The following is a 57,671-nucleotide window of genomic DNA, read 5'->3' as shown; positions in this document are numbered from 1 at the left end:
AAGTTATGGCACTTGTAGATTTATTTTATCCGGACAACAAAAACCGGTTGGATCGATTGAACAATTTGGTTTATCAATGTAATGCTTATCAAGGGCTTGTTACCGATCAGAAAACAGAATACGACAATCTTGTTAAAACGGCTAACGAGCAGATCATCAAGGCTTTTGGCGACATGAAAGAATCAGAGAAAGTAAAAATAGAACTTCCTGATGGGACATTGGCCATAGAAATTGTAGGATTTATAGCTTCCTTGTTCGCAGGCGGAGTGGCTATAAAAGGGATGAATATCGCATGGAAATCTTGGATGCTGAGCCAAGGCCGTATCGGTGAAGCCGCATTGGTGAAATTGATAGGTTATCCTACTTGGTTCAAATTTGCCCGCTTCGGGGGCATGATAGCTATTACCATTGCTTTAGATGCTATTATTACGGCTATTACAGGTGCAGTGCAGAGGGATGAATTGCGCAAAGGCATTCACGATTGCCTTGCTCCGAGAAAAAATATCTTCAAGGCTTATAAAACTAATGAAATTTTATTAGAGGCATTAAAAAGTATCATCGCTTTATTTGAATTTCTGAATCCAACAGAAGAGGAGGCAAAAATGGTGATAGATAAAGCTGTGGCAAAGGCCCAAAAGAAAATTGAAGCCATTACAGATGAATACATTGAAAAGTTCTTAGCTGAGAAAGATACTCGTGAAGGTGCTTGGACAAAGGAAGACCATATATTGGGCAGCCTAACGATAAACAGCCTGCAGGATATCGAAGCAATGGAAGTGGCTCCTGTGGACTATTTGGATGGAAGCTTAGTAGCTGCCGAAGGCGAGAATGCCATTTACCTTATCATAGGGGGCAAACGTTGCCTTATCCCCAACATGAACACCTATCAGGCGTTATTTGCTGGAACGGATTCCATACACCGGGTCTTGAAAGTTTTCCTTGACTCTATGCCTGAAGGCGAACCCTTGTCCGAGTCGGCCTGTTTGATGAAGTGTGATGAAGAAATCTACTTCTACTCTGGTGCGAAGAAGCATCTCATCCGTTCTATAGGCGATTTCAATAAAGTTGGATTCAAGCATAACGATATCCTGAACGTCACTCGCCAGCAAGCTGACAATATCGAATCCGCCGGTGAATTCATCGTGGCTGACTGGTAATCGGCTTTCTTTATAATTTTTATCCTTAAAATCACGCAGATATGAAAACAGAACTTAAAAACATTGAACTCTTGGCCGACTCGCGCGACAAGGTCATCGATATGCCACAAGGTTATTTACTCTCTTGGTTTTGCACCACTCAAGCGGCTTTCCGTATTACCGTTACCTTAAAAGACGAATGTACTACTTATTTCTCGGGCAGTAAAGCGTCTACAGACATAAATCCTCCTTTGGCGCAAGGTTCCGCAGTCCAGCTTGGCAAAGAATTGCGCATGCTAATAGATATTCCCCAATCCGTGAAGATTCGGATGGAATCTAACAAGAACTTCGTTGAGGTAGACGGGAAAGAAGTAGCCCGCTGCTACACTTGGCTCATAGAAGACCAAGACGATGACGATTTCAATGACATGCATCTCAGTCTAATTGGTTGGAAAAAGAAAGGATAATCTCTGTATTGGGAGGTATATATAAAGATGCCATAAGCTGTAAACCTCCTGCACATTTTAATTATCCATACAACAAAGGGCTGTTTCAAGTTTATTTGAAGACAGCCCTCTTTTTGATTATGCCTAATTGGGCAGTTCTATACCCATTTCCAAAAGCTTTTTCCGAATATCGGTTTCCCGAATGCATTTTTCATATATTTCTTCCAAGACCTCCTGCATGTCATCCACTTTGGTAAAATGAAGCTTATCACCTCCCTGTATTTCCAGTTGCCTGATAATACTTGGGAAAATCCCCTTCAACAATCCGATAGTGACGGCACCCTGCAATGGGTCTACTTCGATTGTAATTTTTTTCTTTTCACGAGTCATAAATCTAATTTAATTAATATTATTACGTTTCCAATACCAAGCTATCAGGAGTGAACTTGTTGCTAAAATAGCCACTCCGATTATCCACAGGTAAATATATGTCTCCCTTTGGTTCCGTTCAATTATGCCGGCCTGTTCCTTATTCAACACAACTAAACAGTTGATCTGTTCCTGCTGGATACGGAGCAATCTTTGCATTTCTTTATTGACAGCCTGTTGTTCGCTTAATGAAGCGGATATGTTTTTGAAGTTCCTATTTAGGGTATATTCATCCTTCAAGTATCCCATGCTTCTCACTTGCAATCCTTGCAACTGGATACTATCCTGATTTTCTATCATGTGTGGAAGAGGTGCTTTTTCACGGGCATAATGGTTGAAAAACAAAATACCAATAAGTATGCCGCTCAATAAAAATGCCACCAATGCTATAGCCACACAAAGAAGATTATTTTTCTGTACATTTCTGCCATCCACTCCTTTACATCGTTTTTCTGATTGGAAAGACGGGGTATGTACATCGGCATTTTCCTGTACGCTCTCTTGAGTGTTCATTTCCCGTTCCTGTATTTTCTTTCTTTTGGACATCTCAATGAATTCACGTTTGCTTATCTGATATTTGTCAGCCTGACACAGAACCAGATCGTTTTTCACCAGCCAGTCCAAAACCTCACGTACACTACGCTCGGTCACTTTGATATCCTTGACAAGCCAGGCAATCCCACTACATGTAGTCCATGTAGGAGTCTGAAGATTTTTCTGATAAAGTATCTCTAAAATCTCTTCTTGTAATGATTCTTTGGTTGATTCCATATTCTAAGGTAATAAATGTTTGGGAATAAAGTAATAAGTATTTCCTGCGATTGTCACAGTTTTATAAGAACCTTGCAAATACATACCTTCCAGCGTTTTCAACTTCTCAATGGTTGCCGGATAGATAACATGGAAATTATTTTTTCTGCACTTTCTGGTTCTCAAACGCCGTGCCTTTAGCTCATGGAACAATTCTTCATTAACTTCTATACCGGTTCCGTAATAAAAGAAATCGGCTACAACCGCATTTTTGCGCAATACTTTGCGATGAAACTCCCGGTTCTGATTCTTTCTTTGCTTTTTGTACACTTTGCGAAGTACCCGAAACTCTTTCTTCTGAATACTGCCTGAGAATTCCGGCAGAAGCCCCCGATAGTTTTGAAGCAGGTTTTCAAGTTCGGCTTCACTGAACAGGTAACCATCCTTGTATCTCTGCATTATAGAATCCGGAACAGAGAGTTTCGTGAAATAGACATCGGATATGCTATTACGGTCAATACGTTCCAACCGCATGGAGTCTGCCAGTTCCGAACGCATGAATATCTCTCTCAAATCATGGGTGGGACGGCTGCGTAATGTGCCAAGTCTGCTTTCATGGAACAACAAAGAAGTCAATAAAGTATGATTTATTGTCTGGATCTGTGAATTAATGGAATCCAAAGCAAGCTCCAATGTCGTGTTTTGAAGCTCTCCCCGACCTTTAGGAAAGAGAATGCCTCCAAAAGAAAGACTGTTGTTCGGTACATCAAACAGATAGACATTGGCATCTTCCGTTTCCATGTTTCGAAACAGTTCGAGTTTCACCAGTTTGTCATCCACGATATAATCGGCCGTGGAATTGGTATATTCTTTAGAGAGTTTATCAAGAATGAACTTAGCCTGTAAGATAAAATCCTGATAGGGCGTATCGTATGAACGTTTTGTCTGAACAAACAGGAAACCGCCGGATTTTCTCCCGATTTGAGCAATCAGCTTATCCTTCAAATCCAGTTTTTGCCTGCTTCCTAAAACAATAAACAAGTTCTTGTCGAATACAGCACCGCTGACATCCTCCAGAATTCTTTTCAGAGCGGCTTCAAGTCCCGCACCGTCATCATAGCGTGATTTATATGAAATGCTGTCATTATTGATAAAATCAAGCCATTCGGAAAACTCAGAGAGCAGCGAAGAATAACGATTCCCCATAGGTGATACGCAGGTAGCGGTAAAGGCATAGTCTACCTCCGGTGAAAATTTTAATTTCATATTTTGCAATGTGTTACAAAATATATTAGCCTGTTTCTGCTCGGAATCAAAATACAGGAAATGGACATTGACCAATTTGTTTTCTTTTTCCATTCGCCTGATATCCCCGGAATGTATATTTCCGCCTTTGATATTTATAAGGTTGTTCCACTGTTTGCTCCAAACCAATAACGGGATATTTATTTCTGTGTTTTCCGATGCGGGAAAATGACAATCCCGCCTATTACCCATATAATCGAACAGCACCGGTGATTGCAGATTGGTTTCATGAATATAAAAAGTATCCAAAGCGTGCGTAACCCCCAAGATAGAATCGGAAACATTTTCAATACCAGTTAGAAACGCCCGGTTTTGCCCGACTTCAGCAAGTAAATCGGCAGGTATCCATCCTAAGATTTTTCTGGAAGCATCTTCCAAGGAAGGAGAATCGGAAATCAGAACGGAGCGTTTGCTTTTGTCATATTTGTAAGCATAGACTATTTGCCCGTTCAATACACCTCCATCCACCCGGTTCTTCAAGAATGGTTCGCCATAAACGCTTAAAGTATCCCCCCTAAAATATCTGGATAAACTGAAAAGCCGGCTCAAATCCGTCATTCCAATCCGGTATTTTATTGGCCGGTTATTTTTTTTGTCCACATAGGCGTGATTGTTCATCAGGACATTGTCAACTGGTATCCAGCCGGCATAATCAACCTTGTCCGGGTCTTTGAAATGTCTTTTTTTATTTAGAAGAAAGCTATAAAATACTTTGGGCTTACCAAGTATATCCGGCTTGACTTCTACCAATTTATAGGTCCCGTTTTTTTCTCCTATGACATAATATGGTGTTCCTATATTCTCTTTCTTCCTTTTACGCTGAAAATAAGGATCTTCATAGGCTTGGTTTCCATTTCTGTCAGAATATACAATCAAATTGCTCCGATCCTTTTTCACGGAAGGGCGTTTGTCCGTATCAGGATGGTAGTTGAAAACATTTTTCCCGACAATTCTCGTTTTGTTCCACGCCGAAACCTGCCCATGGACAGGAATGGAACAAATGCCCCCCGTCAAAACAAAGAGCAGTATGCATATGTGGTAACGATATGACTGTTTCATTTTTCTGTATAACTTTGAGTTACTTGTATCGTAGAAATACACGAAATCCTGTCGATATGGACTTCATCGATTTGGATATGTTTCTTACTGTTGCTTTCCAAAAAATGGAGTCCCTGACAATATCCGGTAAAATCGTTGTATTTTTCACCATTGACCACCACTGCTACACGATCAGCGGGAATACAAAAATATTTATTCCGGATATAGTTGACATGTTCATAATAAACACCATGCTGGGACACTTTGGCATTTGCAATGGCCTGCAAGTGTTTCCGGATATCATCCTGCACAAGCGTGATAGAATCGACAGTAACCGTTTCTTCCGCTTTCTCAAAGCGGGGCAGGATAGTAATATGGTGTTTTATCGGGTATTTTGTTGTATTGGTCTGTAATGTAACCGTATATTCTCCCGGTGTTTCATAGGTGTAAACGACCTGCTGGTCGTACGCATCCACCGTGCCGCTTTCGCCAAACTCCCATAACCATGTATCCATCCCATATCCTTCCGCTGCAAATACCAGTTCCTCACCCTGATATCCCTCGGATGTGCCGTATATGCGCGGAACAGAATCGATGGCCGCCCGATCAGTTCCGGAAATAACTTTAATGTATTTGTTTACGGAATAATTGTTATCAATAGCCAAAGTGACCAGATATTTCCCGGGCTGTCGGTACGTATACTTTATATCCCGCCTGCCTGAGAGAACATCTCCATTACCCATTTGCCAGACCAGATTCCTTCCTTTGACTGCCATCGTATCGTTTACCATGAATTCCAACTGTTCGTTCACCTCATAATGATAGTTGTCGTTAGTGTCGAACACATAGAAGTCAATATTGCCAAGCTTGGATTTTGATGGCAGGAACAATGCTATGACAATAGCGCCTATGGCCAATATACCCAGTGCAATGACCGTAATTTTTCTTTTATCATCCATATTGGTTATATATTAGCTTTACATTCTTCCAGATCTTTCTCTATAAGTTCGTTATTGCGTATCAGACTATTAAGTTCCTCCCTGATGTCGAATTGGATTTTTAAGGTTTTTGAAGCCAAGATTCCGAACAAGAATTTCGAACTCATACTATTTTGGGTGTAAATATCACGCAAATGGGATATCTCACCTTTGATTTCATCCATACGCTGTACCTGATGAACATTAAAGTCCAACGAGTCTATCTGGTTCCATATAACCTTAGACCGTTTCCCATACTCCTTTTGTTTCTCGAATACCATTTCCGAATGATTGATATCCTTGATCAGATCGGAACTTTCTTTCATGGGCACATCAAAAACATATTTGCCCAGAATAATAAAAATAAGCAGAACGGAGAATCCCAGCAATAAGACAAAGCGGACGTTTCCCCAAATATTTTCATCTTTCGTCATGGCTTGTTCAATTTGTTTTTTGTTAATTCCTGATATTTTTGCCGGCATTTTTCCAGTTGTTCGACATTGGATTCCCGCTTTTTACTTTCCCGGTCGAGATTATCCATTGTAGACTGGATTGTTTTTATCTGTTCAAGCATAATCCGGTATATCTCGTGATTCTGCATGTTCTGCGGGGAACTTGCGATCTCATTTTCCATAAGCAACCGTTTTTTGGTAATCAAGTTCTGCATGTGCTTATGTTCGCTCGCATTCCTCCGCTTGACCTTCAAACTGTTCAAATCACGAAACAACCCTTCTATTTGGAAATTGAATTCGGCCTGTTTCTTGAACAATTCGTCATACTCCGTTTTTTTGCTTTCGAGCAGCGCAATACCTTTTTGAGCCGTGATTATCGAAATGCTTCCACATAATGTGACTATAACCAATGTGGCGACAAATATGATAAGAAAGGCCCATTTAGCCTGTTGGCGCTCATCCATGTTTGAAGCTTCCATATCTTAAGATTTAGTTAACATTAGCATTACATGAAAGACCATTTCTTTTTCTTCTCTTCAGGAAGAGGAGAAGAACTTTCCTCGCTCACTACAATGTTTTCGCGAACCAGTCCAATGTATTCCAATTCTCCCATTTTGTGGAACATCGTTCCTAAAAGTGTCATGAATCCTCCCAACACGCGCAACGACGCCCCTATGTCTACGTGGTTATAAGTAATGCCAACAACACTGTCTATGCTGTGCATAAAATCCGACGGTGTGATGTTGGTCCACTCATAGTAATATTGCAGCAATTCTTCGCGTATCGTTTCCGGAAGTGTTTGCAATGCGGAAATAAGCCCGTTGGCCAGTTCATTGACAGTTTGTACAAGAAAAATCGGAGACTGCTCTTTGGCAATCTGCTCGATAAAGAAAATATGTCTGTCATAAAAACCGGTGAAGGCTTCACATAAAATAAACGTATTGTTGGCTAAAACATCCCTGCGCTTATCAGACAAATTTCGGCTATAAATCAACCGTATGTCTTCTTTTATGGCATGAAGCGTATGCGTCAGCTGACTGATAAATACCTTTACTCCGTCATGGTGAGCGGCTTTCTGCAAGGGAGGGATATATTGACGGTCAATGGAGAATGTATTTCCATGTGTTTTTATTTCTCCTATCACTAAAAAATTTTTATTGTAGAAAGTCTTGTTTACCTGAACTTTAGGAAGAAGATGCAAGTCTATATGCGGCAAGACATACGGGTGATGCAACGGAACTTCCTCGGGATCCGGCTCTCCGACAGGAATCAGCTTGTTCGGGTTTACAGCGACCAAAATAAGATAAGAATTATCATCCATAGGCAGAGGATTCTTATCGGTCAATGTGGCCGTCGGCACATAATCTCCATATAGACCCTCATAAAAGAGAACGGGTAAACCGCTCCGGGTTATTGCATTGCACATTTTTAGTCTGACGGACAATGTGTCAAGCGATTCTCCGTTAATGGCAAACTCTACATTTTCGTTTGAATTATCAAACGATTTTCCCAATCCATAATTGTAGTCTGTCAACCTCTCTTCCGTACTTCTATAAAGTGATTCCATTACACTATGGTAGTTCCCGAAGAAATGGTTTGCGGTCAACTTTAAGCCGTTGACCCAATTAATCGGCAAATGTTCCATTTTCATACCTTTATTCATTTGTTGCAGTAGTGGCTGCTGTTACTCTTCGAATATATATAGGATAGTTGTTTTTTATACCATTCTGCTCACTGGTTTTTTCAGGATCCAGAATGCGTATCCACAAAGGGTAACTGAACCATTTCGTGGTATAAAACATCCATCCGATTTTATAGCCGTCTTTCTCCGTCTCGATTTTATTTTGGGGGAAACGTCTGTTTTGGTCCTCGATGAACCAATTGAACCAGTTCCCTAACGAGATGCCATCGGGCAACCTGACTACCAGCGAAGCGTAGAACTTGTCACCGATCTTCCGATTGATTTTAACCTTTACCGATTTGGATTCAAAGCTGTCGATATTGTCCCAATAGTTACGGTCGAACGTACCGAAAGCCAGTTCCCATGGAGTATAAATCGGAGGTGGAATCAACAGGAACAGTTTTCTACCTAACATTATCATGTAAGGAACCATAATCCAGACCACATTCAAGGCACACCAGAAAGCATAGGGCAAACGGCTTAACCACTCAAACACCAGATAATATATCCAACCGCCCAGCATTCCGGAAATTGACAGCAACAAGACAATCCCTCCGGCTGACTCTCCCAGTCCGATGGCTTTGAATAAGTCCGAACTTGTGAATCTCCAAAAAAGAAAGCCCAAGCAGATATAACATAAAACCGTGAGACTAAGCCCACCCCAAACAAATTCGTTCCGGAGAAATCCCAAAAGGCTGGGCAAAGCGATAATTAAAGCCGCAATAAGTATGAAAATAATGGCTTTTTTCATACTGAGTTTCCGTTTGAGACTTTTCATTCCGTTCAGAATGAAAAGCATGACCACCATAAGCAAGGGGGCCAACAAATATTTGATAAAGAAAGATAGTAATATTTCCATGTTCTACATATTTAAGTTGTTACAGATTCATATCATATCCCAAACGCTTTTCGCCTAAAATGCAGTCGATTTCTCCGACAATTCTATACTTTACATGAATTTTACGGAATGAAAGTATGAAGAATTCCAAAATAGTGGATACGGTTGCAACAGTATTGGTCAGGTAATGATAATCGTCAACTGATTGCGTTTGCTCAAACTCAATCATGGCTTCCAGATCATCCTCTTCGCATTCGACCTCTCCGTTCAGTCCCAGGGTTTCCCCCAATATACCTTCACCAATGGGGTGGTATATGGAAGCTGTCATCACATGCGGAATAAGTTTGAGCTGTATTCTCAGATTCAACACAATGAGGAATATCCGTTCTATTTCCGGCAAATTTTCCTTGTATTTTTCAGCATTGCACAGGAAAAGAAATAATTTGTACTTCTGGTGAGCAGAAATAGATAATGGGACATTCAGAAGTGTTTCAATGATCGAGTTCAAGTTTTCCCGGGATGCGGAATCTGTGAAAAAATTCAGATAGCGGCTGTTTATCTTTACATGTTCCTTGAAAAAAGCCGTATCAAATGGGGAAAAGAATGCTACCAATTCCTTTTCTTTGCTTTTATTGGCGCGTATGGCTTCCACAATCTCCCGGTTGCTCATTCCGGGGGTACTTATAACCAGAGGGTGAAACAGCAATTCCGGCAGTTGATGATATATACTGTTACGGGCCAGATGCAATGTGACGATCTCCTTGTATGAATTCAAGGTGGATACATAACGGACAGAGGCACTCAAAATATCTTTCGACTGTGTACGGGTGTTCATGCCATGACAGATAACCATGACCTGATCCTGTAAATCCTCTCCCAATATGAATTGTAATTCTTCGAAGAAGATCTCAGCGATATAATTGTTGGCCGGGCTACGTTTTAACCGGTTTATTTTCTCTTTTCGAGTTACTGGAGTTCCCATACAAGTTCATCGTTTCTACAGTTTACAATAATGTTGTCTCCGGGCTTGATTTGTTCTGAGACTATAAGCCTTGATATATTCTTTTTAATGTATGTCCGGATAACCCCTGCAATTGGACGCGCTCCGTATTTTGGAGAAAACCCTTTTTGCGAGAGGTGGCGAAGAGCCTCTTCCGACAATTCCAAAGATATATTTTTCTGTTTTAACAACTGGTTTTGCAGGCGTGAAAAATGTAGCAGGAAAATCTCCTGTGCAACCTTTTCATCAATGGGTGAAAACGGAACCACTTCCGTTAAACGTCCTAAAAACTCCGGCCTGAAATATTGGGCCATAACTTCAGTCAATTTTGCTGAACTCGGCGTATGTCCGGCCTGTATCTGCTCAACAATCCACTGGCTGCCGATATTGGATGTGAAAATAATGATAGAGTTGGAAAAATCTCCTTCCCGGCCCAGCTTGTCATGTATCTTACCTTCGTCCATCATTTGAAGGAAGACATCATATACACTGGTATGTGCTTTCTCTATTTCATCAAAAAGGACGACAGAATAAGGCTTTTGTCGGATTTGAGTGACCAAAAGCCCCCCTTCCTCATAACCGACATATCCCGGAGGAGCTCCGTATAATAATGCGGCTGAATGTTCTTCTTTAAATTCTGACATATCAAAACGAATCATGGCTGACTCGTCATCAAACAAAAGTTCTGCCAAAGATTTGGTCAATTCTGTTTTTCCGGTTCCTGTAGGGCCTAAAAAGAAGAATGAACCGATTGGCTTTTTCGGATCGCTCAATCCGCTGCGGGATTCAATAATCGCATCCGATAATGTGGTAATAGCCTTATCCTGTCCTTTGACCCTTTCCCGAAGTTTGCTCTCTATTCCCAAGAGCCTGTCTTTTTCTCTTGCCTGAATTTTACCGATGGGGATATTGGTACATTCAGCCACAATTGCCTCTACTTCTGCCGGAGTCACTTCTTTAATACTGCAAGAGGACAATTCTTCCAATTCGGAAAGTATTTTTTCTATCCATTGGATTTTGACTTTATTGTCATCATCGTCATTCCAGACATAAGTATCTGAAAGTTTGGTTGTAAGAACTGCGCCTGCCTTGTTGAAAATCATACGATAAAACATCTGCAAGTCTGAGTTGCTGATATTGTCACCCTTTTCTTCCAACAAGTTCTGCAATTCTTTTTGAAAATTCTTGATTGTATTTATCGAATTCTTATTGCACAAGCGTACGGCTGCAGCTGTTCTGTCCAAGAGGTCAATGGCAGCTGATGGCAAATTTCGTTCTTTGAAATAGCGTTTGGATAGTTGTATTATATTCAGGACACAGTTATCCGCAATGCTGAGCCCATAATATTCTTCTATTCTATTTTTATGCCGGTAGAGGGAGCATAACAGCGTGGAATGATCCAGTTCTTCTATTTTTATAATATCCAACCGACTTTCTATGGAGTGTTTTTCTATATGTTTCCGATATGCGTCATTAGTAATCGTAAGTATAAGATTACATGCCCCTTCGCTAATCTGTGCGTTGAGGATATTAATCAAAGTGGTCGCCTTTCCTGAAGTTCCATTTTCAAGCAATACCTGCAAATCATCTATTACCAGACCGACACGGTCCAACTGATTCAATTTGTGCATTAAGGCGACAACCTTTTGTGCTATTTCATTTTCTGAAGAAGTTGCAGCAAGCAGCTTGGCTGTATTCAGCCCCACAATAGAAACCTGCTGCAGCAGTTCATCCTTATTATGACAGATTTCTTTCACAAAGGCATCTATAAGGGCTGTTTTTCCTATACCGGAATCGCCAACAATCAGAAGCCCCTTGTTTTCGGAACGTTCCAGACATTCAAGCATCGTCCTTATCTCTTTATCACGCCCGACTACAATCTCCCCGGCTGTGATAGTTGCTTCAGTTTTCAGATTTTCCGCATAAGGGAAGGACGCCAGTATACTGTTTTCCTCTCCTTGATAGGAATAAGCTGGGGTCAAAGCATTGTAAAACTTTAGAATATCCTCTTCGCAAACACCAAGGATTTCGATTTGCTGGTGGGAATAGATAACTCCCTCACGGGATATTGCGGCAAATATGCATAACGCATCAATGCTGTCGCTACCTAATTTGATTTTGGAGCGTTCAGCTTCATCAAAGACCCTGGCCAGATCATCGTCCGGAACAATCTCACTGGAATCACTTTCCGGGGAGGAGTACATTTCCCTACGGGTATCGAACCATTCCATAAGGTAAGCAACATCCTTTTGCATCGAATGCAAAATATCCGAAAGGCCGGTACTCTCTGTCAGCATGGCCAGGACGAGATGGGGTACACCATAAGTGCTTTGTTTTTCCTGACGGGCCATACCTTGGGCAACTTTTATGGCGGCAGTCAGACTGGGGCTATAATCACTGTTTATCATAGAAATACTATTTTATAAGATGAATTACAAACAGAACGTTCTGCCATATCCTTTTCAAGAAAATGGGCCAATACAGATAAGTCCGGTAAGTTTTCTATATCCTGCTTTAATCTGATTTCTATTTGCATAACGCGGGCAAATCCTTTCTTTCTCTCCGGCGAAATGGTAACTCCGTCTTTGACTTGTACAGACTCTACATTATTCCCTATTTTATGGTATATGTAATTTTGAATATCTTGCTTGGAAACAATGCGGTCCCGACTGATAAGACCATATCTGAGACTGTGAATCAAATCGGCATCTTCCGTATGGATCTTTCCTCCTTGTACACGTGTCCTAAATACAAGACTTGCCGCATCATACTTTTCCATATTGAACTGTTGGATGAAAGCTCTTTCATCCAGACCGTTAGCCAATGTTCCGGCAGTTATCCAAAACTTTATTTCTGCGCTTGTAGCATCAGGGTCAGGTACGGTTAATGCGAAGACCCGCTCTCTTTTGTCATTCTTGATTGCCGCTCCGAGATTTTTTTCCACCTCGTTTAGTTTTGAGAATAAATCTTTAAGGGAGGTAGTGAGCATATCCGGATTCAAAGCGGCAAAAGCATTTCCGTCTTCTTTGATCCGCTGTAAAACTTGAGTGATAAGATCAGCCGCATTGTCTGAATCAAAACGTTCCAGATCACCGAAATACAAATCAAAAATTCCTGTCGGATTTTCTTCATATTGTTGCAAACGGTTAATATATTTCTTCCCCTTGTTGTCATAAAGGGAGCGTATGCTTAGAAAATACGAACCTTTAGGACTGGGTAGAGGGATGATACGACCGTTGCTTGTGAAATTGTGCTGTTTATAAAGCATCCTTCTATTGACAACGGGAAACGTATTCAAGTAAATATCCAAATCCTCAATGCAGGTAGTATTGTTAAATACTTCTGGTAATTTGATCTTAATCCAGAAGTATTTTCCTTTTGTATCTACATCTTTAATAGGCTCCTTAACTGGAAATAATTGTTCAATCGTTTGAGGCATTTTGTTCGCTCCAGCCAAGTTTATTTTGAAATAATAGTTGCTATAAAAGCTTTTAATCTCTTCGTAATAATGGGCGTTATTAAATGAATCCGGAATATCAATTCCATGCATTACCGGCAACTCTTTACCTGTGCAGTCATAAAACTGGGCCATTTTCAAAAAAGTCAATAGGAATGCATCATGGGGAACCAGGCAAAGCGTTATGTCTTGTAGCCCCGCCAATTGCTTTTCCTCTATAGAAACCCCAAGCCATACAACATAGGATTCCACCTGATTTTTCTTAGTTAAAAATTGGGTGGAATAAGAGTGTTTTTCCGAGTTTATCTTGATGGAATCTCCATAAGCGACTAAACTAATTTCGGCATTGATCAGAGGATAAGAGAAAAGAGGTGTAAAAAACACCTGAACACTTTCCTTTCCAAAAACAAATTTTTCCGTATAGAAATGATCTTCCGCATCAAGCACACACGATTCTTCCGAGCTGGGATTAACAGACATCAAAGCGTGTGCGGGAATCGGTAGCGACCATTTATTATCGATAAGAATTCGAGACAGCTGATACAATATGCGGGAATCAAGTTTTTTTATATCTTGATGAAGACGGGCTGATTCATAGGCAAAAACATCCAATAACAGATCAACTACCGGATCCATATTGCGGGAATCAGTAATGCCCCAGGACTCCATTGCATACTTTAATATCCGCTCTTTTATTTCGATCAATTTTCTATCTGCCATAAATACTCCTTATTAATTATTGTGAAAGCGGACTAATATAAACAAGTGTACTGAAATGGAACGGCTGGTCTGTCAGACCAACTCTACCCGTAACCGTTATCTGGGCTTTACGGCGTATATGCGTATTCCTCTTGTTATCACTGTCTATTTCTGAGAGGTGAACATCGACTTTGACATCAGTCAGTCGTCTTTCATAAGTAAGGATGGACTCAGTCAGGGATTCCTGAACCTTGGTTTCCCAATCGCTTATTTTCACCAGCTGGCTGAACTCAAGTTCCCAAATGACAGAGCCATAGTCTTCTTTGCCGACAACTTCTCCATGATGGGAAACTATCAGCAACATTATCTGCTGTGCGATAGACTCTTCAAAAGAGCAGCGTTTCAACTTTCCGTTGACAGCAGACTGTAAACTTACTGGTATTTTTAGATAACTCATATTCTATTATATTACCCACGTTTGCAAATATAATGTTTTTGAAATATAACGGCTATATTTTTCATAAATTAATTTCCGCTTCTTTTGCTGGATAAAATTTAATTCGTATATTGCGCCCATGAGAGATAAGCAACATAATTTGTTAACAATTTAAATGATTGAGAACTATGGGACTCTATAATTATGGAATTGGAGGCAACGAAGTAAAAGTGGACGCAAATGAATCCATTGCTGATATCCCTTCCAACCGAACTTTGATGGTCCAGAAATTAACGGATGAAGCTCCTACTTCTCCTGAGTGTGTTTACGGACTGGAAACAGTAGAAGATGTGTTTGAACATTTTGAGCCGACTGTGCAATTAGAGCATGTAGATGCCGGAGGTGCCGAAATTAAAGAACTAATGGCTTTCAGGAACCTTGGGGATTTTGATGCTAAAAAGATTAAGGAGAATAGTGAGTTCTTGAGCGGGCTTGACATCGAGAAAGAACAAAGTGTTAAAATTGCCAGACAGCTGACATCGAACAGGGCGCTTCAAAAAGTTATTGAGAATCCTGAAACGAGGAATGCCCTGGCAGAAATTATAGAGAATTCCATTCAAGAAATTCAGGCTGCACAATCCAAATCTAAACTTTAAAACCATCATCACATGAAACCGGATAATCAACAACAAAAACAGCAGGCTGTAACAACTTCTCCTCAATCCTCTCAGCAAGGTCAAGTTGCTTCCGTAGCTGCGATAGACCGTCTTAAAGAATTCGGCGGTTTTTCTTTCTTAGAGAATATTATAGATGGATTCTCCAATTTAAATCCTAACAGAAAAGCCCGGCGAAATATTTTCTTGACGGATGAACAATGGGCGCTTGAACGAAAGGCCCTTACAAACCGTTTGTCCGTATGGTTGGATTTGTTACGAAACAATGATTCTGCCGAGAAAATGCGTGATAAGGCAAAAGAAACAGCTATTCAGGCTGAAGAACTATTGAATAAAAACTTGAAATCCGCTTTGGCGCGTACCCATGACCTGGAGAAAGCTTATCGCACCGTAGCTTCATTCTATAAGAATACCGAGAGTGACAAGGTCAAGAACATCACGATTGTCAATGCCAGCATTGAGCAGTTACGGGATTTGGATAATACTGTTTTTGCAGACCACATCAGCAAAGAATTGAAGCAAAATTTTGACCGCTTGGATTTACGCCGAAATTATTCTCTTCTGGTTGTGCCCGGATATTTGGGCTCCAATGCCATTTTGGACAAGTGGTCAAAAATGGCTCATGAAAATAAAGCCTTCTTAATAACGGATTTCCAGGATTTGGAATCTCCAGATGATGTTGTTGATATATTCTTTAATGCAGATCATACCGGTGGCGATGATTTTAAATCCAACACGGTAATGACTTGTAATTGGCTGTTGGGACGTCAAAAGGAAGAAGCCGTAGGAGAAGAGGAGAATTTGTATATCCCGCCTTCAGCCGCTTTGGCCGGAAAGATATACAGCACCCGAATGTCACAGGTTGTGGCCGGAAAAAAATTCGGTGGTCTGAATGAAATCGAAAGTGTACGTTTTGACCTCAAACGCAGCGAGATATCAGAACTGGAACGCATGGGGCTTGTGCCTATGGTAAACGAATACAGCAAGGTTATGGCATTCTCTGCAAAGACTCTTTTCAATGGAGACAATCTTGGATTGCAAACCTATTCGGTGGTACGTGTTTTTGACTATATTACCAAAGTTTTATTTGACTTCCTGAACCGGCGTGCCTTTGAAAATTGGGATACGCGTATCGAAGCCGATTTGCGTTCCCAAATTGTGAAATTCCTTGATAGCGTAATGGGACCGAATAAGTTGATCGAGCGCTTTAAGGTTGTGAAAATTGAACAACACCCGGAACTGAAAGACTGTGTATTACTGGATATTCATATTACCCCATTCTTCCCGGCCAAGAGTTTTGTAATCCAATTGGCAGGACATAAAGGAGATAGTCCGGAAGAGGCTGTTTGGGAGAGCGAATATAAACAAGTATAAGTGAAAAAATAACAAAAAAGGATTGCAGGTTTGTTGCCACAACATTCCTGCAACCTTTTTTTAGGACGATATAAGTTATGGGGATCACATTGCTGCAATTTAAAACAATGTGTCAGAATCGGCAACGGTACACCGGTTACGTTGAAGGTTTAGGATATGTCTGTTGGCGTCCAAGATATGTTATATATGACAGGCTGGACATGTCTTACAATAAGCCGTCAGGCTCGGAAAAAGTCGCATTTTATGAACTTGTTATAATTAAAAACGAAGAAAATACCCAAAGTGGATTCTCGCCATTAAGAGAAGTAAAGGATATGGCTATAAATGCCCTGTCTGTATATGGTGCTATTAATTCAGTAGAGCAGCTGTCAACCAAGCCGGTGGTTTTAGGACCGGATTACATTCAAATAAATCGTCAAGGTACGCTTGTACGCAATCGTAATAAGAAATACACAACAAAAGGAAAAATTGCAGGGCGTATCGGAGATAAATTATTTGGGATTGGAGTTATTATCGACTTAGCTTTGTGGCAAGCAGGTGAACAGGAATGGTACCAGACGAAAGTTAATATCGGGGTTAATACCGGTATTTTCTTAATAGGACAAGTTTGTCCTCCTGCCGGGGTTGTGTTAGGTATTTTATGGTTTATTCTTAATGCGGTACATACAGATCCCCGGCCTTCTCCCGGCATCTATGAGCAGATACATGGAAGCATTGCACCGGCTGATGCGACTAAAGTTCATAATCCGTATTATGATAATAGAATTATATCACGAAAATATGTTCCTTCGCAATACAATTTCGAACAAAAATAAGATATTATTTTGGGATAATATTTTTTTTTGGGTCCGGTCTTATACTCCTAAAGGAGGATATGCACACCGTGCTTACGGAGTTATTACATTAATTCAATATGTGTATTTGTTATTGATAATCTCCATAGTGGTTAATTGTCTGGATTGGGAAACCGCCTTATGGATATACTCCAATCAAAAAAATATTATTTTTGCTGTAGGGATAATTTTCCCTTTACTCTTTTTTGCAAACTCGTTAATATATAACGACCACAAGTATCAAAGTTTAGATGATAAGTTCATGCAAATAACTTCTGGTAAAAAGAAAAAGCTTAAAAGAACCTTTTTTATTGTTTTGGGCATTACTGCAATAATTGTATTTATAGAAATCAAACTGTTTCATCTGTTTGAAGAGAATTTCATACAATATCCTTAATGTATATCTGCGAGATTGCGCCTTGCAAGCAATATTTAATATGATGTGGACAAGCCGGGAGCCCTTACAGGGTGGAAGAACTGGAAGTTTGAGACGGAAAGTCCGGCTACATTTATTTTATTCCACCTAAAATATCATATAATCTTATTTCAATAAGTATCTGTGTCGCAACTCTTCCTTATCCTGCCTGATTGAGATGGGGCCGCCCGGCTTCCTCCTGCCGAACAAACCAATCCACGCTTCTCTTTTTAAAGAAAGAGCCGGGCTGAATAATCTCTTAATAAAAAGCCATATGCATGAAGTAGATAATCGAATTTTCATATTGATACGCCTAAATCCCCGTTTTTTTCATTACCTTTGTCTATAGACTGATAAAATTAGTAACAATGAAAGAATCCATAACCATAAAGAATGTTGGTCCACTGAAAAATATTCAAATAGACGACATTAAACCCCTTACCGTATTCATCGGTAAGTCTGCAAGCGGTAAGAGTACAATCATGAAAATAGTTGTGCTTATGCGTTACATCTATAAAATGGTAAATATCCGTTCCTATTTAAGGAATGCAAAGATTACACGTTCTCCATTCAAACTCCGGTTCGACTCCTTGCTCCACGACGGTTTGGACAAAATGATAACAGCAGATACGGAAATTTATTATACGGTAGAAATGAACGGCAATGCATATACTATATCTTATGCCAAGAAAAACTTGCAAGCCAGCATTAACATTCCCAATAATGACTTGGTATTCTTCAAAGAATCATACATATCTGAAACGAGAAGTGTCATACCTGCATGGACATCCAAAGTCTCTTCATTCAAGGGGGCAAGCCTCGGATTCTTTTTCCATGAGACATTCAATGATTTTAATAATGCTACGGATGTTATCAAGGAGCAGCAGTTGGAATACCTGAATCTGAAAATGAAAATACAGAAATCAGGAAACAAGCCCAAGTTATTTATGATAGAATCTGAGCAGGAGGGTTCTGTTCCTGTAGAGTTAAGGTATGCATCTTCGGGTATTCAGACCTCGGCACCCTTAGTTGCTATAATACGCTACTTTGCTAAAGAGTTCTCTTTTAAGGATGCTTTCCAGCGTTCCGTGCTAAGTTACCTGTTCAAGCAGGACCTTCTTACAAAATTCACTCCGGGAATCAATCAAAATGAACTGGCAAAGTATGTACATGTTCATATTGAAGAGGCAGAATTAAGCCTGGATCCCGAAGCGCAAAGAGGACTGATCAACAATATAGTCAGTGAGGCTTTTCATAAAAATGATGTTGATAGGAAACTGGGATTGATGATCGCTACCCATAGTCCCTATATAGTTAATCACCTGAATGTGTTACTCCGTGCCAGTTATTTTGAAAAAGCACGTAAGAACTATCCTTTTTTGGAAAAGGACAATATTGCCGTATATAGAGTAGGTGAAGGTACACTTACCTCCTTAATGGCCACAGATAATGATACGGAAGAGTATGTCATTAATACATACGACCTTTCCGACACCATGGAAGAAATTTTCAATGAATACGAAAGCATGGAGGAACAGGAAAATGGACAGCGCATTAATTGATTTCCTAAAAAAAGATTATCCTTCTCATTTCGGAGTGGTGTGGGATGAAACTACTATGTCTATCCGTAGGGAACAACGTCCGAGAGGGAAACATGAAATCCGGGACCAACAGCCCAAAATTGTACAGTATTCCGGTAAGGGTGTTTCTATAATTAATAATAACTCGCTTGTCGATATAGAGATTATAGATTTTGAACACTATATTAATTTATTTCATGATACAGCTGCGGGTATGGGACGAAAATGTGATTTTATCATAAACCCGATAGCTGGATACGACTTCATTGTCTTCAATGAACTGACAGAAAGTCAGGGCCAGTATATTCGACCGTTCAATTCACCAACAACAGGGGACAAAAAAGAGGGTAAACTGGCCTATGCAAAGAAGCAACTGGAAATTTCCATTGAAAAATTCTATAGTGTAAGCGACTTTTTAGATGGGTATGAAAAGAAGATTGCCCTTTTTTCATATCGATTGACTGATGGCAAACCGGGACATCTTATGACTAAATCCATGAATGCTTTCAGAAGACCGCAAAAAATTTTATCTAACATCCGCGCTCATGAACCCCTAATACATGGTTTTGTATTTGAACAAAGGATGTATCATGAAGAATACAAAGTAAACTGAATATAACATTCAAGATATGGCAAACAACGAACATAACCCAATAGCCATAAGAATCAGTCAAATTCAAGACTTATGGATTCAAAACAGGACAAACCATCCTGACGCAAAGGTGTATTGTCTGACATGTGACCAAGAGGATTTCCCTTTGGTGGAGGGTTTTATTCGTCTTGAAGGTTCTCCTTACGGGAGGTCCAGTGATACGATTCTTGCCTTTATGACGGATTATGATTCCCCCGCGGCGTTTTATTCTTTTCTAATCAACGAGTGGATCTCATCTTTTGCGGCAGAATTGGAAAAACACCCGGATTGGAACTGGACAGATTTCGAGGAACTGAAACAAGAGGCAGGCATTCTTAAACAGGACAACCCCAAAATCCTGAAAGACTTTTATATTCGTATGGTAAGCAGTTTTAAGATTTTCGAGGGGGTTGCCGGCAACATTCTTGGTATAACGATAATCATTTATCGAATCCAGGACGTGGAGTCGCTAAATAATTCTATAAAGGAATTGGCCGAGGCTCTTCCCCCGCATGTAAGTCTTATTCTGACGGACTATAACGGCCGTGAGGTATATGGCTTGTTGCTGGAGAATATGAAAGAAAAAGCCTGTCGGATAAATATTCCCGACCAGAACATGTCTGAAGCCTATAAAGAAATAGCAACACAGGGGGATCCACACGATCCGCAGGTGAAATACCGCTGTTGTCTGTTCGCCTTGGGGGAAGCAGCCAATGCTGGAAAAAAGAAAGAGGTTAAACGCTTGGGAGAAGAGCTTATAAAGATATGTCGTGAAATTGGGGGGATTGAAATGTGGGCTTCCGCATACCTTATATATGGAGGTTTTATGTTGGGCTTCAAGGATGAAGCCGCATTCACGCACAAACTGCTTGACAAGGGGATCGGCATAGCGCAATCTGCAGGACAGAAGGAAACAGCTTGTATCCAGATATTGATACAGCTCTATGATTATAAAGGCATTGCCTATAACCTGTCGAGAGATGCGCAAAAGGCAGTTGGCTGTTTTTTGAAAGGAGCGGAAATTGCCAGGGAAGAAGATTTAAAATCTATGGCTGTCAGTCAATATGGCTATGCGCTGCTTGTTGCATTGAAAAAGGATCGTTTCTTTTACGAACCGATCCTAACGGAGGCTTTTGAATATGGCTATGCACTGGATGATGACGAATTGAGGACGGTTAATTTATCCTTCATAGCCCATACTTATATTGGAAAGATATATAGTATTGAAGCCGAGAAGCGGGAAGAAATCGAAAAACGCATGGAGGCTCTTTACGGCGAAGATTGGCAGGCTGGCTCAAAAGAGATAGGTGCCAAGCTGGAAAATGAATATCTGTTGATTAAAAAGTGACAATGCAAATTTACTGTATATTAATGCAATAAGTTATTTTCATAAGTCGAAAAATACTTTTTTTGTGTTTTGCAAAAAAATATCTCTAAAAAATTTGGAGTTTTAATTTTAATTTCCTATGTTTGCCAACAACAAAGATGATGTTTTATTTTTCTTCTTTTTCTCCCACAAATAAAACAGAAATCAACATGGAAGAACCGGAGGAAATTTCAAAAGATCGTTTTTGAAGTTTTCTCTTTTTTGTTTTTATCCCATAAGAACTGAATTCAAAAAAGAGAGGAGAGATATTCAAAAACCATTGTTAAACTTTTAAATTTTCATTGATTATGGCATCATTTAGAGCAACATTGGAATTTGCAGGAAAAGAGTATGATGTGCTGCACTCCGAGTATGAATTCAGTCGTACGACCGACTCTAAGGGAAAACCCTCCTCAAATATTCAGGGAGGACGCGTAGGGGTTGTTATCGAATCCACTGATGACACCGCTACTATTGAAGCCATGCTGAACAGCCAGTTCAAGCAGGTAGAGGGAAAGATTGTCTACAAGAAAATCGAGGAAGACGCGAAGATGAAGGAAATCGAGTTCAAGAACGCCTACATCGTACATTACAAGGAAACCCTCGACGTGAACAACGAAGTGCCAATGACAATCGCGCTGACCTTCTCGGCTGAGATGATCAACGTGGGGAACGCCGCTTTGGACAATCGCTGGCCGAAGAACTGATATTTTCAGCTTGAACACCCGTCCGGGATGTAATAAGAATTGCCGCCTGACGGATTTTCCGTTGGGCGGCAATTGTGATTTTTAACTAAAATATAGCCGTTATGCTCGAGCAGAAGAAAACAACAGTCAGCATTGAAGGGAGTCCTCTGCCCTCCTTTTCTCAGGTCATATTGAAACAATTCATTAATGACCATCACTATTTTGATGTTCACATGGACATAGAATCCGGAGAACTTTATGCGGCACATACGCTTGACAAAAGCAAGAACTGGGTAGGCAAGAAACTGGATATTCAACTGGGAGATAATGTTTTCAAGGGTATCATAACTCACGTCGAGCTTCATCGTACCCAAGGCAATCACGGCTATCTGCTTATACAGGGATATTCTTTAACATTCCTGCTTGAATCAGAATTGAACTGTGCTTCATGGACAAAAAAAACATTATCCGGCATAGTTAAGGAAATATGTGACAGGGATGGTGTCCCTTGTCTGGTTAATCCGGAATACAAAACAGAGATCGAATATGAATGCCAGTATCGCGAAAGCGATTTTGATTTTATCCGGCGTTTGGCACGGCAATATCATGAATGGCTGTATTATGACGGACATCAGCTGGTATTTGGCAAACCATCGTCACTTCCACCTCCTGTCTCTTTGGCTTATGGCCGCGAAATTTCGGATTTGAATATCGGTATTCAGACACTTGCACGACCTTTACAAGGAAGTTCATACCATTCAGGAAATGCACAGACATATAAGGCTTCTACTCCGGATGCTCCAAAGGGGCTGAATATGCTGGGACAATCTGCATTCGACGCTTCTATAAAACTATTCAAGTCTCCGGCTGTCCAAAACTCTGAGATTAGGGTTGCCAACAAGAGTCAGCTTGATAATTATTTCCAGAAAAAGCAACAGGGTGACACAGCCTCATCACATTACATAGCTTGTGATACCGACAGCAATCTTGTAAATTTGGGTAGCGTAGTTGAAATTCAGACTGCAATCCAGATTTTTCAATCTGTTTTTGAAGAAAAGAGTTTGGGAGAATATATCGTAACGGAGATTACACACTTCTCAGGTGCGGGAGAAAGTTATTATAACAGTTTCACGGCTATCAGTTCTTCTGTTCCGACTCTTCCCCCTCCCGATGTGCCACTGCCGGTTGCACAAACCCAGCAGGCTGTGGTAATAAGCAATGATGATCCGGAAAAGCAAGGACGTGTGCAGGTTAAGATGAGTTGGCAAGGCGATGGAATGCAGACATCATGGATTCGTGTCTTGACACCGGATGCCGGTGTAAGCGATAAAGTTTCTACAAATCGCGGGTTTGTATTTATCCCGGAGAAAGATGATATCGTCCTTGTCGGTTTTCGCTATGACGACCCCAACCGCCCATTCGTGCTTGGAAGTTTGTTTAATGGAAAAACCGGAACCGGAGGAGACAGCGGGAACAAGAAAAAGAGCCTGACAACGAGAAGCGGTTGTACCATTACCATAGACGATGACGAAGGCAGTATCACCATGAAAGATAAGGATGGCAATAGCTATGCGGCTGATGGACAGGGAAACATAACTATTTCCGCCTCAAAATCCATCAAGTTGTGCGTGGGGGAAACTTCCATTGAATTGGATAGTGAAGGCAATATTACATCCAATGCTGCTGCCAATATCTCGGAAACGGCCGGAGCGGACATCATCCAAGCCGCCCAAAAAGTGAGCACTTCTGCCGAAACTTCATATAACATAAACGGTAATGAGGTTACTGCTACGGGGAAAAGTACGGCAACACTTTCCGGAGGCACACAGGCTACTGTGGATTCCAGTGGCACAACGGCTATAGCAGGTACAATCATTAAACTGAATTAATTTATGAGCAACGCCATACAACAGATAGCAGACAATATGCTTTACCTTTGGGAGGAAGCCATAAGTCATCCCGTAAAAATGGTTCGTATAGTTATTAATCCTGGAGATGAATCCATGCTCAAGGCATTTTATGACTATATGTTGGCCATTGACAGCGACGAGGAGGATATGGTTTTCGTCATAGCCTTGCCGTTTATGTCTGTTGTAGAATATAGCGATAAAGTTCTTCGGTATATAGAGCGGCAGATTGAATATTGGAATGATTCCGATAAGCCGGAAGACATTATTTTTGAGAGAATAGACTGGACTCCGGATTTTACACTTGGAAGCAAGGATAATCCTGCGCAGTTGGTTGTTGAGAATTTCAATAGATTGGCAAAGGTTATCGTTGGCGGGACTGATATGAAATGCAGTTTTGTCTTTGATATCGAGGGTACGCAGGAGTATGAAGAATGTCGATTTTGGTTCGAACAGGCTCTGTCATTGCCGTTCAATGCGCAGATGGTTTGGGGGATCAGTGACATTATCGGGCAGGAACAGTTCGGTGACATCATGTCTAAGTATCCGAAAGAAACGACCAGTATTTATCCACCGATCAACATGGATGAGGCCGTTGAAAAATTGGCTGAACAGGCCGCCAATGAGGATACTGGTGATCCGGGCGCCAATGCTTTTCGAATAATGTTGGTGAAACTAATGAATAGCGTGAAGAAAGGGGATGCCGCGCAGACTGAATTTTATGCACGCAAGTGCTTGGATATGGCTCTCGTCAATGTAAAAAAGGACTTAAACTGGCTGAGTCAATTCGTTACTGTCTATACCATTTTATACACTGACCGTATTACACGTAAAGATTGGGACATGGCTCTCTATTTTGCCAACAAGGCGGTAGAATCGGCACAAATGGGTGAAGGCAGGCTCGAGCCTTCACTGTCCGGCCGTTTGCTTGGTGGTGCACTTTTGGGAAAAGCCTCCATATTGGTGCATCGTTCCGGGTGGCAGGAAGCTGCTGAAATATATAAGGTGGGAGCGGATGCTTACTCCCGATGTAAAGACTATCTTATGCAAGCAGAGGCTTTGCGAATGTGCGGATGGTGTCGAGAAAAAAATCACGAGAACGCTTTGGCGGCAGAATGTTACATTGAAGGATTCCGTTTGGCAGATAAATTATCTGTTGAGCTGGTAAGGCACTCCTCTTATCCATTGTTGCTTCTCAAGCTGCTTGAGAGTTCGAACTACCAGTCTTCTGTCGGCAAAGACGAAATCGATTCGGTATTAACACGCATAATCGGGAAAGACTGGGAAAATTTCTTATATGAGTACAAACGGAATTTAGGGAAATATTATGAACTGGCTGAACAAAATATGGACAACGCTGCAACAGATATTCACTGATGGACCGGATTATATCAAGTCTAATCCGAAATCAGGTTATCTTATTGTTATACTGATTTTATTGGTGTGGCTTCTTGGATTATTACTGGACTGGAAATGGACTTATGCCCGTCCCGGCAGTTGGGGTGGAAATTTCTGGTTGGACATATTGGGACCTAATGGCTTACGCTTTTGGCTGGGGGTCATTGTCGTACTTGCCATTTTCTTGTCAGGCTATTTATTTTTTAAGACTTAAAACTATTAAAGGATATTGTTATGTCATCAGGAACAAGTTATTTCGACCAGGTAAGCTCGCAGCTTGAAGTCACTGTCGGCAAACAAATGTCTGGTGTGGTTTCCGGAGTTTCTGCTAATGCAGAAGCTGGTGTGTCACCATCGATAAATGCTCTCGACACGGGATTAAAGGCGGCAACCGCCCTTGGCAGCTTGGCTGACAACGTGAGTGAGGCAGCCATACTGCCCGTACTCGGCGCATTGGGTATGAAAGGACAGGCCTGCCTTCCCATATCCAAGCAACTTGATCCTGTAATCGGAGTGGATATACACTTGGTGAACATACCTCCGGCAACAAGCGTACCCATGCCGCATCCGTATGTGGGCACACTATTATGCCCTCAAGATTTTATGACCGCAGCAGTGGCCTCGTTTATACCGCCTCCGCCAACAGCAGAGGATACTGGAAGTGCGGACTCTGCCAAACTTGCGGAAATCGGACATACCGCATTGACAATGGCCGTGGGCATGTTGGGTGCAACCGTCAAAATAGGCGGATTTATTCCTCGTGCTGTAGCTTCCACACCCACACGTAGCATACCGCATATTCCTATGGGAGCCGGATTTGCTGCCAACTCTCTCCCGATCCCGAAGAATAACGGACACGCATTCATGGGAAGCCTTACGGTACTGGCTGACGGATTGCCTCTTTCAGGAGGAGGTACGCACCTGCATCTGGATTGTAACGACCTCGGTATGGCCAGTGTACATAAGGTGCCGGGACTATTTCTGCCTACGGGAGTCATTAATCCGATTCCCCCTGCAAAACAGATATTGACCAGCCCCATTCCCGTACCGCTCAACCCTATGGCCGCACTTTCCCGTAAATGCATGGGGGCTTTCGGCAGAGCCTACAAGAGAAAGACCGCAAAGGTGGCAAAAAAACTGCACGACGCGGTAAATGACAAAATAAAGAGCAAGTCCTTGCAGAATATGCTGCACAAAACGATCTGTACCGTCACCGGACATCCCGTTGATGTGGCAAGCGGCACGTTCTTTACTGATGAAGAGGATTTCTGGCTGGACGGCCCGATTCCGCTTTCGTGGGAACGTACATGGTACAGTCGCAGCGATTACCGTGGCCCCTTGGGCAACGGCTGGCATCACGCCTATGACATGGGGATTGTCGTGGAAAACGGAATACTAACTTTCCGTATGTCGGACGGAATACCGGTCGCATTTTCCCTGCCCACAGAGAAAAATCCGTCATTTATACGTTCCGAACGGAAAGAAGCACGGAAAGAGAAGGACGGTTATTGTATCTGGGATATGGACGAGGATCTGTACTATCGTTTTACACGGAAAGAGTATGACTCCATACATCTGCTTGAAAGCGTGTCCGATGCTAACGGCTTTGCCATACGGTTCAGTTACAGTGCCGAGGGCTACCTGCGCAATATAACGGACAGTGCAGGGCGCCATCTGAGGGTGGAATACGATGTCCGCAACGGACGCATCATGGAAATATGGGCTCCGCATCCCGAAAATGCGGATGAGGAAATCATACTTGCCTCTTACGATTACGATGCCGAAGGAAATATGATACGGCAACGTAATGCGGTGGGTGATGCGATGCTCTATGAATATGCCGGACGCCTGATCGTGAAGGAAACGTGGCGTAACGGACTCTCGTGGTATTTTGAATATGACGATACGGGTATCGGTGCCCGCTGCATCCACACATGGGGGGGCGACGGCATATACAATCACAAGCTGAAGTTTATGAACGGGCTGACAGAAGTACTTGACAGCCATGATAAACTGACAGTTTATCACCACCGTGACGGGCTTGTATATCTGAAAATAGACGCCAATGGAGGTGAACACCGCTGGAAATACGACACGGACAGGAAACTTTTGCAGGAAACGGATCCGGCAGGCAACAGCTACCTGTACAAGTATGACCGCTGGGGTAACTGCACGGACAATTCGGATCCGGGCGGTGGCAGTGTTTCTGCGGTATTCTTCCGGAAAGGTGCGTTACGCAACAGGCCGATAAGTGTGACTACGGCAGACGGGGGAACATGGATGTTCGGCTATGACGACAAGGGCAATGTGATGAAGCGCACAAATCCGGAGGGAGCTGAGACAAAAATAGAATACCGTGAAGGATTGGTTAGTCGTGTGACGGATCCTTACGGTGTGATGACAACCCTTTCTTACGACAAGGACGGAAATCTTACGGAAGTGGCAGACAGCCGTGGCAATGTGTTACGTTACCGATACGACCGGATTGGACGCTGCCTTCGCGTTACGAATCCGAAAGGCGCAGAACAGGTACGCAAGTACGACTTGGTTGGTCGTGTGGTGGAGGTGGAAGATTTCGATGGAAACCATATATTCCTGACTTATGACGGAATTGATAACCTGGTGGAATATCGTGATAACCTGCAACAGGTGGAATACCGCTATGCGGGAATGTGGAAACTGACTTCCCGTCGGGATAGCCGTGGCGTAGTAGCGTTCCGCTACGATGGAGAGGAACGCTTGCGCAAGGTAATCAACGAACGGAGGCAATGCTATGACTTCGACCTTGATAATACGGGTAACGTAATTAGCGAGGTGGGCTTCGATGGAAAGAGAAGGATATACAAACGTGACATAGCCGGACGGGTCGTGAGCGAGAAATTGCCGAGCGGAACGGAAAGGGAGTATGAATACGATGCGGCATCACGCGTTACGCGTGTTTCTTATGTCACAACTGACGAACCGGACCAGACTTATCAGTACGGCATATCGGGCAGGCTTGTGGAAGCCGTAAGAGGTGAAAGCCGTGTGGAGTTTACATACAATACACTGGGGCTCCCGGTTACGGAAACGACGGATGGAGAGACCATCACACGTACTTATGATAAGGTCGGGCAGATTCTTTCTTTACAGAGTACACTTGGAGCAGACTTGAAATATGAGCGAAACGAATATGGAGAGCTGGTTGGATTCAAGGCGAGTGACGGATGCGGTGAAGACGGAGGTGCTTGGCATTCCGAACACCGTTACGATACGTTGGGCTTCGAAGTGGAACGGATGCTTCCGGGCGGTGTGGTGCGCAGTTTCGCGTACGACAATATAGGACGGTTGGTAGATGCCCGGACACGCAAAGATGCCCGGACACGGCACATGCGTCGCTATTGCTGGGGTGTGGCCGACCGTCTGCTCTCCACCGAGGATAGCAAAAGAGGTACGACACGTTATGGCTATACGCCGAATGGTCAGCTTGAATTTGCGGAATACCCTGATGGTACACAGCAATGGAGAAAGAGCGATATTCTCGGCAATCTTTATCCTGATCCTGACTGTACGATACGGCGTTTCCTCAAGGGAGGCGTAATGGAGCAGGACGGTAAGTGGCACTATGAATATGACAAGGACGGCAACCTGACGGAACGTTATATTGGTTCAGGGAAATGGCTTGATGGGAAAAAAGAGCATTGGAGGTATCGATGGAACGCCGACGGTTCGCTGGCTAAGGTCATACGTCCTGATGGAGAAGAGGTTGGATTTACCTACGACGCTCTGGGCAGACGACTTTCAAAGACATTTGGTACGGTTGTCACTCGCTGGTTATGGAATGGGAATGTACCGCTGCACCAGTGGAAGCAGCAGCGTACCTATTTGCATCGATATGAACGCTGGGAAACGGATGAAAAGCGTCATGCCCGTACACTGTGGTTGTTCGATGAAGAATCTTTCGTTCCGGCAGCCATGATTAAGGAGGGGAAAACATATTCCATATTGACGGATCATTTGGGGACACCCACAGAAACGTATGATACTGAAGGTAATGAAGTGTGGAGTCGTGTGCTTGACTTCAATGGGAATGTCATTGAGGAAACAGGAAACAAAGGGATGATTCCGTTCCTTTTTCAAGGCCAGTATTATGACAGAGAGACAGAACTGGCCTACAACAGGTTCAGGTACTACTCACCGCAAATAGGAATGTATGTTTCGCAGGACCCGATTGGACTGGCTGGTGGAATTTGTTTATATAATTATGTTGTTGATACTAATGTTCTAATTGATTGGTTTGGCTGGCATGAGGTTATTGCTATTTTGGATGGGAAACCAGTATTAACAGATAAAGGAAAATATTCATGGTATAGTAATCCTGGATCGTCAGACGCACAATACAATGGATATGGTGCCACTGGACATTCAGAGGCCAAACTATTAGAAGCTCTTGATAAGAGAAACAAAGTTGGTGATTTATCGGGAAAAGTATTAGATATACATTCAATGGGGCAAATGACTAAAGGTGGTGTATCACAATTATCTCCATTGGCTCCATGTAATAGATGTGAGAAAGGCATGCAAACCTTTGCGATAAAGCATAATATGATTATTCGATATCATTATATTAATGATGAAGGGCATAAAAAAATATCAACTTATAAACCAAAATGATTATGGATTCAATCAAATACATTAAAAATAAAATTATTGAGAAAAGAAATTTGTTAGATAAAATAGCACAGAGTGATTTGATATTTAATCCAACTCTTTCTCTTGAAAAGATAAGACAATTTGAATTTGAAAATCATATAGAACTTCCACTAGATTATAAACGCTTTATCTCTGAGATAGGAAATGGTGGAGTTGGTCCTGGATTTGGATTAAAATCATTATTTGATTCTATAATAGATTTTAAATTGAGAAATCGACCTTGCATTTGTTTAAATAAAGAATTTCCATACCAAGAGAAGTGGAATGAGTCTTGGATTGCATCATTTGATTGGGATGATGATTATCCTGAATCCGAGATTGTGGATAAATATATGAATACCAAACATATATTTGGATGTTTACAAATAGGTCATTGGGGGCATGGTTGTACCTTTTTACTTGTTGTTAATGGAACAGAATTTGGTAATATTTGGCTTGATAATAGAGCTGATTATAGTGGTATTTCACCTGTTCTCAATAAAGAGAATAAGCATATTACTTTTAGTGAATGGTATTCAGACTGGATAACTAATCTGATATAATATCTAATAATTGTAATGACGGACACAGGTTATTTCGACAGCATAAGTGCAAACCTCAAGACTGGTGTAGGAAAAGATATCTTGGGTAGCATAAAAAACAACTCCAATGCCTCGATGCTCTCGGTTCTCGGGGGCATGAAGAACATGCTCTGCCTGCCCTTCTCCAAGCAGCTCGCTCCGGTGTTCGAAGGTGACATTCACCTTGTGGCGATATCGCCCTTCCCTGTCTCTCTCATGCCTCACCCTTATGTCAGCGTGCTCCTGAGACTGCAGCACTTCATCGTTACGGCTCTCTCCGTTACTGACAGTGGAGCAGGCGGCGGATACCAACAGTTGAGGGAACACCTCACATATAACAATTAAATTACATTTTTAAGTATTAATGAATATGATTGATAATCGCACAACATTTCTTATTGGAGCAGGTACGCCACTTGACCTTGATTTACCGCAAGGAACTATAAAACCATCAACAAGGAATATTACAGACGAGGTTTGTAGTCCCTATACGGATTATCTTGATCCAAGTAATTCCATTACAACAGTGAAAGATATTTATGACAAACTTAAGATGGCTTATCCGCCTGATCACTCCAATCCGTTTCTTAGGAAGGCACCGGAACCTAATGTCCATTTTGAACATCTGTTCCATGTGTTGGAAATGCTATATTCCTATGGATGGGTATGGGATGGCAAATGTCATAATGCGAATCTGTTCCCTGCTTTTGCTCCCTTTACACTGCCTAATATGGAGTTTGATCGTAACAATCTCAGCTCCGTGATGAAGCAGTTCGTTTTACGGATAATGGATATTATAAATGGATACGATACTGTTTTTCGAAATCGGAAGTATAAAGAAAATGAATGGTATCGGGATTTTTACCAACAGTTCGGAAAGGGCAGTGATTTCTTTGTGTTTAACTATGACACAACGATAGAAGATTCTATTGGAAACTATGAAGATGGTTTTGAACCTGATGGCATTCAAGATGTATTCAAAAGGTTTAATCCCAAGCGGTTGTTTGAGAATCCGGAAAAAGTGGCAACCATTAACCATCTGCACGGATGTATCAATTACTATTTCTCGTCCTATAAAAACGCAAATCAGGATATATATACCAATCTCTCCCATGACCTATACAAATATCCTAATTATGATATAGTAAAAGATATGATGATAGGCCGAGGACAGGGGCAACCAACCTGCCAGTCCGGAGAAACTTACTATGCGTCCCCTATAGTTACAGGATTGCGTAAACCGGATAAACTAAACTGTGTCCCCTTTGATTTTTATCATGCCAATTTAACTAATTGCATAATCCGGAACCCCAGATTAGTAATTGCAGGATATAGTTTCGGGGATTTATATTGTAACAATTTATTAGAGCGAATGCACTTCCTGCATGGAAATCGGCGTCGTATTGTAGTTATTGATTTTTTAGATATTCCGAAAAAGGACCGGATGCATGGCGGATATTGGTTAAGCCAAAATATGGGTAGTTTCCTTTGCCGTGCGGCAGAATGCGGTACTTTTGATGAAGTGGTGGAACAACTTTATAAAAATGAGGACCCCAAGACCGGTGCTTTGTATAGCGACAACGGTTGTTTGATGGTACTTTTTAATGGATTTAAACATGCCGCAGCATGTAGCAATGATATAGAATCTTTTTTAAATTCATAAACAATATGATGAAAGCTGATGGCACACCGAAGTCTGCAAAAAGGCAAGCGACAGGGAGTAGTATTTCCGTGCATCCATACCCATCAGTATGGGATACGGCAAACTATATCTGTGAAGAGATCAAAAGAAACGTCAGGTCTCAGGATGTAAAAGAACTTATCTCTCTTTTGAACCATTACAATAAATCACAGAATTCTCAAAAGCAAGCATTCAAGAAACTGACCCCATTCGGGCAGGCAGCAGTATCCGCACTAAATCCTTCTTCTCTACTTGCAAGTGTCGCATCAGACAAAGTAGAGGGAAGAATACAGGCATACAAAAAGTGGAAAGGACTTGTTGCAAATGAGAAAATATGGGATCATAAGAGAAAGATCAAAGAAATACAAGGTTGCGATTGGGCTTGTGATAGTGCAACACAATTGAAATTTATGTATGATATATGGTCTAACATACACTATGGATTTATCGGCAGGTATGTGGGATTTACCGAATTTGAACTTGTTAATGGCGCCGGTTTTGCCCAACTGGGAGACAATAACAGGTCTTATGGTACCTGGGCCAAACAATACATTTCGAATCGATTTGTTAATTTGGGAGATGCGGATATATTGGGAGGATTCGATGACGCAGAAGACACTCAGGCCATAAAGGTTGGTTTCAGCCTGTTCAATAAGTTCGGAGCGGTACCTTCTGTTTTGACATCTCGGCATATCATGGATGAACTTTATCTGTTTTACCGGAATAATAAGCCTTTACATATAGAAAAATGCGAATATCACCAATAACATTTCTGATTTCAAGTTTATTCGTTACAGGTTGCGAACTATCCCTGCCGACCGACGACGAAATGGTGCGTCATTTCACGCAACATGAAGCGGCTTTCAATGAAATACGCGACATTGTCGTACAACGTGCTTATGGTACATATTACCCTCCTTACAGAACGGATACATTATATGGCGACGATTTATTGAGTATCAAGGAACTGCCCGAAGAACATAAGTTGCGGCTGGATTCCCTTCTAAACGAAATAAGTTGTGAGCGTGTCTTTTACTGGGGAAAAGAATCGCTAAAGGAAATGGGCAAGGATACATCAAGAACAAAAGTCTATATCCCTTATTTTGTTCACGGCTTGTCAATCGGCGGAACTTCCAAAGAATTTCTCTATGAACCGGAACTGGATAAAGAGCAAATATCGGCAACAGAACAACAATTGGATTTGAATGATATCTATCGCCAAACAGATAGTGATACGACTCTATATAAACCTATCAAAGACGGCTGGTATATTATGCTTGACCACGACAACTGAACTGCCACAAAAAAGACGTTTGTCCTCGCTGTCATACAGCATAAGGTCAGACGTCTTCTTAATGTGGATACAAAATCAAACACGCTACAATCTACTGTTTGTAATGAAATACTTCCGCTTCATATACAATTAGTTCCCTAATCGGGCTTCCAATTCCTGAATGCTTTCTTTTAAAAAAGCATACCCTTCATTAACTATGCGCTTGTATTCTTCAATAGCTTTTTGTGCATTCTCCGGATTTCCCGTGCAGTCATATTCTATTTGATGTGCATAACCTATGGCAAAAGGAACGGCTTCATCTTTACCGCGCAACTTTTCTAATTCTTCTCTTCCTTCCTTACGTTCTTCAGCATCATTTGAAAATGTCTTATCTATAGCAGAATCCAACTGCTTAAAAACTTTTTGTTTTTCTTCTATATAATCTTTGATGTTCATAATTTATGATGTTGGTTTTCTACAAAAATAGGGAAAAAAGCAAGACTATCAAAAAAAGGAGAAGATATTTTTTTAGGCCACAAATATTTTATAACTTCGCGTAAATGAAAGAATTAACTCATAAAAAATACTTAAATGAAAAACTTGTATATTATAGGAAATGGATTCGATTGCCATCATGGAATAAATAGTAGTTATAGTGCGTACCGTCAATGGCTCGAAGAAAACGAACCGGAACTCTACGAAAGACTGAGAGAATTCTATTATGTGGATGATGACGAATGGTGGTGGCAGTTTGAGGTGAATTTAGGTGAAATAGAACTTGCGGACTACGTACAGTATACTGCTTCGGAAAATCAGCCGGATTTTGCCAGTGACGAGTTTAGGGATCGGGATTATTATGTCGGTTCGTACCAGGCAGAAAGTGAAATTGGAGGTTTGGTCAATGACATTAAAGACACTTTCAAAGCATGGATTAACTCTCTGTCAAAGGCGGATGGAAGTAAAAAGATAAAGTTGACCAGAGGAGATGACCACTTCATTAATTTTAATTACACTTCCACCTTACAGTATTTATACGGTATTCCTGATTCAGAAATTCTTCATATTCATGGTAAGGCTTCCGATGAAGTGCTGGTACTTGGTCACAATAAGACTTATGAAGAGCTGACCAAAGCTGCAGAAGTCATCCAACCGGAGCCTCCGGCAGATTTGTCGGAAGAGGAGCTCGCCGAGTGGTACGATGGGGAAGACTACATAACTCAAACAGTTCGTGATGCCGCAGTCAACGAAATATATAGTATTCGCAAAAATGTAGAGCAAATTATCCAAGATAACCGGAGCATATTCTCTTCAATGAATGAAATCGAGCATATTTATATTTACGGCTTTTCTTTTTCTCCGGTTGACGAACCCTATATTGACAAAATAATCAGCCACATAGACAAAGAGAAAGTTCATTGGACAATTAGTTATTACAGCGATGAAGACCAACAGAAAATACAAGCCTATATGCAGTCCCGCAAAATATCACCGGATTTGTGGGAACTTATAAAATTGGAAGATATCCAAATGTACAAGCAACAACGATTGTTCTAAGCTTATTGGCAAGTCACCTGCATTTCCGTTTGTATTCAGGAAGCGGATATGCAGGTGTCAATATCATTATAATTTATGTACACCATATAAAATAGGTCTTTTTCCGTAATCATCAGATCCCCTTGATTACAAAAAATATTCCAAACTATTTGGATGTTTTGAGGATTTCTGTTACATTTGCTTTAGTTGATATTCTTTTCTTTTTTCGAAAGCGGGACCTCTGCTTTAATCAAGAATTATTGTCTTGATTCATAACCATTAAAACAGTATTGCTATGGGAGCATTCAGAGTGACCGTGCAAATTCGGAACAAAGAAATAGATATACTCTACTCACATATAGAGTTTAGTCGTAAGACAGACGCCAAAGGGCGTCCGGTGACAACTGTTATTGGCGGACGGGTTACGTTCAGCATTGAATCGACTCAAGATACGGACATACTTGAGATTATGGTGAACGGGCAATTTAAGCCCATTAGCGGAAGGTTTACTTTTTACAAGATTGAAGATAACTCTGTATTTCGGATTATTGAGTTTAGATGTGCCTATATTGTTTTTTACAAGGAAGTTTTTAATGTAGATAAAAGACGTCCATTATTTACCACAATAACTCTTTCTTCCGATGTTCTTGTTGTTGGAAATGCCTTTTTGACAAATAGTTGGTAGCTGGTTTTGTGATGTGGTTTTATATTTTGATCTCTTGCGGCATATATTCGGTGGAGCGGTAAAAGCATTAATCAAAGAACGATTAGTTGTGTATGAACTAACAAAATCCGGTCTGAATCGTATATTTATGGCTTAGCTGTTCGTGAACAATAAAGAGGAATGTGTAAATATTAGATAATGATTCTTTTGGTTTATACTTGCTTGACGTTTTGGAGGGCAATGGCAAAGATAATGCAACAAATTTATACTCTATTGCAAAAATACACTTTTGTGTCAGGCTTAATCGAAAGAACCTCTGTATCTTTGTTTCATTAAAACATGTTTATATGAAAAGATACAGCAGGAATCGCATTTATATCAGCGAAGAAGAACAGGAGAAAATCAAACAAGTCCGTATTCTATTGGGTGGTGCCGGAATTGGCAGCATCATTGCAGAATGCGCCTTGCGGTTTGGTTTTGAAAATATGACCATTGTTGACGGTGATAAAGTGGAAGAGAGTAATCTCAACAGGCAGAATTATGTAAAAGCGGATATTGGAAAATATAAAGCAGAAACACTTTGCAAACGCTTGCAGAAAATTAATTCCAACGCAGAAATAAAATTCCATAATACATTTATAGACAAAGGTAATATAGAGAGTATTATCTCAGGGCATCATATAGCTATTAATGCTTTGGATTTCAAGGATGGAACCCCTTTTGAATTTGACCGCATCTGTTCCGAAAAGATGATTCCCGTTCTCCATCCGTACAATTTCGGATGGGCGGGATTCCTCACTATTGTAAAGCCGAAAGGTTATCAGTTGTCTGAAATCTCCCAAGAACCTAACGGCTTTGAACTGAAAGTGGCGGAGTATGTATCGAGGTATGGAACGTTTTGGAATATGCCAGTTTCATGGTTGGAGAAGGTGATAGAAGAATATCGTGCGGAAGGAGGCATCTTGCCCCCTCCCCAGCTTTCTGTTGCCTCGTGGATTGTTGCGGGACACTGCGTGAATGCCATGTTCAATCTGGCGACCGGACGTGAAGTCAAGTTCTTTCCTAAATTTTACCTCTCATCACTGATGTGTGAGAGCAATTCCCTATAGTAACCTATAATTGGTTGCATAAGACAGCGCTTCCGCAATGTTTTTTACTCCCAATTTGGAGAACAGTGCCCTTTTGCATGCCTTTATGGTATCAACGGACTTGCATAGTTTATCGGCTATGTCATTCATGGTATAGCCTTGGGCTGAAAGGATCAGTACATCACGTTCCATTTCGCTCAAGGTTATGCCTTCTTTCTTTATCCATTTATGCTTGTCCAAAGAATATTCATAATAAGATTTCGAACCGGATTTCTTCATGATGATGTAACCGGGAGTACTTCTTGCCGACATGGATATGGTACATAACGCCAGCCATATACGTCCATCTTTAGTCAATATCATTGGAGTGAGGTGGTGATTCACCAATCTTAGTTTCCTTCCATGTATAATATGGAAGTCATATGAAATGGTATAGTCAAGACGTTCCGCTAAGGGTATTTCGTTGAACAGATCGAATCCTTTCTTGTTTACTTCCAATAACATCTGTTGTTCTTTTTCAGGCACGTAATCCAGATAAAACCTGTACCCGAAATCCTTAATCTTGTCAGAAGTCTGACCACACCAATATCCCAGATTTTCTGATACGTACAGGAAGTTCTGTTTGAAATAATCTATGATATACACGCACTGGTGCATGCTTCTTGCAAATGCTTTGGCTGTATTTACAAGAAGATTGATTTTCTGATAGTCCTCGTCCGTAATATTGTATACGGAATTAGACATTATAAAGAAGTCTCCTATATTTGTTGCCATAACAATTCTTTTTATAGATTCGCCGCAAATTTACTGATTATTCTTGAATATGTAACTTTTTAACACACAATTGTGTGAATATAATAGTGTATTTGTCTAAAATACACTTTTGTGTTAAATAAAGGCAGCCGTTCGTTTTTAGTTTTGTATCAGAAAAACAAAAAGAAATGGAAAAACTGATTTATACAAACGGACAATACAATATCTGGCAATTGGTGGGGAAGGAAAACCTGAATGAATTGGCAGAATTTGTGGTAAGGGAGAATTACAAACATCATGTGGGTGATTTTTCCTCCGAATCTATCAAGAATGAGATATATTCTGTTTATCAAGAAGAACTCCAGTATATTGATAACTCCACGATATTTGTAGTCCGCAATGATGCAGGCAAAATTATCGGTTCAATCAGGGTGTTCAAGTGGGACAGGAAGAAAACTCTCCCGTTACAAAAGATTTTCGGTATCAATCCGTTAACAGCTATACATTCTGAAACAGATTATAACTATTGGCATATAGGCCGATTTGCCATAGACTCCCTGGCAGGAATCCCGACAGTCACTCTGTTTAAGCAACTCATGGTATATGCGGTACATCCTATTATATGCGATAGCAAAAGCTATATGATAGCAGAAACAGACAGCAAGTTACTCAAAGTGATGAATACACTTGGTATTGAGACTGTTCGATTGGGGCATTCCATTAATTATCTTGCCTCAGAAACCATACCGGTGTACTCCAGTAAGAATGGACTTCTCCTATTCTACAATCATTATGAAAATTTATATATAGCTTCATGATATACACTTTTGTGTATTTCTCCATGAAGGTCTATAACGAATACACTTTTGTGTCAAAATATACTTTCATGACTATTTAACTTTGCAAATAAATAATTGGATGGCCAGACAATCAGCAACAGACCTAACTGTACAAAGGAGTGGATACCGAAAAACTGAAAGAGTAGGTTGGTTTAAGTGATACACAAATGAAAAAGAAAAAGATCGGACAAGAAAAGAATCTTGTCCTGCTTGATCGCTTAACTCAAAAAGAGCAATCAATTATCTCAGGTGGTGCGAAAAGAATCAGTGGTGAAATAACAGGCACCATCAGGGTTTACTTTTAATGTTTAATTTAAAATTTTACAATTATGAAAAAGAAAGAACTTAAAAAAATGAATGACATGACTCTTATGGACCGATTGACTCATGCAGAAGTCAACAAAATTAAGGGTGGAAAAGCGAAAATTGAAGGTAATTTGAACATCAAAATCTCAAACTACAAGTAATGAAAAAGAGAAATCTAACAAAAGCTTCCCGCCTTGCCAATATAGACCGGCTTACCAATCTAAATGCTGGTGCTATAAAAGGCGGTAAAAGTTCACCTCAAGATTCTATTTTCGTGGACGTTCCTAAAATTGATATTCCGGAAATAGTAATAAGAATCTAAAAAAAATGAGGGCATGTAGTAGCAAGCAAGCCTTGCTACTACTACTTAAAATGTACGACAATGAAAAAAACAATCTTATTAGGATGGCTTCCGCCTGCAATGGAGAATGTCCCATCTCCATGCCTGTCAGTCTTAAAACCTGCATTAAATCAGGTTGGGTACAATGTTTCTTTGAAGTATTGGAATGTATCATTGAACCCTCTGCTGAAAAGTTTCTTCAACATGGAGAACTTGATATATGATACCGAACTTAATAAACTGATGCCTTTTTTACTAAATCTTGGCATCAGTTTAAACGATACAAAAATTGTGGACAAGATTAAATATTATATCTACTCCATAAAGCCACAGCTGCACAGTAAAGGGAATGAGTATATTTATGAATACTTCCATTCATTCAATCAAAAACTGAATTGCTGGTTTGAAAATGAAATCAGTCAAATAAAGTTTGATGACTACCTGTTTGTAGGATTTTCAGCCCAGTTCTATCAATGGCTTGTTGCAAACCTGTTTATTGACAAGATAAAGACTGCTTATCCGAATACCCATATACTTGTGGGTGGTTTTGGAACAAAGGAAGAAGCGGTTACATTTTTGAAAAACTTTCCACATGTCGATTATACATCTTGGGGAGAAGGTGAATATTCAATACAACAACTGGCATTGTATCTGGACGGTGAAAAAGCAGCATTGTCTTCCATTCCTAATACCGTATATCGTATAGGAGATGAAATAAAAGTGAATTTGTTAAGAAATGTTTATGTGGACTTAAACAAGTCCAAGATGGATTTTTCCGATTATTTCAAATCCATACAGGGCTTTTCTCTGGATCAGGAACTGTCCTTGCCTATAGAAGGCGGCAGAGGATGCAGCTGGAAACAATGCAAATTTTGTTTCTTGAATACCGGCTATAAATATAGGACTAAAACCAATGAACAGATAATAAGAGAAATAAAGGAGCAAGTGGAGCGATATGAGGTAAATCGTGTCTTATTCTTGGACAACGATATCATAGGAGCCGATATGGATAACTTTATTGAGCTGTTGGACATGTTGATCGAATATAGGAAAGAAAATAATGACTTCTCTATATTACTGGCGGAAATAGTTACAAAAGGGGTTCCGTTCAATGTCATAAAAAAGATGGCCCTCGCAGGATTTGAATCCGTCCAAATAGGATATGAATCACCCAGTAATAACCTTTTGGAAAAGATCCATAAGAAAAATACGTTTGCCAGTAACCTGTTCTTCATTAAATGGGCAAATGAATTAGGTATTCGTATTAACGGGGCAAATGTACTAAGAAATTTATTGGAAGAAACAACAGATGATATAAAGGAAAGTATTGACAACTTATATTTTTTGAGGTTTTATTTCCAAAAGAGACTGGTATGCCACAGCTATTCCTTCCTTAGTGTCGCAAAATCATCACCTTACTACCGGACTTTATTAAAAACAAACCGGTTGACAGAATGGGGACAATCGCACCTGGCACAATTTACCCCAGAAAATTATATGTCATTAGAAGATAAATTCATCCTCTTTTTTGATTTTATAAAACCGGAGTATAATCATTTGTGGGACACTTTCCAACAAATAGAGCAACATTATATAAACAATATTTATGATTATCAATTGATAATTGAAAGCAATAGTGTGTTCTACAGGGAATTCTATAATAACACATTGATTAAGGAAATCGAGTTCGAAACGGATGATATTTATTGGGAAGTGTTGCAGTTATGTGATTCCGAAGTGTTATCTATTGAACAGATAACAAGGAAGTTGGGTAATAAAAAATCAAAAGAAGGAGAAACATTGCCGGAAGTAATTCTCAACTTAGAAAAAGAAGGGTTGTTGTATTGCAATGATAATAAGACAGAGATTGTAACTGTTTTGGACATTCATAAGACTATCAACCTACGGCAATACGGAGTAAATACAAATTCTTCCATGCGGATAGATAATAAATGCCATGAGGCTTTATTGGTTAGTTAAATGTATAATTATTAAAAATATAGAGACATGTTAATGAGAAGAGGATTGATAGCATTGGCGTTTGTCTTGTTTTTAGGTGTGGCAGCAAATGCACAGACCATCACAGGCAAAATCGTTGATTCAAGAAATGAGCCGATAGAGGCCGTTACTGTTGTTGCGCAGACGATAGATTCAGTTTTTGTTGATGCCGCTATTACAGATTCTACAGGTCAGTTTTTAATCAAAAACGCACCTGAAAAATATCGTCTGATCTTGCAACACCTGTTATTTGTTACACAACAAGTTAACGGATATACCCCTAATATTGGAACTCTCACAATGAAAGAACAGGATTATACATTGAACGAGGTCGTCATAAAGGGGGAACGTCCACAAGTTAAGGTTGAAGATGGGGCTTTAAGCTATGATATGAATAGAATGGCAGAAAAAAAGGTAATCAGCAATGCTTATGAATCCATTCTGCAACTTCCAGGAGTAGTGGAACAAAATGGTTCAATAACCTTGGCCGGTGCCAATGGAGTATCTATAATACTCGACGGTAAACCGACAACCATGAGCAATGCACAACTTTATGAGTTGCTGAAAAGCACTCCGGTTTCAAATATTGAAAAAATACAGGTTATGTATAGCGCTCCTGCAAAATACCATGTCAGAGGTGCCGCAATCAATATTGTCACCCAAAAGAAAAAAACGGAGAATCCATTTCTACAGGGAGAAATTAACGGTTCGTATATTCAAAGGCATTTTACAAACGGTCAGGGAGGGATCAATCTGTCGTACTCTTCCCCCAAATTATCCGTGGACTTTCTGTATTCACTGTCAGCAACTAAAAGTAAGACACAACTTGATTTGGCGACTTTACATAAGTTGGATAATAAGGTTTATGAAATAGAACAGTACAATAGAGGAACAAAAAAGGATCTTGCGCATAACATACGTTTGGGAGGAGAGTACACTTTCAATAACGAGGACAAACTTAGCCTGGCTTACACAGCAGTTTTAAGCCCTGATGGAAAAAGCACAGAGAATTCTGTTGGCAGCTTTTCCAATTCTACCAATAACAAGGATTTCGAAAATTCCATGCACAATATGAGTCTGAATTATTCTTCACATAATAATTTCAATGCGGGAGTGGACTATACACATTATAATTCACTTTTCTATCAGGATTTCCAAGATAGCAGAACAGACGGAATGATCAACGATTTCACTTCAGATTCAAAACAAAAGATTGACCGGATAAAAGTATATGCGGACAAAAGCCATGAGTTTGCCAAGGATTGGTCATTTAATTATGGAGCGGAATTCACGTATGCAACAGATTATAATATGCAGAAATATAATTCAAGAACTGAAACCGACATGACGGGGTCGAACACAGACAGCAACATTAAAGAATATACATATAATGCCTATGCCGGATTCGATAAAAGTTTCACGGAGACTTTTTCCATGTCATTCTCTGTTATTGGAGAGTATTATAAGCTGGCCAAGTATGACAACTGGGCTGTTTATCCTACACTTGACCTTACGTATGTGCCTTCTCCCTCACATATCCTCCAGTTTTCATTCTCTACAGATAAATCCTATCCGGATTATTGGGATATGCAGGAATCGGTCGGATATTTGAACGGATATACGGAGATTCATGGTAACCCATATCTGAAGCCATCAAAAGACTATTCAGCCCAGTTGATATATGTCTTAAAAAGCAAGTATCAATTTCTTTTATACTATGACTATGAACCTGACCATTTCGAACAGTTAGGTTACCTGTCATCAGATAGGCTGGCCCTGATATATAAGACACTTAATTGGAACTATAAGCAAATGATAGGATTAAACATCGTGGTTCCTTTTAATATTGGAAATATTTTTGATTCAAGAATAGTCCTGAACGGCTATAACAATTCGTCAAAATGCAAGGACTTTTATGACTTATCCTTCAAACGGAACAAGTGGACGCTATATTCACGTCTGGATAACGCTATCAATATTTCCTCCAAGCCGAATATTAAATTAGAATTGGCAGCCATGTATATGACCCCTTCTATCCAAGGCATTTACGATTTAGGTAGAATCTGGAGTCTGGACGCAGGTCTGAAGTGGAGCTTTGCAAAAGACAAGGCGGAAATTCGTGTAAAGGGTACAGATTTGTTCAATAGCGCCATGCCTGATGTGAAAACCAGATATAAAAGCCAGCACATGGATATGCTCCTGAGACCGGACAGCCGTACTTTAACAGTTTCTTTCAGATATAAATTCGGAGGTTACAAAGAGAAGAAGTTTAAGGAAGTGGATACATCAAGATTTGGTCAAAAGTAATTGCAGTTTAAACTTTAAACAACAGTATATCAAAATTAGAAATATGTCTCAATTTCCACTATATTTCCAGCATGATGCCATGCAATGCGGCATAGCCTGCCTGCAAATGGTATGTAAATATTATGGTAAGGAATATACCCTTGCCCAGCTTTCCGATATATGCTTTGCCACCAATGAAGGCATATCTTTGCTTGGCATAAGTCAGGCTGCCGAAAAACTGGGATTACATACCGTTTGCGGGCGTGCAACAGTGGAGCAGCTGGAACAAGTGGACCTGCCGTCCATCATCTTTTGGAATCAGAATCATTTTGTAGTACTTTACAAAATAAATAAAAGGAAGAAAGGAAATATCTATTATGTGGCAGATCCCGGCAAAGGGAAAATTGTATATACTGAAGGAGAATTTAAAAAAGGATGGTTGAATACACAATCGCAAAGGGAGGAAAAAGGCATAGCAATGTTTTTCGAACCGACAGGGAATTTTTGGGAAATAAATTCTTCCGAGAAGGAAAAGCATTCTTTCCGTTTTTTATATGGTTATCTGAGACAATACAGAAAGCATCTCATTCAAATCTTATTAGGGCTGCTGGTAGGTTGCATATTGCAATTGATCATGCCTTTCCTTACACAATCCATTGTTGATATCGGCATAACTAACAGGGACATCGGATTTATTTGGTTAGTTCTGTTGGGTGAGCTTCTGATTGTCATTGGACGGACAGCGACTGATTTTATCAGACGTTGGTTGCTGTTACATATCTCTATGCGCATTAATATCTCACTTGTAAGTGATTTCTTCATTAAATTATTAAAGTTGCCAATGTCCTTTTTTGATACCAAATTAATGGGGGATTTGCTTCAACGCATGAACGACCATAACCGGGTACAATCATTCCTTACTTCACAGTTACTTAGTACATTGTTTAGTCTATTGAGTTTTGTTGTTTTCGGAATGGTACTCTTTATTTATAACAGGATAATCTTTGGAGTATTCCTTTTAGGCAGTTTTCTTTATGGAGCATGGATCGCCACGTTCCTAAAACGGCGTAAGGTGATCGATTATGAACTTTTTGAGCAGCAGGCAATAAGCCAAAGCAAAACCTATCAGTTCATTACAACAATGCAAGAAATAAAGTTACAAGATTGCGAACGCAGACGCCGCTGGGAATGGGAGGATGTACAGGCCGACCTGTTCAAAGTGCAGATGAAATCCCTTAAATTGCAACAGATGCAGGAAGCGGGAAGCATTTTTATCAATGAGGTAAAGAACATCCTTATAACAGTAATGGCTGCGACATCCGTAATTAATGGCAATATCACATTAGGGGCAATGCTTGCGGTACAATATATTGTAGGACAACTCAATTCACCGGTGGAGCAGCTGATGTCATTCATTTATTCACTACAGGATGTGAGAATCTCGTTGGAACGCATTAATGAAATTCATGAAAGAAAAAGTGAAGAAACATGCGAACGTCAACATATTGGATTTGCAGACAGAACTGACAAATCGATAGTCATTGATAATGTGGATTTTAAATATGACCCGCATGCTCTGAAAAAAACGGTTGAAGGTATATCTTTCATAATTCCTGAAGGAAAAGTGACCGCTATTGTAGGAGCAAGTGGGAGTGGAAAAACTACATTGATAAAACTTATATTAGGTTATTATCCAGTGATGGCAGGTAATATTCTCATAGCCGGAAGAAATCTTGATAATTATAATTTAAAATGGTGGCGTAGGCAATGTGGCGTAGTCATGCAGGACGGAATAATTTTCTCAGAAACAATAGCAAGAAACATTGCAGTGGATGATGGTGATATAGATGTGGAGCGTCTGGAACAGGCTGCACGAATAGCCAATATTCATGATTATATAATGGGACTTCCTCTAAAATACAACACTCAAATCGGTAGGGATGGTATGGGATTGAGTCAGGGGCAAAAACAACGTATTCTTATTGCGCGTGCGGTTTATAAAAAAACTGATTTTATCTTTCTTGATGAAGCGACCAATGCTCTTGATGCCAAAAACGAGAAAGCTATTGTAGAAAACCTGAACGGGTTTTATAAAGGACGCACAGTCATCGTTGTTGCCCACCGGCTTTCAACAGTAAAAAACGCCGATCAGATAATCGTACTTGACAATGGTAAAGTGGTGGAAATAGGAAATCATGCCTCACTTATAGAAAGGCAGGGCATATATTATAATTTAGTGAAAAACCAACTTGAATTAGGCAATTAACATGGAAATAGAGAGAAACAATGGTTCCGATCAGGTTGAACTCCGGTCAGAAAAGGTACGTAACATTATCGGTACGATTCCCCCCGCTTTAGTACGTTGGGGCATAGCTGTTATCACGATTATTTTTGTGATATTAATGTTAGTGTTTTTGGGGGTTCCTTACCCATATGGGAAAGGTGAGAGCATTTTTCAACACTTGTTCTTTTCTTGAAGAAGGGTGTTTTGCAAATCCCTAAATAAACTTTGTATTTCACACTTATCTGTTGTCATGCTTTATCAGATAGGGTGGGTTGTCTCTCTTTTGGGCAGAGAGACTATTTCTCAATTTGGATATATTCCGAATATTTTATTTCTGCATAAGGATTGTCACTTGAGATCATCTGGTGGATGGCTTTGGCCCGTTTCCAGAACCACCACCCTTTGTATTCTATCCAAATGGCCTGATTAAGCGTTACGGGCATTCTGATATCCCCTGTGAGACGGTTCTTCTCAATAAAACCTGTCAACTTTATATACGGTGTTGTCATTTCAATTTTTTGCCGTAACAAAGGAATTGTATCACGGACAATGAAAGTGTCACGGATAACGGCATCTATCGGAGCCTGTACCTCGACCTCATGCCGTGCCGCCGCTTCAAGATGTTTGATTCTCATTCCGAGTTCCTTGATTTTCTCAGTATCTTTGGTACGGAATTTCTTATACTCGTCCATGGTCAACCTCAGTACTTTGACATCGAGCGCCATTGTCGCGGAGTCGGATTGTATCCGCTTTATATCAGAAAGCAGTGCGGTATTGTTCATGCTAAAACGGTCACGCTCTTTCGTAAGACGCTCCATGCGGCGGTACTGTAGCCAGACAATGCTTACGAGTAACAGCATGACACTCAAAAATACTTTGTTCAGTCTATTCATAAGATATGGATTCTTCGGGGATGAACCACAGGAATTCATCCAGATAACTTTCTTCCAGCAACACAAGGCCGCCCCGGTTCGTTTCCCGGTTCTGTGACAGGTCTTCCACGAGCAGTCCACGGCGGCCGATCACCTCGTCCAATCTTATTTGTGAGAGTTTGGGCGAGGCGATGATAATAACATATGAGTTCTTAATCATGACGGTTATGTTCTATGATCCTATTTGTGCGTTCCCTGGCATTTGAGAAGCTCACGAATGTCCGCACGAATTTCGTGCAGGTCGTTCTGTACCGTATTGAGTTGCATCATGGTGGCCTCAAAAACAGACTTGTCCAGTTTCATGGCGTTAATACGGTCATACTGGTTTTTGATTTCGGTCTCCATACCGGCACATTTCGTTTCCAACTTGGCAATCTGCGCCGTGTTGTTGATATGTTGTATGTACAGTGTCAGTGAAAACGATAGTACCACTACAATAATCTTGAAGTACTTTATTACAAATTCCTTGAATTGTTCCATATAATTATTCCATTAAAAGAGTGTATGCGTCCTTGATAGCCCTGAGCAGGAGTTCTGCCGCCGCACTATCCCAAAATCCATAGACAATCAATGCGACCATGATTGCCAGATAAGTCCACCAGGCTATCTCCTGTTTGTCAATCTTATGCTTCCCTCTGGTCATCTTCTGTCGTTTTTTGGGGTACAATTACATTAAAAATCACATTGCCGTCATTACCCTCAATGCGCAGGCGGCTCTCTTCCTTGTGCCTGATGGGGAAAATTTCCATCAGCGCCTTGGCGGCATTGACCGACACGGCCCTAAGTGCCGCAGGAGAGAGGGGGACTCCGAAACGGTCCGTATAGTCCGAAGTGGCCGCCTCGTCCATGACGGCTTTGAGGGTTTCGGTCACTTGCAGTTTCACGGCCATTGTTTCCATTTCAAAGCGCTCCGAAGACAGCAATGTCCTGATGTGTGCCAATACATGGGGCTTGTTCATCAGGTAGTTGGCGGAAGCATTAGGATTCTTTACCGCATTCTCCCCAAACACTTCCACGAAACATTTCTTCGGTCGTCCCGCATATTCCAGGCCGCCATTCACATAGAGGTTGCAAAATTGCAGTTCCTGTTCTGTAAGCGGCTTTCCTTCCGGTTTATCCAGCATGTCCATTATCTTGTCTGATTTCATTTCCTTCTTTTTCTGAAAGAGTAGCGGGTTTCCAGTGATGAGGTTTTACAAAATCCGCTTTCTCATTAATTAATTGTTCCATCAGTGCCTCATAAAACACTTGTGCCAGCGCGTCGGCACATGCCTCGGCATCCGCCAGTGAATTTATAATCCGCAAATTGAACTTAATTTCAAGGTCATAGCCCGATATAAACGCCATAAGTTCATTGCCGTCATAGCCTAATGCCCCATATGTCATACGGTCTGCAGTATGAAACGTGATGGTTTCCGGAATCGGGCCCTGCTGAATGTCTTCCGCATCTTTTTTATTGATATCCGTCATCATATTTTAAAGTGTTTACGGGTTTTCTCTTTTGCCTGTATTGTGATTGCTTCCCCGCCCGCATGACGTAACCGGGAGGTATAGATACCAAGTATGTCAAGTGTGGCCGTTACATCGGCAGCCGCATCATGTGCATCATTCAATTCCACTCCCAATCGGGAGGCGATCAGCTCCAATTTGTAAGAAGTCACTTCCGGATCGGCTGCAAATGCCAGCCTCCCTACTGTAAGCGTATCGATATAGTGGGGCTGGAAATTACCGTAATAGTCCTTCGTTCCGGCAAAAGTTTTTTCAAACTCGGCAACCAGTCCGGCATAGTTCATCAATTGTTGTAAGAAACCGATATCAAAAGTGACATTCTGTCCGATCAGTATGGGTTTACACTGGTTGCCTTTCGACAAGGCGCTACGTTTGGCGAAGGCGATGATTTCTCCGGCCGCCGTCTTCATATCCACCCCTTGTGTACGTAACATTTCCATAGTGATGGCGGAATAGTCCAATGCCGTCTGCTCATATTTCATAGGGACAACCCCGGCTTCCTTCGCCTGTTCGTGGCGGGTTCGTAACACTTTGCGACGGGGCAGTCCGGCATCCGCCTTGCCATAGGGGGCGATATACGCCTGACAATGGTCGAACACCTGCCAGGTGTCGAAACGGACGGCTTGCAGGGCGATCTGGGTACAGGCGCATTCACGGCAGTCCAGACCGCCGGTTTCAAAATCCATCCCGATCCCCACGTATACTTTCTGTTCTGTTTTTGGTGTCATGTCTTAGGATTGAATGAATAACATTGAGTTCTTATAGGTTTGGAGCATATTGCATCCGTTATAATCACTGTAACGGACGACAGCCGTGAGAATGACCACCCGGCCCTTGAGGGCCTGTATCTCGGTGCGATGTTCCATGTAGTAGTCGTTCCAGCAGACACATTCCGTAATGCGGTTGTTCTGCGAGAGCGTGAGCTTGGCGAAACGTTTCCGGCTTCCCGTTTCTCTGTCCTTATAAGTATGCTCCGCAACCTCCACAACCGTGACGCAGACCGTTACCTTCCGGCCGTCGTTCTCATCCAGTGCCACCTCGTCCAGTGGCAGGTAAGAGGCTTTTCCCCTGACCTGCCTGCGGGCTTCCGAGTTGTCGAAGATGCGCCAGTAATCAATATTGCCGATGCCCGATACGGCAATCTGCTGTTGAGACCAGAAGAAATGCCTCTCACGCATATCCAGGGGGAAGTCTTTTTCGGAAAGAGAAAATCCCAGTTCCCTGGCGGCACGTTCGAGCAGGGCGCAGCGTTCGGTAACCGCCCCGACATTTTCCACGCGGTCAAAACATCCGGCAAGGACCATGTGCTTGACATGACGGGCATTCACGGGCACTTTCACCGCCTCCTCCGGGTTGTCCGGGTCATCCCAATAGCTGTACTTTTTGAGCTTGTAACGGAAAATGCGGTGTATGAAGTTCTCAATGCCGGTATACGCCCCGCCTCGGTCACGTTCCGTAACGATGTGTTCCACCGTCTTGACACCCACCTGTTTGATACGGGTAAGCGACCAGAATATTTCATCGGTGGCGTAGTCGGTAAAGAACTCCGTTCCCGAGCGGTTGATGTCCGGCGGCACGATCTTGGCTGACGAGCAGCGTTCCATCTCCGCCATCAGCGGGGGAATTTCCTTGTCATCCGCCCATTGCAATGCTACGGTATAGAATGCCGACGGGTAATTGGCCTTGAGCCAAGCCCCGCAGTAGGCGGTCAGGGCATAGGCTGCGGCATGGGAACGGTTGAACGAATATTTTCCGGCCACCTCTATCTTGTGCCAGATTTCTTCCGCTTCATAGTCCGGGCAGCCATTGCGGACAGCCCCCGCGATGAAATCGGCCTTGAGCGTAGCCATCAGATCCGCCTTCTTCTTGCCGATGGCTTTTCTCAACAGGTCGGTTTTGCCGAGGTCAAAGCCGCCGAGTGTGTGGGCTATGGACATGAACTGCTCCTGATAGCACATTATTCCGAACGTGTTCTTCGTCGCTTCGTAACAGCCGTAGTCATAGACCGGCGCCACTTCCCCCCGCCGGAAACGGATATAATCCTCCGTGGCCCCGATGTCGAGCGTGGCGGGACGGTACAGGGCGTTGATGGCGATCAGGTCCTCTATGCACTTTGGCCGCACATCCTGAATGAAGCGGGTGATGCCGGGTGAAGAGAACTGGAAAACATTCTGTGTGTTGCCTTCAGCGAGCAGCCGGTACGTCTTGTCATCTTCCAGCATCTCCTGTGTGATACGTTCTATGGACAGTTCCTGTCCGAAATGACTGTTGGCCAATGCGATGACGGCGCTGAGCTTGGCGAGCTCCTTTGTCGCCAGCACATCCTCCTTCAGCAGCCCGATCTCATCGACCGAGTAGCCGTCGAATTCCGACACCAATGCACCGTCCATCTTTCGGACAGGCAGGTAATCGAAGCACTCGGCCTGCCTGCCGTCCCGGGCATCAGGTGTCACTATAATTGCGGAAGCATGTATGGATGCGGCCTTGGGCTGTCCGAGCAGCCCGCGCACATCTTCAATGACTTCCGGATAGGTCTGGATAAACTCACGCAGTTTCCTGTTTGTCGTCGCCTGCATGAACAGCCCCGTCCAGTCCGTACCGTCATCTATCATGGCTGTGATATAGTTCACGATGGCATGCGGCACGCGGTGCACACGCGCCACATCCTTCAATGCTGCCTTGAGCTTCATGGTTGTAAAGGTTCCAGCCGAGAACACACGCTGGCGGCCATCCACATTGTAACGTTCTTCCAGATAGTCCTTGATCTCCTGCCGTCGGTCGGAAGCGTAATCGACATCGATATCGGGCAAGGACGCGTGTCCGCCTTCCGTCAGCCCTCTGTCAACGAACGAATCCATGACAGTCAAAGGGGTATCCGCTTTCCTGATTTTAATGTGAGTCACTTTCATCTTATATACTTCTTATATCGAACAATGGCGCTTACCGTCTGGCGGCTGACGCCGTACTGTTTTGCCAAGGTATTCTGTGAGACTTTGCCGGAGAAATACTTCACCCGTACCTCTTCCGCCTGTGCGTTCGTCAGTTTGGCGTTCACACTTTTCTCTCCATAATCCTGTTTGAGCCCGCCCGCAATGGCGTGTTCCATATTCTGTTGGTGCGTACACATTTCCAAATTGTCCGCGGTGTTGTTGTATCGGTCACCGTCAATATGGTTCACTTCCAACTTTGGATTCCATTCCGGAAGGAAGTGCTGTGCCACGAGACGGTGTACGGAGAATTTTGTCCCGACGCCTCCCTTATAAAGCCGCACACAGTCGTAATATGAGGTGGTCCCGCACCAATGGCTCATGATCCGTTCAGGCTGTGTCCAGGTGATACCGCCATGCGATACCTGCCGTTCCAGACTCTTGATGCGCCCCTTGTTGCTGATTCTATACTTCCCTTCATAATTTTTGATATCCACCCAGATTTCCCGGGTGTCAGTCATTGGCTATTCTGTTATATGCTGTTTGAAAAATATCCCGGTCTATCTCCACGCCTATGAAGCGCCGTCCCATGTTCCTGCAGGCGACAGCAGTACTGCCGCTGCCCATCGCAAAATCAAGGACGAGGTCCTCCTCGTCGGTATAGGTGCGTATCAGATATTCCAGCAAGGCAACCGGTTTCTGTGTTGCGTGCAGGCAGGACCTCTGCTTGTCCGTCTTGAATCTCAATACACTGCGCGGATAGCGTTCCGTGGAGATGTAGTCCCGGTAATTGTCATGCTTCCGATATATCTCCCCGCTGTCACACTTGCGCCGGTGGTCGGCCATTACGATCTTGCACCGGTGCCCGTCCGTTTTGACGGGGTTGTATTTGGGCAGCCTGTCATAGAACACGAGAATGTCCTCGTGCGCTTTCATCGGCATACGCCCGGCATTGAGAAAACCTGTCGCCTGTGTCTTCTCCCAGATCCATTCATAACGCAGCTTTTCAAGATTGGAACAGCCTAATATGCTGGTAAAAGGATGCTGGCAGAACAGCAGTATGGGAGTTCCGGGGGCAGAAACGCCTTGTATGGCATTCCACATCCCCCGAATATCTATCACGGCGTCCCAGCGGCAGTGTGTCGTACCATATGGCGGGTCTGACAATACCATGTCGGCAACGATGCCCTGCCCTGCCAATAGGGGCAGCACCTCGAGGGCGTCACCCCGGTAAAGGTCGCAGCCGTCATAGGGACGGCGGTGTTCGTAAGTCGGATTCATGGGTTTCGAGTTCCTTTAAGTTCCACAAACAATCTCGGCGGTCAAAAAGAATTTCGTCACCGCAAATCAATTCATCGGCATATATTGTTTTTTCTTCCCCGCCGCGGAGAATCCTCAAACGGGCATCCGCACAGAGACGATAAGTCTTATTTTCAGATTGTATCTCCACATATTGTTCGCCTTTGTTAAGCGTAATGTCCGGAGCCAGTACCGTTATCTCGTTTTTCCAAACCAGTCCGCAGCGTTCCGGAACAAGAAAACGTGAGAAAATCAGGTCGTATTTCAGCGGGTCGATGGAGGTAATGCCCAACAGGTAGGAGACCAACGATCCGCCGGCGGAGCCACGCCCGATACCGGTTGCAATGCCCCGGCGGTGCGCCTCACGCACCATGTCCCACTGTACAAGAAAATAATCCACGTTGTCGGTTGACTCGATGATATAGACTTCCTCGTCCAGCCGTTCCCGGTAGCGTTCCATATCCGGAACTTTTCGTTTCAACCCTTCATCAAGCAGCCGGAGGAACATCGTGCGGCGATTGCCGTACCGTTCCACTTCTTCGGGACGCATACGGTATTCGGGCATGAACATCCGTCCGGTCTCGAACACGGCTTCCGCCCGTTCTGCAATCTCCACCGTAGGGCGGCACATACGCCCGAACAGGGCATCGAAGTCCCATTTCTCGGAAAAAAGCGGACGGAGCGTGTCATACAGTTCATCCGCCGTTTTGAAATATTGCTCCCCGCTCTGTTCGTGTGCGGCTCCTGCAGCAATTTTATTCACTATAATTTTGGAAGCGGCATCATCTTTGTCCATATAATAGCAATCCGGCAGGAGGATCGGTTCTACTGTAAACAGATCCCTTTCGGTATCATAGCAATTACAGAAATAATATTTAAGGGCTTCCAGCTGCTCCCGGTCAATACGGTCCGCCTTATATTCGTTGGCGTCTATCTGGTAATAAACCGCTTCGGCCCCTTTCCGGATCCGTTCCACCTGCTTAGGGTGTCCGGCCATCCAATAGACAGAGCGGGTGGCAAAGACCGGCACACACCCTGCGGCATACATCAGCAGCTGTTCATAACGGATTGTATTGTTTTCCGAAACCACCATCACGGCGGACTGGATACGCAGCAGGTTGTGGAGCCCCTCATTGTTCAAGGCATATATTTTCAGGTTTACGGCTTCTTCTTCATGAATCATTGTCAGCGAGTAGCCGAAGATGTGTTTCAGCCCGTTTTTGGCACATTCTTTTTGGAAATTGAGTGTGGCGGCCATTGTATTACGGTCACAAATGCCGACCGCCGTATGTCCTGACCATTTTGCCTTGCGGCATAAATCCTCCAGGGAACCACAGGCGTTCAGCAGTTCGTAAGAAGTATGGACACCAAGATTCACAAACGGAATGTCATGTACCGGAGGCCCGGGACGGCCGATGTATTTCAACAGATTGAAACGGAATTCTTCCCGAAGGTCGTAATAGTACCAGTTATATCCGAACGGAAAAGCCACATGGTAGATTCCCTCCTCCATCAATACTGCCGGATTCTCCATCAGATTGAAGACAAGTTTATCGCCGTCACTGCGGAAAATGGATTCCACACCTGACAGGTCAGCCGTGAACAGCCGTCCGAACCCGGGTATGTCCACCACCTCCGTGTCAACCGGTATATAAGAAATCCGTTGTGTGTCAAGCCATGCGAGCAGTTCCTGTATCATCTTTCCTGTACTTTTTTGAGTTTGTATTCAAGGACAGACAGCAGACGGTAGGCAAAGATGCCGTAGACCTCCGTTTCCGCCAGTTCATCCCAGTCTTTATCGGCATCCGCTATATCTGCGATGAACACCTCGAAGTAGGGCCTCAGCCGTTCCGCAGCCCGTTTGACCGCCTCGACGGCATCACCGTCATATCCAATAACCACGGTCCTCACGCCCTTCGATTGCAGCTTGTAAATCTGCACATCGGAAATTTTCTTTCCGAAAGTCGCTACGGCGGCAATATGCGGGTTATCGTAAAGCTCAAGTTTTCGCGTCAGCGCGATGACGTCAAAAACGCCCTCTGCAACGATGACCGTATCGGTACCGTCCTTGCGGACGGCATCATAGTTATAAAGAAGTTTGGAAAAGTCGTTCTCTGTGGAATTCCGATAACGAAGTATCTTGTATTCACCTTTGTATTTCGTTTTACGGTTGTAGGTGTCTATCTCCTCTTTTGGCCAGGTATGGCGTGAAACATATCCGACAACCATACCGCAGTCGATGACCGGGAAAATTACATAGTCGGCATACCGCGGATTGAGCCTGCCGGTTATTCCGGCAGGAAAATATTCATAGTCATCGAAGCGGAATCCGCGCTGTTTCAGATATGGGTGGCGGAAAGTCCGTTTATAGAAGTCCGGCAGTCCGGACGGGACCAGTTCATCGTCTATATCTTCCGCCTCGTCAGGTTCCAGCAGGTGCAGGTTCAGCGGTGCCGAGATATCTGTTGTTTCGGAAACCATCAGGTCCATGCGTCCGATAGCCTCCAATAACTGCGCAAGTGTACGGGTGGACGCCCCGCAGGAGAAACAGTGTGCCATGAACGGTCTGTGGCGGACGGTTTCCTTACCGATATAGATACCGAACTTACCGCCCTGCTTGCCGCAGAACGGACAGCGCGGAACGATAAGGTTCTTGCCGCTCCCGTCCCGTTTGGCCCCCGTCTCACGGGTTATCTCCGAAACCAGATATTGATATTCCTGTACAGACAGTTCCATACTAAGGTATAGTACTGCCGGTCATAATAAAGTTTGAGCATTCTATAAATTGACTAATTATAAATGATTGTTCTGCCCTTCAACGAACAATGTTATAGTGTCGACTTTGTTAATTAAGACAAATACATTAGTGATGCTAAAATTATGATAATCAAACAAATAATCTTTATAAAGTTTTGGAATTTCAAAGAAAATTCCTATCTTTGCGAACTGTTTTGTCCATTGGCACATTGGATTATTGTGTAACGACTTAAAAACCAATAAAGTATGTGCCTGCTTTGTTGGTAGTTTAAAACTATGTGTAAAGCAAATGATAAGCTATTTCTGTTTAGCTATATTTTAGGGAGGTTTGTAGAAATTCATCGAGAGATGACTGTTTCCAATGGCAATGCGATGCCTTCAAAAGAAATATTACAATCATTCTCTAATACAAGAATTATGAAATTGCTCTATTGTTTATGCTTAGAGAGTTTGACTAATTTAGAAGAACCGCAAGGAGAAAATATACGCATAAATCAGAATAATCTATTTGAGTTTTTTGGCGCTTTCAGTGCATTGCCCAACGGACCTGTACTCCTTCATATTTATAATGCATTAGACATTATTCCCGGATTTAGATATGAAGAAGGGCATTTTCAAGAACAAATGTCAGAGACCCAATGCTTGATTCCGCCCAAATACAGAGATAGATATGAAAAGATTATTCATTTGATTGACAATGCTGTTTTGGGATTACAACAAAATATGAAAAAAGAACTTTTCATGGATAGGGATAAGCTTGTGGATTTAACCCACAATCTCCCATTGTGGAAAGAAACATTCATGTATGAGGCTAATAAGGAAATGAGTACTACGCTGCAAGATCTTCAACGGGAATATGAACAATATGTTTTATTAAGATCAGCAATGTAAAATCATACTATGCCCAATATAGGTTAATAATAGGTGTCTTATGACACCTTTTTTTATAAAACACAAATATTATATGAAAAAGACTTACATAGAAGAAGCTCAGGAAGTATATAATAATATTGTTGGTTGCAAGATAGAATCATACAAATTTTTTGTATTGCAAACATTGAATGGTTATGGTATCAAAAACATAGAACAATTAAGTATACTGAAAAGGGTTTTAAGCGTAAATGAATCTTCAATATTACAATTTAGTTTTCCTGAGAATAAAGACTTTGACTTTTCCTTTAAGGACGATGGCAAATCCAAGAAATACGACAAGGAGAAAAAAAGTTTTTTTGTAGATTTATCTCAGGATCAAAGATTTGAGCAAGAAATGACCAATATCCCTGGGCAGTATAGTATAATTGCAGCATTAAGGATTTGGGAAGAAAAAAAGAAACAAAATAAAGTTGAAGGGCAAGAGCTCCAAAAAGATACCTTCTCCGATGAAGATTTGGCAGCACTGCTTAAACGTTCATTTGGAGAATTTTGTGTTGCTTACACATATATGCATAATAAAACTGATTTTTACAGCTATTGTGACGCTATAACTTTTTTGTTTTTTACTTATTTATGGAAATCCGTTGCGGTTGGAGAATTTTATATTGTTTCCGGTTATAAGGATATAATTAGGGCATGGGAAGACAAAAAAGATGATCTTGATGAAAGAATACTACCAGCCTTTATTAATTGCTATTCTGATATTTCTTCGGCAATAGCAACATTTGTAAATAGAATAAATCCAAAGAACAACGGTGGGCTTTACGAAGTCCATTTTGAACTGGACCAAGATCTGATCATAGATTCAATTCCTGGTAAATATGTCAAAACAGAACATTTACAACCATTGATAAAATTGACACAATTGCTTTTTGATATCACCGTTATAGATATTCGATACATCGCATCAGAAAGTAACCTGTCTAAGTTGATAAATTTTATTTATGCATTTGACAAACTAAAAAAAGTTTATCGCCAACAAAAGCAACTTTAGCTCGCAGAACATCCATATTTCTTGAACAAGCATTTGATGTTAATGCCTTGGAAATATTAAACAATGTAATAGAGGCATTAATTTTCAAGGCCTGTGTATTGTCAAAACAAATGATGGAACAGCAAGCGCCGGCAGGTCCTAAAATATGTTTTGGCTATAGCCCTCTTACCAATCCTGAAATTAATTCAATTATTGAGCAATATTCCCAATATGCAAAAGACTATACTAAAGATATATTCTATGTATTATATAAACATGATTCTAAAAATGATATTTCAACACAGGATAAATTCCAAGATGATTTAAAAAATTGCCGTAAAGATAATAGCCGCTATCCTGAGTGTAGTCTTATTAAAAAGTATAACGAAAATATAGATGAAGGGGTTTCGGCTTATATTACAAATAATAGGCTTTATTACCTTATAAAGAACAATGCTGATCCCCAAAGTATAATCCAAGGAATTGAAAGTTTTGTTCAAGAACATTCAGATATTACGGCATTTAAGTGTGTATCA

General features: G+C 41.7%; 57 protein-coding genes (1 of these 57 cut by a window edge). 30 read left to right on the top strand and 27 right to left on the bottom strand.

The window, feature by feature from the left end:
• The first annotated feature begins 5 nt into the window (after positions 1–5).
• Together DXD65_RS02725 and DXD65_RS02720 are read left to right on the top strand one after the other, a co-directional pair.
• Entirely contained in the window at positions 6–1,157 is a 1,152-nt protein-coding gene (locus DXD65_RS02725) for a hypothetical protein (protein ID WP_101602693.1), read from the top strand.
• A gap of 41 nt (positions 1,158–1,198) precedes the next feature.
• The gene (locus DXD65_RS02720) at positions 1,199–1,603 is read left to right on the top strand and encodes a hypothetical protein (RefSeq protein ID WP_101602694.1); all 405 of its coding nucleotides are present in this window, start codon (positions 1,199–1,201) and stop codon (positions 1,601–1,603) included.
• 123 nt (positions 1,604–1,726) lie between these two features.
• Here the strand turns inward: DXD65_RS02720 and DXD65_RS02715 are convergent, their stop codons facing one another.
• Genes DXD65_RS02715 through DXD65_RS02660 form a run of 12 tightly spaced genes read right to left on the bottom strand, consistent with a single transcriptional unit; the run spans position 1,727 to position 14,665 of the window.
• Positions 1,727–1,972, bottom strand: coding sequence for a hypothetical protein (locus tag DXD65_RS02715; RefSeq protein ID WP_101602695.1), 246 nt, complete (start codon positions 1,970–1,972; stop codon positions 1,727–1,729).
• Positions 1,973–1,981: 9 nt separating this feature from the next.
• Positions 1,982–2,782, bottom strand: coding sequence for a DUF5457 domain-containing protein (locus tag DXD65_RS02710; protein WP_101602696.1), 801 nt, complete (start codon positions 2,780–2,782; stop codon positions 1,982–1,984).
• 3 nt (positions 2,783–2,785) lie between these two features.
• The gene (gene tssR / locus DXD65_RS02705; protein WP_117652554.1) at positions 2,786–5,125 is read right to left on the bottom strand and encodes a type VI secretion system protein TssR domain-containing protein; all 2,340 of its coding nucleotides are present in this window, start codon (positions 5,123–5,125) and stop codon (positions 2,786–2,788) included.
• Positions 5,122–6,063: a PKD domain-containing protein gene (locus tag DXD65_RS02700; RefSeq protein ID WP_101602699.1), complete on the bottom strand. Its 942-nt coding sequence runs from the start codon at positions 6,061–6,063 to the stop codon at positions 5,122–5,124. The genes tssR and DXD65_RS02700 overlap by 4 nt, the downstream gene beginning before the upstream one ends.
• A gap of 5 nt (positions 6,064–6,068) precedes the next feature.
• On the bottom strand, positions 6,069–6,515 hold the full coding sequence (gene tssO, locus DXD65_RS02695; RefSeq protein WP_101602700.1) for a type VI secretion system TssO: 447 nt from the start codon (positions 6,513–6,515) through the stop codon (positions 6,069–6,071).
• Entirely contained in the window at positions 6,512–7,012 is a 501-nt protein-coding gene (locus DXD65_RS02690) for a type VI secretion system TssO (protein ID WP_101602701.1), read from the bottom strand. Before DXD65_RS02690 ends, tssO begins: the two co-directional genes overlap by 4 nt.
• Before the next feature lie 26 nt (positions 7,013–7,038).
• Entirely contained in the window at positions 7,039–8,184 is a 1,146-nt protein-coding gene (locus tag DXD65_RS02685) for a hypothetical protein (protein ID WP_101604271.1), read from the bottom strand.
• A 4-nt stretch (positions 8,185–8,188) separates the two neighbouring features.
• Positions 8,189–9,073, bottom strand: a complete 885-nt coding sequence (locus DXD65_RS02680) for a TssN family type VI secretion system protein (RefSeq protein ID WP_101602702.1) — start codon at positions 9,071–9,073, stop codon at positions 8,189–8,191.
• Positions 9,074–9,092: 19 nt separating this feature from the next.
• A complete protein-coding gene (locus DXD65_RS02675; protein ID WP_101602703.1) occupies positions 9,093–10,034 on the bottom strand; it encodes a hypothetical protein in 942 nt (313 codons plus the stop codon).
• Entirely contained in the window at positions 10,019–12,460 is a 2,442-nt protein-coding gene (locus DXD65_RS02670; protein WP_101602704.1) for an AAA family ATPase, read from the bottom strand. Before DXD65_RS02670 ends, DXD65_RS02675 begins: the two co-directional genes overlap by 16 nt.
• A complete protein-coding gene (locus DXD65_RS02665) occupies positions 12,457–14,229 on the bottom strand; it encodes a type VI secretion system baseplate subunit TssF (protein WP_101602705.1) in 1,773 nt (590 codons plus the stop codon). The genes DXD65_RS02670 and DXD65_RS02665 overlap by 4 nt, the downstream gene beginning before the upstream one ends.
• A gap of 16 nt (positions 14,230–14,245) precedes the next feature.
• Positions 14,246–14,665, bottom strand: coding sequence for a GPW/gp25 family protein (locus DXD65_RS02660; protein WP_101602706.1), 420 nt, complete (start codon positions 14,663–14,665; stop codon positions 14,246–14,248).
• A 167-nt stretch (positions 14,666–14,832) separates the two neighbouring features.
• On the opposite strand from DXD65_RS02660, the gene DXD65_RS02655 reads away from it, so the two are divergent.
• The 12 genes from DXD65_RS02655 (at position 14,833) to DXD65_RS02595 (ending at position 30,742) form a co-directional block, all read left to right on the top strand.
• A complete protein-coding gene (locus DXD65_RS02655) occupies positions 14,833–15,300 on the top strand; it encodes a hypothetical protein (protein ID WP_101602707.1) in 468 nt (155 codons plus the stop codon).
• A 12-nt stretch (positions 15,301–15,312) separates the two neighbouring features.
• Entirely contained in the window at positions 15,313–16,692 is a 1,380-nt protein-coding gene (locus DXD65_RS02650) for a DUF5458 family protein (RefSeq protein ID WP_101602708.1), read from the top strand.
• Positions 16,693–16,892: 200 nt separating this feature from the next.
• Positions 16,893–17,507, top strand: a complete 615-nt coding sequence (locus tag DXD65_RS02645) for a hypothetical protein (RefSeq protein WP_229093128.1) — start codon at positions 16,893–16,895, stop codon at positions 17,505–17,507.
• Positions 17,508–18,308: 801 nt separating this feature from the next.
• The gene (locus DXD65_RS02635) at positions 18,309–19,502 is read left to right on the top strand and encodes an AAA family ATPase (protein ID WP_101602711.1); all 1,194 of its coding nucleotides are present in this window, start codon (positions 18,309–18,311) and stop codon (positions 19,500–19,502) included.
• Positions 19,453–20,133 carry a hypothetical protein gene (locus DXD65_RS02630; RefSeq protein ID WP_147350689.1) on the top strand — a complete coding sequence of 227 codons (681 nt, stop codon included), beginning with the start codon at positions 19,453–19,455 and terminating at the stop codon, positions 20,131–20,133. The genes DXD65_RS02635 and DXD65_RS02630 overlap by 50 nt, the downstream gene beginning before the upstream one ends.
• Before the next feature lie 16 nt (positions 20,134–20,149).
• A complete protein-coding gene (locus DXD65_RS02625; RefSeq protein ID WP_101602713.1) occupies positions 20,150–21,499 on the top strand; it encodes a hypothetical protein in 1,350 nt (449 codons plus the stop codon).
• Between the two features lie 326 nt (positions 21,500–21,825).
• Complete coding sequence (gene tssD / locus DXD65_RS02620) at positions 21,826–22,224, top strand: type VI secretion system tube protein TssD (RefSeq protein ID WP_101602714.1); 399 nt, start codon at positions 21,826–21,828, stop codon at positions 22,222–22,224.
• Positions 22,225–22,325: 101 nt separating this feature from the next.
• Positions 22,326–24,092 (top strand): phage baseplate assembly protein V, encoded by a 1,767-nt coding sequence (locus DXD65_RS02615; RefSeq protein ID WP_101602715.1) that lies wholly within the window; start codon positions 22,326–22,328, stop codon positions 24,090–24,092.
• 3 nt (positions 24,093–24,095) lie between these two features.
• Positions 24,096–25,487 carry a hypothetical protein gene (locus tag DXD65_RS02610; RefSeq protein ID WP_165859183.1) on the top strand — a complete coding sequence of 464 codons (1,392 nt, stop codon included), beginning with the start codon at positions 24,096–24,098 and terminating at the stop codon, positions 25,485–25,487.
• Positions 25,438–25,722: an immunity 17 family protein gene (locus DXD65_RS02605; RefSeq protein WP_101602716.1), complete on the top strand. Its 285-nt coding sequence runs from the start codon at positions 25,438–25,440 to the stop codon at positions 25,720–25,722. Before DXD65_RS02610 ends, DXD65_RS02605 begins: the two co-directional genes overlap by 50 nt.
• Before the next feature lie 20 nt (positions 25,723–25,742).
• The gene (locus DXD65_RS02600) at positions 25,743–30,161 is read left to right on the top strand and encodes a DUF6531 domain-containing protein (RefSeq protein WP_101602717.1); all 4,419 of its coding nucleotides are present in this window, start codon (positions 25,743–25,745) and stop codon (positions 30,159–30,161) included.
• Positions 30,162–30,163: 2 nt separating this feature from the next.
• Positions 30,164–30,742, top strand: a complete 579-nt coding sequence (locus DXD65_RS02595; RefSeq protein ID WP_133304273.1) for an SMI1/KNR4 family protein — start codon at positions 30,164–30,166, stop codon at positions 30,740–30,742.
• Positions 30,743–30,745: 3 nt separating this feature from the next.
• On the opposite strand, the gene DXD65_RS20910 is transcribed toward DXD65_RS02595, so the two are convergent.
• Positions 30,746–31,087, bottom strand: a complete 342-nt coding sequence (locus DXD65_RS20910) for a hypothetical protein (protein ID WP_133304274.1) — start codon at positions 31,085–31,087, stop codon at positions 30,746–30,748.
• Positions 31,088–31,130: 43 nt separating this feature from the next.
• Here DXD65_RS20910 and DXD65_RS02585 point away from each other — a divergent pair, with 43 nt between their 5' ends.
• The 3 genes from DXD65_RS02585 to DXD65_RS02575 are packed head-to-tail and all read left to right on the top strand — an operon-like array spanning position 31,131 to position 33,735.
• Entirely contained in the window at positions 31,131–32,423 is a 1,293-nt protein-coding gene (locus DXD65_RS02585) for a hypothetical protein (RefSeq protein ID WP_133304275.1), read from the top strand.
• A 5-nt stretch (positions 32,424–32,428) separates the two neighbouring features.
• On the top strand, positions 32,429–33,208 hold the full coding sequence (locus DXD65_RS02580) for a polymorphic toxin type 44 domain-containing protein (protein ID WP_101602721.1): 780 nt from the start codon (positions 32,429–32,431) through the stop codon (positions 33,206–33,208).
• Positions 33,190–33,735, top strand: coding sequence for a DUF4948 family protein (locus tag DXD65_RS02575; protein ID WP_101602722.1), 546 nt, complete (start codon positions 33,190–33,192; stop codon positions 33,733–33,735). Before DXD65_RS02580 ends, DXD65_RS02575 begins: the two co-directional genes overlap by 19 nt.
• A 129-nt stretch (positions 33,736–33,864) precedes the next feature.
• On the opposite strand, the gene DXD65_RS02570 is transcribed toward DXD65_RS02575, so the two are convergent.
• Entirely contained in the window at positions 33,865–34,170 is a 306-nt protein-coding gene (locus DXD65_RS02570; RefSeq protein ID WP_101602723.1) for a hypothetical protein, read from the bottom strand.
• 135 nt (positions 34,171–34,305) lie between these two features.
• Here DXD65_RS02570 and DXD65_RS02565 point away from each other — a divergent pair, with 135 nt between their 5' ends.
• The 3 genes from DXD65_RS02565 to DXD65_RS02555 all read left to right on the top strand — a co-directional run bounded on the left by DXD65_RS02565 (position 34,306) and on the right by DXD65_RS02555 (position 37,020).
• Entirely contained in the window at positions 34,306–35,268 is a 963-nt protein-coding gene (locus DXD65_RS02565; RefSeq protein WP_101602724.1) for a bacteriophage abortive infection AbiH family protein, read from the top strand.
• Positions 35,269–35,542: 274 nt separating this feature from the next.
• Positions 35,543–35,932 (top strand): type VI secretion system tube protein TssD, encoded by a 390-nt coding sequence (gene tssD, locus DXD65_RS02560; protein WP_101602725.1) that lies wholly within the window; start codon positions 35,543–35,545, stop codon positions 35,930–35,932.
• A 326-nt stretch (positions 35,933–36,258) separates the two neighbouring features.
• Entirely contained in the window at positions 36,259–37,020 is a 762-nt protein-coding gene (locus DXD65_RS02555; RefSeq protein WP_101602726.1) for a ThiF family adenylyltransferase, read from the top strand.
• Here DXD65_RS02555 and DXD65_RS02550 read toward each other — a convergent pair.
• Positions 37,015–37,773: a helix-turn-helix transcriptional regulator gene (locus tag DXD65_RS02550; RefSeq protein WP_117887324.1), complete on the bottom strand. Its 759-nt coding sequence runs from the start codon at positions 37,771–37,773 to the stop codon at positions 37,015–37,017. The genes DXD65_RS02555 and DXD65_RS02550 overlap by 6 nt on opposite strands.
• A 167-nt stretch (positions 37,774–37,940) precedes the next feature.
• Here DXD65_RS02550 and DXD65_RS02545 point away from each other — a divergent pair, with 167 nt between their 5' ends.
• The 7 genes from DXD65_RS02545 (at position 37,941) to DXD65_RS02530 (ending at position 45,787) form a co-directional block, all read left to right on the top strand.
• Positions 37,941–38,570: a hypothetical protein gene (locus tag DXD65_RS02545; protein WP_101602728.1), complete on the top strand. Its 630-nt coding sequence runs from the start codon at positions 37,941–37,943 to the stop codon at positions 38,568–38,570.
• A 188-nt stretch (positions 38,571–38,758) separates the two neighbouring features.
• Positions 38,759–38,896: a hypothetical protein gene (locus DXD65_RS20970; protein ID WP_158298284.1), complete on the top strand. Its 138-nt coding sequence runs from the start codon at positions 38,759–38,761 to the stop codon at positions 38,894–38,896.
• Between the two features lie 24 nt (positions 38,897–38,920).
• Positions 38,921–39,058, top strand: a complete 138-nt coding sequence (locus DXD65_RS20965; protein WP_158298285.1) for a hypothetical protein — start codon at positions 38,921–38,923, stop codon at positions 39,056–39,058.
• Positions 39,058–39,219, top strand: a complete 162-nt coding sequence (locus DXD65_RS20960) for a hypothetical protein (RefSeq protein ID WP_158298286.1) — start codon at positions 39,058–39,060, stop codon at positions 39,217–39,219. Before DXD65_RS20965 ends, DXD65_RS20960 begins: the two co-directional genes overlap by 1 nt.
• Positions 39,220–39,279: 60 nt before the next feature.
• The gene (locus DXD65_RS02540) at positions 39,280–41,217 is read left to right on the top strand and encodes a B12-binding domain-containing radical SAM protein (protein WP_117652814.1); all 1,938 of its coding nucleotides are present in this window, start codon (positions 39,280–39,282) and stop codon (positions 41,215–41,217) included.
• A gap of 27 nt (positions 41,218–41,244) precedes the next feature.
• Positions 41,245–43,542 (top strand): TonB dependent receptor, encoded by a 2,298-nt coding sequence (locus DXD65_RS02535; RefSeq protein WP_101602730.1) that lies wholly within the window; start codon positions 41,245–41,247, stop codon positions 43,540–43,542.
• Between the two features lie 43 nt (positions 43,543–43,585).
• Positions 43,586–45,787, top strand: a complete 2,202-nt coding sequence (locus DXD65_RS02530; protein WP_101602731.1) for a peptidase domain-containing ABC transporter — start codon at positions 43,586–43,588, stop codon at positions 45,785–45,787.
• Between the two features lie 314 nt (positions 45,788–46,101).
• Here the strand turns inward: DXD65_RS02530 and DXD65_RS02520 are convergent, their stop codons facing one another.
• From DXD65_RS02520 to DXD65_RS02470, 12 genes are read right to left on the bottom strand one after another with little or no spacing between them, the layout of a single operon-like run.
• A complete protein-coding gene (locus DXD65_RS02520) occupies positions 46,102–46,698 on the bottom strand; it encodes a DUF6549 family protein (protein ID WP_101602733.1) in 597 nt (198 codons plus the stop codon).
• The gene (locus tag DXD65_RS02515; protein WP_101602734.1) at positions 46,691–46,897 is read right to left on the bottom strand and encodes a hypothetical protein; all 207 of its coding nucleotides are present in this window, start codon (positions 46,895–46,897) and stop codon (positions 46,691–46,693) included. The genes DXD65_RS02520 and DXD65_RS02515 overlap by 8 nt, the downstream gene beginning before the upstream one ends.
• Before the next feature lie 20 nt (positions 46,898–46,917).
• Entirely contained in the window at positions 46,918–47,217 is a 300-nt protein-coding gene (locus DXD65_RS02510) for a hypothetical protein (protein ID WP_101602735.1), read from the bottom strand.
• 4 nt (positions 47,218–47,221) lie between these two features.
• Positions 47,222–47,380, bottom strand: coding sequence for a hypothetical protein (locus DXD65_RS21090; RefSeq protein WP_162838076.1), 159 nt, complete (start codon positions 47,378–47,380; stop codon positions 47,222–47,224).
• Positions 47,361–47,885 (bottom strand): hypothetical protein, encoded by a 525-nt coding sequence (locus DXD65_RS02505; RefSeq protein WP_101602736.1) that lies wholly within the window; start codon positions 47,883–47,885, stop codon positions 47,361–47,363. Before DXD65_RS02505 ends, DXD65_RS21090 begins: the two co-directional genes overlap by 20 nt.
• Entirely contained in the window at positions 47,851–48,210 is a 360-nt protein-coding gene (locus DXD65_RS02500) for a hypothetical protein (protein ID WP_229093127.1), read from the bottom strand. The genes DXD65_RS02505 and DXD65_RS02500 overlap by 35 nt, the downstream gene beginning before the upstream one ends.
• Positions 48,207–48,974 (bottom strand): PolC-type DNA polymerase III, encoded by a 768-nt coding sequence (locus DXD65_RS02495; RefSeq protein WP_101602737.1) that lies wholly within the window; start codon positions 48,972–48,974, stop codon positions 48,207–48,209. The genes DXD65_RS02500 and DXD65_RS02495 overlap by 4 nt, the downstream gene beginning before the upstream one ends.
• A 3-nt stretch (positions 48,975–48,977) precedes the next feature.
• Positions 48,978–51,155 carry a DNA polymerase III subunit alpha gene (locus tag DXD65_RS02490; RefSeq protein WP_101602738.1) on the bottom strand — a complete coding sequence of 726 codons (2,178 nt, stop codon included), beginning with the start codon at positions 51,153–51,155 and terminating at the stop codon, positions 48,978–48,980.
• Positions 51,152–51,694 (bottom strand): HNH endonuclease, encoded by a 543-nt coding sequence (locus tag DXD65_RS02485; protein WP_101602739.1) that lies wholly within the window; start codon positions 51,692–51,694, stop codon positions 51,152–51,154. The genes DXD65_RS02490 and DXD65_RS02485 overlap by 4 nt, the downstream gene beginning before the upstream one ends.
• Positions 51,687–52,454, bottom strand: a complete 768-nt coding sequence (locus DXD65_RS02480; RefSeq protein WP_101602740.1) for a DNA-methyltransferase — start codon at positions 52,452–52,454, stop codon at positions 51,687–51,689. The genes DXD65_RS02485 and DXD65_RS02480 overlap by 8 nt, the downstream gene beginning before the upstream one ends.
• A complete protein-coding gene (locus DXD65_RS02475; RefSeq protein ID WP_101602741.1) occupies positions 52,420–54,171 on the bottom strand; it encodes a PHP domain-containing protein in 1,752 nt (583 codons plus the stop codon). Before DXD65_RS02475 ends, DXD65_RS02480 begins: the two co-directional genes overlap by 35 nt.
• Positions 54,168–55,208 (bottom strand): toprim domain-containing protein, encoded by a 1,041-nt coding sequence (locus DXD65_RS02470; protein ID WP_101602742.1) that lies wholly within the window; start codon positions 55,206–55,208, stop codon positions 54,168–54,170. Before DXD65_RS02470 ends, DXD65_RS02475 begins: the two co-directional genes overlap by 4 nt.
• 297 nt (positions 55,209–55,505) lie before the next feature.
• On the opposite strand from DXD65_RS02470, the gene DXD65_RS02465 reads away from it, so the two are divergent.
• The 3 genes from DXD65_RS02465 to DXD65_RS02455 form a co-directional block, all read left to right on the top strand.
• Complete coding sequence (locus DXD65_RS02465) at positions 55,506–56,120, top strand: hypothetical protein (RefSeq protein WP_101602743.1); 615 nt, start codon at positions 55,506–55,508, stop codon at positions 56,118–56,120.
• A gap of 73 nt (positions 56,121–56,193) precedes the next feature.
• Complete coding sequence (locus tag DXD65_RS02460) at positions 56,194–57,156, top strand: hypothetical protein (protein ID WP_147328006.1); 963 nt, start codon at positions 56,194–56,196, stop codon at positions 57,154–57,156.
• Between the two features lie 110 nt (positions 57,157–57,266).
• On the top strand, positions 57,267–57,671 hold the 5' portion of the coding sequence (locus DXD65_RS02455) for a hypothetical protein (RefSeq protein ID WP_147328005.1). 915 nt of this gene lie beyond the right edge of the window; 405 of the gene's 1,320 nt are visible here — the first part of the coding sequence; it begins with the start codon at positions 57,267–57,269; its stop codon lies off the right edge, out of view.

It is taken from the genome of Bacteroides sp. 4_1_36, from assembly GCF_003466325.1.
Taxonomy (GTDB): domain Bacteria; phylum Bacteroidota; class Bacteroidia; order Bacteroidales; family Bacteroidaceae; genus Bacteroides; species Bacteroides uniformis.
This window is presented reverse-complemented; position numbering and strand designations above follow the sequence as displayed.

Excerpts from the sequence above, each read along its gene's own strand:
- DXD65_RS02630 (WP_147350689.1), top strand. The coding sequence starts at position 19,453 with ATGAATACGAAAGCATGGAGGAACAGGAAAATGGACAGCGCATTAATT.
- DXD65_RS02465 (WP_101602743.1), top strand. The coding sequence starts at position 55,506 with ATGTGTAAAGCAAATGATAAGCTATTTCTGTTTAGCTATATTTTAGGG.
- DXD65_RS02475 (WP_101602741.1), bottom strand. The coding sequence starts at position 54,171 with ATGATACAGGAACTGCTCGCATGGCTTGACACACAACGGATTTCTTAT.
- DXD65_RS02480 (WP_101602740.1), bottom strand. The coding sequence starts at position 52,454 with ATGAATCCGACTTACGAACACCGCCGTCCCTATGACGGCTGCGACCTT.
- DXD65_RS21090 (WP_162838076.1), bottom strand. The coding sequence starts at position 47,380 with ATGACCAGAGGGAAGCATAAGATTGACAAACAGGAGATAGCCTGGTGG.
- DXD65_RS02680 (WP_101602702.1), bottom strand. The coding sequence starts at position 9,073 with ATGGAAATATTACTATCTTTCTTTATCAAATATTTGTTGGCCCCCTTG.
- DXD65_RS02565 (WP_101602724.1), top strand. The coding sequence starts at position 34,306 with ATGAAAAACTTGTATATTATAGGAAATGGATTCGATTGCCATCATGGA.
- DXD65_RS02670 (WP_101602704.1), bottom strand. The coding sequence starts at position 12,460 with ATGATAAACAGTGATTATAGCCCCAGTCTGACTGCCGCCATAAAAGTT.
- DXD65_RS02660 (WP_101602706.1), bottom strand. The coding sequence starts at position 14,665 with ATGAGTTATCTAAAAATACCAGTAAGTTTACAGTCTGCTGTCAACGGA.
- DXD65_RS02585 (WP_133304275.1), top strand. The coding sequence starts at position 31,131 with ATGATTGATAATCGCACAACATTTCTTATTGGAGCAGGTACGCCACTT.
- DXD65_RS02645 (WP_229093128.1), top strand. The coding sequence starts at position 16,893 with ATGTCTTACAATAAGCCGTCAGGCTCGGAAAAAGTCGCATTTTATGAA.
- DXD65_RS02720 (WP_101602694.1), top strand. The coding sequence starts at position 1,199 with ATGAAAACAGAACTTAAAAACATTGAACTCTTGGCCGACTCGCGCGAC.
- DXD65_RS20965 (WP_158298285.1), top strand. The coding sequence starts at position 38,921 with ATGAAAAAGAAAGAACTTAAAAAAATGAATGACATGACTCTTATGGAC.
- DXD65_RS02605 (WP_101602716.1), top strand. The coding sequence starts at position 25,438 with ATGAACTGGCTGAACAAAATATGGACAACGCTGCAACAGATATTCACT.
- DXD65_RS02665 (WP_101602705.1), bottom strand. The coding sequence starts at position 14,229 with ATGGCAGATAGAAAATTGATCGAAATAAAAGAGCGGATATTAAAGTAT.
- DXD65_RS02470 (WP_101602742.1), bottom strand. The coding sequence starts at position 55,208 with ATGGAACTGTCTGTACAGGAATATCAATATCTGGTTTCGGAGATAACC.
- DXD65_RS02490 (WP_101602738.1), bottom strand. The coding sequence starts at position 51,155 with ATGAAAGTGACTCACATTAAAATCAGGAAAGCGGATACCCCTTTGACT.
- DXD65_RS02610 (WP_165859183.1), top strand. The coding sequence starts at position 24,096 with ATGAGCAACGCCATACAACAGATAGCAGACAATATGCTTTACCTTTGG.
- DXD65_RS02685 (WP_101604271.1), bottom strand. The coding sequence starts at position 8,184 with ATGAAAATGGAACATTTGCCGATTAATTGGGTCAACGGCTTAAAGTTG.
- DXD65_RS02575 (WP_101602722.1), top strand. The coding sequence starts at position 33,190 with ATGCGAATATCACCAATAACATTTCTGATTTCAAGTTTATTCGTTACA.
- DXD65_RS02715 (WP_101602695.1), bottom strand. The coding sequence starts at position 1,972 with ATGACTCGTGAAAAGAAAAAAATTACAATCGAAGTAGACCCATTGCAG.
- DXD65_RS02485 (WP_101602739.1), bottom strand. The coding sequence starts at position 51,694 with ATGACTGACACCCGGGAAATCTGGGTGGATATCAAAAATTATGAAGGG.
- DXD65_RS02545 (WP_101602728.1), top strand. The coding sequence starts at position 37,941 with ATGGAAAAACTGATTTATACAAACGGACAATACAATATCTGGCAATTG.
- tssD (WP_101602725.1), top strand. The coding sequence starts at position 35,543 with ATGGGAGCATTCAGAGTGACCGTGCAAATTCGGAACAAAGAAATAGAT.
- DXD65_RS02600 (WP_101602717.1), top strand. The coding sequence starts at position 25,743 with ATGTCATCAGGAACAAGTTATTTCGACCAGGTAAGCTCGCAGCTTGAA.
- DXD65_RS02530 (WP_101602731.1), top strand. The coding sequence starts at position 43,586 with ATGTCTCAATTTCCACTATATTTCCAGCATGATGCCATGCAATGCGGC.
- DXD65_RS02700 (WP_101602699.1), bottom strand. The coding sequence starts at position 6,063 with ATGGATGATAAAAGAAAAATTACGGTCATTGCACTGGGTATATTGGCC.
- DXD65_RS02595 (WP_133304273.1), top strand. The coding sequence starts at position 30,164 with ATGGATTCAATCAAATACATTAAAAATAAAATTATTGAGAAAAGAAAT.
- DXD65_RS02460 (WP_147328006.1), top strand. The coding sequence starts at position 56,194 with ATGAAAAAGACTTACATAGAAGAAGCTCAGGAAGTATATAATAATATT.
- tssO (WP_101602700.1), bottom strand. The coding sequence starts at position 6,515 with ATGACGAAAGATGAAAATATTTGGGGAAACGTCCGCTTTGTCTTATTG.
- DXD65_RS02710 (WP_101602696.1), bottom strand. The coding sequence starts at position 2,782 with ATGGAATCAACCAAAGAATCATTACAAGAAGAGATTTTAGAGATACTT.
- DXD65_RS02625 (WP_101602713.1), top strand. The coding sequence starts at position 20,150 with ATGGCAAACAACGAACATAACCCAATAGCCATAAGAATCAGTCAAATT.
- DXD65_RS20970 (WP_158298284.1), top strand. The coding sequence starts at position 38,759 with ATGAAAAAGAAAAAGATCGGACAAGAAAAGAATCTTGTCCTGCTTGAT.
- DXD65_RS02635 (WP_101602711.1), top strand. The coding sequence starts at position 18,309 with ATGAAAGAATCCATAACCATAAAGAATGTTGGTCCACTGAAAAATATT.
- DXD65_RS20960 (WP_158298286.1), top strand. The coding sequence starts at position 39,058 with ATGAAAAAGAGAAATCTAACAAAAGCTTCCCGCCTTGCCAATATAGAC.
- DXD65_RS02725 (WP_101602693.1), top strand. The coding sequence starts at position 6 with ATGGCACTTGTAGATTTATTTTATCCGGACAACAAAAACCGGTTGGAT.
- DXD65_RS02570 (WP_101602723.1), bottom strand. The coding sequence starts at position 34,170 with ATGAACATCAAAGATTATATAGAAGAAAAACAAAAAGTTTTTAAGCAG.
- DXD65_RS02615 (WP_101602715.1), top strand. The coding sequence starts at position 22,326 with ATGCTCGAGCAGAAGAAAACAACAGTCAGCATTGAAGGGAGTCCTCTG.
- DXD65_RS02655 (WP_101602707.1), top strand. The coding sequence starts at position 14,833 with ATGGGACTCTATAATTATGGAATTGGAGGCAACGAAGTAAAAGTGGAC.
- tssD (WP_101602714.1), top strand. The coding sequence starts at position 21,826 with ATGGCATCATTTAGAGCAACATTGGAATTTGCAGGAAAAGAGTATGAT.
- DXD65_RS02500 (WP_229093127.1), bottom strand. The coding sequence starts at position 48,210 with ATGATGACGGATATCAATAAAAAAGATGCGGAAGACATTCAGCAGGGC.
- DXD65_RS02515 (WP_101602734.1), bottom strand. The coding sequence starts at position 46,897 with ATGATTAAGAACTCATATGTTATTATCATCGCCTCGCCCAAACTCTCA.
- DXD65_RS02505 (WP_101602736.1), bottom strand. The coding sequence starts at position 47,885 with ATGAAATCAGACAAGATAATGGACATGCTGGATAAACCGGAAGGAAAG.
- DXD65_RS02690 (WP_101602701.1), bottom strand. The coding sequence starts at position 7,012 with ATGGAAGCTTCAAACATGGATGAGCGCCAACAGGCTAAATGGGCCTTT.
- DXD65_RS02580 (WP_101602721.1), top strand. The coding sequence starts at position 32,429 with ATGATGAAAGCTGATGGCACACCGAAGTCTGCAAAAAGGCAAGCGACA.
- DXD65_RS02520 (WP_101602733.1), bottom strand. The coding sequence starts at position 46,698 with ATGAATAGACTGAACAAAGTATTTTTGAGTGTCATGCTGTTACTCGTA.
- DXD65_RS02550 (WP_117887324.1), bottom strand. The coding sequence starts at position 37,773 with ATGGCAACAAATATAGGAGACTTCTTTATAATGTCTAATTCCGTATAC.
- DXD65_RS02675 (WP_101602703.1), bottom strand. The coding sequence starts at position 10,034 with ATGGGAACTCCAGTAACTCGAAAAGAGAAAATAAACCGGTTAAAACGT.
- DXD65_RS02510 (WP_101602735.1), bottom strand. The coding sequence starts at position 47,217 with ATGGAACAATTCAAGGAATTTGTAATAAAGTACTTCAAGATTATTGTA.
- DXD65_RS02650 (WP_101602708.1), top strand. The coding sequence starts at position 15,313 with ATGAAACCGGATAATCAACAACAAAAACAGCAGGCTGTAACAACTTCT.
- DXD65_RS02535 (WP_101602730.1), top strand. The coding sequence starts at position 41,245 with ATGTTAATGAGAAGAGGATTGATAGCATTGGCGTTTGTCTTGTTTTTA.
- DXD65_RS02495 (WP_101602737.1), bottom strand. The coding sequence starts at position 48,974 with ATGACACCAAAAACAGAACAGAAAGTATACGTGGGGATCGGGATGGAT.
- tssR (WP_117652554.1), bottom strand. The coding sequence starts at position 5,125 with ATGAAACAGTCATATCGTTACCACATATGCATACTGCTCTTTGTTTTG.
- DXD65_RS02555 (WP_101602726.1), top strand. The coding sequence starts at position 36,259 with ATGAAAAGATACAGCAGGAATCGCATTTATATCAGCGAAGAAGAACAG.
- DXD65_RS02540 (WP_117652814.1), top strand. The coding sequence starts at position 39,280 with ATGAAAAAAACAATCTTATTAGGATGGCTTCCGCCTGCAATGGAGAAT.